General features: G+C 39.3%; 51 protein-coding genes (2 of these 51 cut by a window edge). 38 read left to right on the top strand and 13 right to left on the bottom strand.

Features of this window, described 5'->3' with window-relative positions; all coding sequences use genetic code 11:
• Nucleotides 1–1077 carry the 3' portion of an adenylosuccinate lyase gene (purB, locus tag FTX43_RS11950; RefSeq protein ID WP_147607083.1) on the top strand. It extends 219 nt beyond the left edge of the window, so the window shows 1077 of its 1296 coding nt (coding positions 220–1296); its start codon lies beyond the left edge, outside the window; the stop codon is at nt 1075–1077.
• A 157-nt stretch (nt 1078–1234) separates the two neighbouring features.
• Here purB and FTX43_RS11945 read toward each other — a convergent pair whose 3' ends face one another.
• Complete coding sequence (locus tag FTX43_RS11945) at nt 1235–1612, bottom strand: hypothetical protein (protein ID WP_002309492.1); 378 nt, start codon at nt 1610–1612, stop codon at nt 1235–1237.
• Nucleotides 1613–1867: 255 nt separating this feature from the next.
• Between FTX43_RS11945 and purC the strand changes: the two genes are divergently transcribed.
• From purC to FTX43_RS11895, 10 genes are all read left to right on the top strand, one after another.
• Entirely contained in the window at nt 1868–2596 is a 729-nt protein-coding gene (purC, locus tag FTX43_RS11940) for a phosphoribosylaminoimidazolesuccinocarboxamide synthase (RefSeq protein ID WP_002313847.1), read from the top strand.
• Nucleotides 2596–2850 (top strand): phosphoribosylformylglycinamidine synthase subunit PurS, encoded by a 255-nt coding sequence (purS, locus tag FTX43_RS11935; RefSeq protein WP_002309490.1) that lies wholly within the window; start codon nt 2596–2598, stop codon nt 2848–2850. Before purC ends, purS begins: the two co-directional genes overlap by 1 nt.
• A 1-nt stretch (nt 2851) precedes the next feature.
• A complete protein-coding gene (purQ, locus tag FTX43_RS11930) occupies nt 2852–3523 on the top strand; it encodes a phosphoribosylformylglycinamidine synthase subunit PurQ (protein ID WP_002313846.1) in 672 nt (223 codons plus the stop codon).
• Nucleotides 3524–5746 (top strand): phosphoribosylformylglycinamidine synthase subunit PurL, encoded by a 2223-nt coding sequence (purL, locus tag FTX43_RS11925; RefSeq protein WP_073490707.1) that lies wholly within the window; start codon nt 3524–3526, stop codon nt 5744–5746.
• Complete coding sequence (gene purF, locus FTX43_RS11920) at nt 5731–7170, top strand: amidophosphoribosyltransferase (RefSeq protein WP_073490706.1); 1440 nt, start codon at nt 5731–5733, stop codon at nt 7168–7170. The genes purL and purF overlap by 16 nt, the downstream gene beginning before the upstream one ends.
• Nucleotides 7171–7192: 22 nt before the next feature.
• Nucleotides 7193–8245, top strand: coding sequence for a phosphoribosylformylglycinamidine cyclo-ligase (gene purM / locus FTX43_RS11915; RefSeq protein ID WP_002309480.1), 1053 nt, complete (start codon nt 7193–7195; stop codon nt 8243–8245).
• Nucleotides 8242–8820, top strand: a complete 579-nt coding sequence (gene purN, locus FTX43_RS11910; RefSeq protein WP_002309479.1) for a phosphoribosylglycinamide formyltransferase — start codon at nt 8242–8244, stop codon at nt 8818–8820. Before purM ends, purN begins: the two co-directional genes overlap by 4 nt.
• Nucleotides 8817–10352 carry a bifunctional phosphoribosylaminoimidazolecarboxamide formyltransferase/IMP cyclohydrolase gene (gene purH, locus FTX43_RS11905; protein WP_147607082.1) on the top strand — a complete coding sequence of 512 codons (1536 nt, stop codon included), beginning with the start codon at nt 8817–8819 and terminating at the stop codon, nt 10350–10352. Before purN ends, purH begins: the two co-directional genes overlap by 4 nt.
• Nucleotides 10353–10367: 15 nt before the next feature.
• Entirely contained in the window at nt 10368–11642 is a 1275-nt protein-coding gene (gene purD, locus FTX43_RS11900; protein WP_002309475.1) for a phosphoribosylamine--glycine ligase, read from the top strand.
• A gap of 122 nt (nt 11643–11764) precedes the next feature.
• Nucleotides 11765–12679, top strand: coding sequence for an aldo/keto reductase family oxidoreductase (locus tag FTX43_RS11895; RefSeq protein WP_002309474.1), 915 nt, complete (start codon nt 11765–11767; stop codon nt 12677–12679).
• 131 nt (nt 12680–12810) lie between these two features.
• Here FTX43_RS11895 and FTX43_RS11890 read toward each other — a convergent pair whose 3' ends face one another.
• Genes FTX43_RS11890 through FTX43_RS11880 form a run of 3 tightly spaced genes read right to left on the bottom strand, consistent with a single transcriptional unit; the run spans nt 12811 to nt 16850 of the window.
• Entirely contained in the window at nt 12811–14376 is a 1566-nt protein-coding gene (locus FTX43_RS11890; protein ID WP_147607081.1) for a response regulator, read from the bottom strand.
• On the bottom strand, nt 14369–15820 hold the full coding sequence (locus tag FTX43_RS11885) for a sensor histidine kinase (protein WP_147607080.1): 1452 nt from the start codon (nt 15818–15820) through the stop codon (nt 14369–14371). Before FTX43_RS11885 ends, FTX43_RS11890 begins: the two co-directional genes overlap by 8 nt.
• Nucleotides 15821–15833: 13 nt before the next feature.
• The gene (locus FTX43_RS11880; RefSeq protein WP_073490568.1) at nt 15834–16850 is read right to left on the bottom strand and encodes an ABC transporter substrate-binding protein; all 1017 of its coding nucleotides are present in this window, start codon (nt 16848–16850) and stop codon (nt 15834–15836) included.
• Nucleotides 16851–17069: 219 nt separating this feature from the next.
• Between FTX43_RS11880 and chvE the strand changes: the two genes are divergently transcribed.
• Genes chvE through mmsB form a run of 3 tightly spaced genes read left to right on the top strand, consistent with a single transcriptional unit; the run spans nt 17070 to nt 20945 of the window.
• A complete protein-coding gene (gene chvE / locus FTX43_RS11875; RefSeq protein ID WP_147607079.1) occupies nt 17070–18158 on the top strand; it encodes a multiple monosaccharide ABC transporter substrate-binding protein in 1089 nt (362 codons plus the stop codon).
• 53 nt (nt 18159–18211) lie between these two features.
• Entirely contained in the window at nt 18212–19738 is a 1527-nt protein-coding gene (mmsA, locus tag FTX43_RS11870) for a multiple monosaccharide ABC transporter ATP-binding protein (protein WP_002309469.1), read from the top strand.
• 1 nt (nt 19739) lies between these two features.
• Nucleotides 19740–20945, top strand: a complete 1206-nt coding sequence (gene mmsB / locus FTX43_RS11865; protein ID WP_002309468.1) for a multiple monosaccharide ABC transporter permease — start codon at nt 19740–19742, stop codon at nt 20943–20945.
• Nucleotides 20946–21140: 195 nt separating this feature from the next.
• Here mmsB and FTX43_RS11860 read toward each other — a convergent pair whose 3' ends face one another.
• Nucleotides 21141–22358 carry an IS110 family transposase gene (locus tag FTX43_RS11860; RefSeq protein WP_073490895.1) on the bottom strand — a complete coding sequence of 406 codons (1218 nt, stop codon included), beginning with the start codon at nt 22356–22358 and terminating at the stop codon, nt 21141–21143.
• 457 nt (nt 22359–22815) lie between these two features.
• On the opposite strand from FTX43_RS11860, the gene guaC reads away from it, so the two are divergent.
• The 24 genes from guaC to holA all read left to right on the top strand — a co-directional run bounded on the left by guaC (nt 22816) and on the right by holA (nt 51242).
• Complete coding sequence (guaC, locus tag FTX43_RS11850) at nt 22816–23793, top strand: GMP reductase (protein WP_002309467.1); 978 nt, start codon at nt 22816–22818, stop codon at nt 23791–23793.
• Between the two features lie 135 nt (nt 23794–23928).
• Nucleotides 23929–25353, top strand: coding sequence for a PLP-dependent aminotransferase family protein (locus FTX43_RS11845; RefSeq protein WP_080491755.1), 1425 nt, complete (start codon nt 23929–23931; stop codon nt 25351–25353).
• Nucleotides 25354–25814: 461 nt separating this feature from the next.
• The gene (gene pdhA / locus FTX43_RS11835; RefSeq protein ID WP_002309462.1) at nt 25815–26924 is read left to right on the top strand and encodes a pyruvate dehydrogenase (acetyl-transferring) E1 component subunit alpha; all 1110 of its coding nucleotides are present in this window, start codon (nt 25815–25817) and stop codon (nt 26922–26924) included.
• Between the two features lie 2 nt (nt 26925–26926).
• Nucleotides 26927–27904 carry an alpha-ketoacid dehydrogenase subunit beta gene (locus tag FTX43_RS11830; RefSeq protein ID WP_002292208.1) on the top strand — a complete coding sequence of 326 codons (978 nt, stop codon included), beginning with the start codon at nt 26927–26929 and terminating at the stop codon, nt 27902–27904.
• A 24-nt stretch (nt 27905–27928) separates the two neighbouring features.
• On the top strand, nt 27929–29572 hold the full coding sequence (locus tag FTX43_RS11825; RefSeq protein ID WP_002309460.1) for a dihydrolipoyllysine-residue acetyltransferase: 1644 nt from the start codon (nt 27929–27931) through the stop codon (nt 29570–29572).
• Nucleotides 29573–29579: 7 nt separating this feature from the next.
• The gene (gene lpdA / locus FTX43_RS11820; RefSeq protein ID WP_002289686.1) at nt 29580–30986 is read left to right on the top strand and encodes a dihydrolipoyl dehydrogenase; all 1407 of its coding nucleotides are present in this window, start codon (nt 29580–29582) and stop codon (nt 30984–30986) included.
• Between the two features lie 161 nt (nt 30987–31147).
• Complete coding sequence (locus tag FTX43_RS11810; protein ID WP_002309457.1) at nt 31148–31750, top strand: hypothetical protein; 603 nt, start codon at nt 31148–31150, stop codon at nt 31748–31750.
• 199 nt (nt 31751–31949) lie between these two features.
• Nucleotides 31950–32225 (top strand): UPF0223 family protein, encoded by a 276-nt coding sequence (locus FTX43_RS11805; RefSeq protein ID WP_002313830.1) that lies wholly within the window; start codon nt 31950–31952, stop codon nt 32223–32225.
• A 5-nt stretch (nt 32226–32230) separates the two neighbouring features.
• On the top strand, nt 32231–32998 hold the full coding sequence (locus FTX43_RS11800; protein ID WP_002313829.1) for an inositol monophosphatase family protein: 768 nt from the start codon (nt 32231–32233) through the stop codon (nt 32996–32998).
• 166 nt (nt 32999–33164) lie between these two features.
• Nucleotides 33165–34994: a translational GTPase TypA gene (gene typA / locus FTX43_RS11795; protein WP_002292204.1), complete on the top strand. Its 1830-nt coding sequence runs from the start codon at nt 33165–33167 to the stop codon at nt 34992–34994.
• 258 nt (nt 34995–35252) lie between these two features.
• Nucleotides 35253–37052: a DNA helicase RecQ gene (gene recQ, locus FTX43_RS11790; protein ID WP_080491756.1), complete on the top strand. Its 1800-nt coding sequence runs from the start codon at nt 35253–35255 to the stop codon at nt 37050–37052.
• Between the two features lie 85 nt (nt 37053–37137).
• On the top strand, nt 37138–37440 hold the full coding sequence (locus FTX43_RS11785) for a YlaN family protein (protein WP_002292202.1): 303 nt from the start codon (nt 37138–37140) through the stop codon (nt 37438–37440).
• A 2-nt stretch (nt 37441–37442) separates the two neighbouring features.
• Entirely contained in the window at nt 37443–38606 is a 1164-nt protein-coding gene (locus FTX43_RS11780; RefSeq protein WP_002309450.1) for an FtsW/RodA/SpoVE family cell cycle protein, read from the top strand.
• A 25-nt stretch (nt 38607–38631) separates the two neighbouring features.
• On the top strand, nt 38632–42060 hold the full coding sequence (locus FTX43_RS11775) for a pyruvate carboxylase (protein WP_073490572.1): 3429 nt from the start codon (nt 38632–38634) through the stop codon (nt 42058–42060).
• A 20-nt stretch (nt 42061–42080) separates the two neighbouring features.
• Nucleotides 42081–43205: a CAP-associated domain-containing protein gene (locus FTX43_RS11770; RefSeq protein ID WP_073490573.1), complete on the top strand. Its 1125-nt coding sequence runs from the start codon at nt 42081–42083 to the stop codon at nt 43203–43205.
• A complete protein-coding gene (locus FTX43_RS11765) occupies nt 43186–43626 on the top strand; it encodes a YlbF family regulator (protein WP_002335024.1) in 441 nt (146 codons plus the stop codon). Before FTX43_RS11770 ends, FTX43_RS11765 begins: the two co-directional genes overlap by 20 nt.
• Nucleotides 43616–43954, top strand: a complete 339-nt coding sequence (locus tag FTX43_RS11760; RefSeq protein ID WP_002309446.1) for a YlbG family protein — start codon at nt 43616–43618, stop codon at nt 43952–43954. Before FTX43_RS11765 ends, FTX43_RS11760 begins: the two co-directional genes overlap by 11 nt.
• Nucleotides 43955–44084: 130 nt before the next feature.
• A complete protein-coding gene (gene rsmD, locus FTX43_RS11755) occupies nt 44085–44642 on the top strand; it encodes a 16S rRNA (guanine(966)-N(2))-methyltransferase RsmD (protein WP_002309445.1) in 558 nt (185 codons plus the stop codon).
• Entirely contained in the window at nt 44642–45133 is a 492-nt protein-coding gene (coaD, locus tag FTX43_RS11750) for a pantetheine-phosphate adenylyltransferase (RefSeq protein WP_002309444.1), read from the top strand. Before rsmD ends, coaD begins: the two co-directional genes overlap by 1 nt.
• Nucleotides 45123–46166, top strand: coding sequence for a SepM family pheromone-processing serine protease (locus FTX43_RS11745; protein WP_002309443.1), 1044 nt, complete (start codon nt 45123–45125; stop codon nt 46164–46166). The genes coaD and FTX43_RS11745 overlap by 11 nt, the downstream gene beginning before the upstream one ends.
• 429 nt (nt 46167–46595) lie before the next feature.
• The gene (locus FTX43_RS11740) at nt 46596–47174 is read left to right on the top strand and encodes a helix-hairpin-helix domain-containing protein (RefSeq protein WP_225479099.1); all 579 of its coding nucleotides are present in this window, start codon (nt 46596–46598) and stop codon (nt 47172–47174) included.
• Nucleotides 47175–47353: 179 nt separating this feature from the next.
• Nucleotides 47354–47893, top strand: a complete 540-nt coding sequence (locus FTX43_RS11735; RefSeq protein WP_002309439.1) for a ComE operon protein 2 — start codon at nt 47354–47356, stop codon at nt 47891–47893.
• The gene (locus FTX43_RS11730) at nt 47886–50159 is read left to right on the top strand and encodes a DNA internalization-related competence protein ComEC/Rec2 (protein ID WP_047929581.1); all 2274 of its coding nucleotides are present in this window, start codon (nt 47886–47888) and stop codon (nt 50157–50159) included. Before FTX43_RS11735 ends, FTX43_RS11730 begins: the two co-directional genes overlap by 8 nt.
• A gap of 36 nt (nt 50160–50195) precedes the next feature.
• Nucleotides 50196–51242, top strand: coding sequence for a DNA polymerase III subunit delta (gene holA, locus FTX43_RS11725; RefSeq protein ID WP_002335668.1), 1047 nt, complete (start codon nt 50196–50198; stop codon nt 51240–51242).
• An 87-nt stretch (nt 51243–51329) separates the two neighbouring features.
• On the opposite strand, the gene rpsT is transcribed toward holA, so the two are convergent.
• The 8 genes from rpsT to FTX43_RS11690 all read right to left on the bottom strand — a co-directional run.
• Nucleotides 51330–51584 (bottom strand): 30S ribosomal protein S20, encoded by a 255-nt coding sequence (gene rpsT, locus FTX43_RS11720; RefSeq protein WP_002292188.1) that lies wholly within the window; start codon nt 51582–51584, stop codon nt 51330–51332.
• Nucleotides 51585–51982: 398 nt separating this feature from the next.
• Nucleotides 51983–52252: a hypothetical protein gene (locus FTX43_RS11715; protein ID WP_002289125.1), complete on the bottom strand. Its 270-nt coding sequence runs from the start codon at nt 52250–52252 to the stop codon at nt 51983–51985.
• A 244-nt stretch (nt 52253–52496) separates the two neighbouring features.
• Complete coding sequence (locus FTX43_RS15280) at nt 52497–52625, bottom strand: hypothetical protein (protein WP_002292186.1); 129 nt, start codon at nt 52623–52625, stop codon at nt 52497–52499.
• 80 nt (nt 52626–52705) lie between these two features.
• A complete protein-coding gene (locus FTX43_RS11710) occupies nt 52706–53161 on the bottom strand; it encodes a DUF441 domain-containing protein (protein WP_002292185.1) in 456 nt (151 codons plus the stop codon).
• A gap of 132 nt (nt 53162–53293) precedes the next feature.
• Complete coding sequence (locus FTX43_RS11705) at nt 53294–55222, bottom strand: heavy metal translocating P-type ATPase (protein WP_047929583.1); 1929 nt, start codon at nt 55220–55222, stop codon at nt 53294–53296.
• 196 nt (nt 55223–55418) lie between these two features.
• A complete protein-coding gene (locus tag FTX43_RS11700) occupies nt 55419–56252 on the bottom strand; it encodes an undecaprenyl-diphosphate phosphatase (RefSeq protein ID WP_002309434.1) in 834 nt (277 codons plus the stop codon).
• 191 nt (nt 56253–56443) lie between these two features.
• Entirely contained in the window at nt 56444–57148 is a 705-nt protein-coding gene (locus FTX43_RS11695) for a histidine phosphatase family protein (RefSeq protein WP_047929584.1), read from the bottom strand.
• A 23-nt stretch (nt 57149–57171) separates the two neighbouring features.
• Nucleotides 57172–57671, bottom strand: partial view of an MBL fold metallo-hydrolase gene (locus tag FTX43_RS11690; protein ID WP_047929585.1) — the 3' portion only. It continues 127 nt past the right edge of the window; only the last 500 of its 627 coding nucleotides appear in the window; the start codon falls outside the window, past its right edge; its stop codon occupies nt 57172–57174.

Below are 57671 nucleotides of genomic sequence, written 5' to 3'. Positions count from 1 at the left end.
ACACGAGCAGTTTCTGAAACATTGGGAGAAGAAAGAAAATGGGTCCATTATGGTCTAACAAGTACGGATGTCGTAGATACTGCTTATGGCTATCTCATCAAGCAAGCAAATGATATATTACGGGAAGACCTGAAACGTTTTACAGAAATCATTGGCGAAAAAGCAAAAGAACACAAATATACAGTGATGATGGGTCGAACACACGGTGTCCATGCTGAACCAACTACTTTTGGATTGAAACTTGCCACATGGTATTCAGAAATGAAACGGAACATCGAACGATTCGAACATGCGGCAAAAGGAGTAGAAGCAGGAAAAATCTCAGGAGCAGTGGGGACGTTCGCAAATATCCCGCCATTTATTGAAGAGTATGTATGTAAACAATTGGGAATCCATCCGCAAGAAATCTCTACTCAAGTTCTCCCTCGGGATCTACATGCTGAATATTTCTCAGCGATGGCGCTTATTGCTACAAGTATTGAACGCTTTGCAACAGAGATACGCGGATTGCAAAAGTCTGAAACACGTGAAGTAGAAGAGTTTTTTGCGAAAGGTCAAAAAGGTTCTTCTGCTATGCCACACAAAAGGAATCCAATCGGTTCAGAAAATATGGCTGGTCTAGCCAGAGTGGTGCGCGGACACATGGTCACTGCCTATGAAAATGTCACATTATGGCATGAAAGAGATATTTCTCATTCTTCAGCAGAGCGAATCATCTTGCCTGATACCACGATTTTATTGAATTACATGTTAAATCGTTTTGGCAATATCGTTAAAAATCTAACGGTCTTTCCTGAAAACATGAAGCGGAATATGTCTGCAACATTTGGTTTGATTTATAGCCAACGCGTTATGCTGAAATTGATCGATAAGGGAATGACAAGAGAAGAAGCTTATGATCTTGTTCAGCCAAAAACTGCGTATGCTTGGGACAACCAAGTTCAGTTCCGCCCGCTGTTAGAAGAAGATCCGACCATCACATCGGTCTTATCTAAAGAAGAAATAGACGATGCCTTTGATTATCATCATCATTTGAAAAACGTTGACGTGATATTCAAACGAGTAGGTTTGGAATAAAGAAGAGTGAGTTGCAAAATTCAATTAAAATAGAATAGCAAAAATAACCAAAAAAGAAGCAGATCCGTTAGCGGTTCTGCTTCTTTTAGTTTATTATGTTTTCTTATCAATGATAGGAATAAAGCGACTACCTCTTTATATACAAAAAATAGAGGAATTAAGCGTAAATGGCTTGGCTATTATAACTAAAATGCTGGTTATGGAGATGTTGCAGCAAATTTTCGAGAAAAGTATATTCCATCTCTTGTCCATTAAATAAGATCTGGATACGATAGTGATTTTTGAAAAGTTTCTGCTCGTGGATCTGACTGATTAAAAGTTCGCCTTTGTGTTCTGTTCGATAACGAAAAGTCCTTTTACGGCATTCAGCGCAACGCTTAGCTGCTCGGCGGATTTTCCGAAAGGTATAAAAACTAGTATCTTTATTGCATAAATAAACGTCTTTGATCGACAACAAATCATTATATAGACAGGAACGTTCTTCAGCCGTTAACTCTGATAAAAAAAGCTGACCTTGTTTTATTGCATCTTCCATCGGCAAGTGCCTCCTCGATCCAGTTATCCAAATTTTTAGTTAATTTTAATATACCATCATTATATATAAATGTAAACGCTTGTTGATGAGGGGGATTTTGTACTTACAACAAAACACGAACATTAAAAGAATCTAATGCCTTTAATGTACATATTTATATTGATTTCTAAAAAGATGATTGTTAAAATTCAAAGTGAAAACACGAACAAAAATCGTTGTATTTGCTTTGAATGTAAATAAAAAGGAGAGTCGGACATGGAGAAAAAAGAACTTCTGTACGAAGGGAAAGCCAAAAAATTATATCTTACCTCTGATGAAAACTTGATTTGGGTAGAATACTTAGATCAGGCGACTGCGTTGAATGGCGCGAGGAAAGATCAGATAAGTGGGAAAGGAGAATTGAATAATCAAATCACAAGTACGATTTTCCGCTATCTGACCCAGCGAGGAATAAAAAATCATTTTATTGAACAATTATCTAAAACCGAACAATTAGTAAAAAAAGTACAAATCATCCCTCTGGAAGTGGTGATCCGAAATATTGCAGCAGGAAGTTTCTCAAAACGTCTAGGTGTTCCTGAAGGCAAAAAATTAATCAAGCCAATCGTTGAATTCTACTATAAGGATGATCAGTTGGATGATCCGTTTGTCAATGAAGAGCATATCTATTACTTGCAACTGGCAAAACCGGAAGAAATCAGTGAGCTGAAAACCCAAGCATTAGCTATCAATAAAATTTTGATCGAATTATTCGCTAAGGTTGGTCTGGTTTTAGTAGATTTCAAGCTAGAGTTTGGTCGGTCGAATGAAAAAATATTACTTGCGGACGAAGTAACACCGGATACTTGCCGATTATGGGATGAACATACGAATGAACATATGGACAAAGACGTTTACCGCAGAGGCTTAGGTAATCTGATTCCAGTCTATCAAGAAGTATATAACCGTCTATCGGAACTAACTGAAGAAAAGGAGCGAGTATGATGTATTTCGTAAAAGTTTATGTAACCTATAAAGATTCAGTATTAGATCCTCAAGGAGAAGCAGTAAAAAAAGCAGTCCATCGTATGGGATATGAAACAATCGAAGATATCCGTATCGGAAAATACTTTGAGATACAACTTGCTGATACAGAAGAACCAATCGATACAGTGATTGAAACGATTTGTGATAAGTTGCTTGCAAATGTAAATATGGAAACATACCGATATGAAATCAAAAAAATGGAGGAAGTATAACATGAAATTTGCGGTCATCGTTTTTCCAGGTTCAAATTGTGACGCAGATATGTTATGGGCAGTTCGCGAGATCATGGGCGCTGATGCCGAATTTGTACGGCATGATGAGTCCTCTTTAGAAGGATTTGATGGGGTTTTACTGCCGGGAGGATTCTCCTATGGTGACTATTTGAGATGCGGCGCGATTGCTCGGTTTTCTACAATCATGGAAGAAGTGATTCGTTTTGCTGAAGAAGGGAAACCCGTATTCGGTACATGTAATGGATTCCAGATATTGACAGAAGCTGGACTGTTGCCAGGTGTACTGAGACGAAATGAGTCTTTGCATTTTATTTGTAAAACTGTACCATTGAAAGTCAATCCTAAGACGGCCTTTACTTCAGAATATGAAGCAGATGAAATAATCTCTCTTCCAGTTGCTCATGGGGAAGGAAATTATTTCTGTGACGAAGAAACACTTGAAGACCTAAAGGAAAATAATCAGATCGTCTTTACTTATAATGACAACATCAACGGCAGCGTGGAAAACATTGCAGGGATTACGAATAAAGCGGGGAATGTGTTAGGAATGATGCCTCATCCAGAACGTGCAGTAGAAGACTTGCTAGGATCAGAAGATGGGAAACGATTCTTTGCTTCCATTTTAAAAAACTTCGGAAAGGTGACCGTATAGATGAAAACATTGAATGAACCGACAGCTGAAGAGATCAAGAAAAAAAGAATCTATGCCGAATGGGGATTGACTGATGAAGAATATCGAATGATCGAAGAAGATATCTTAGGAAGAATGCCTAATTATACGGAAACTGGACTGTTTTCTGTTATGTGGAGCGAACATTGTTCCTATAAAAATTCTAAACCGGTTCTACGCAAATTTCCTACTAGTGGACCTCATGTCTTGCAAGGGCCTGGAGAAGGCGCAGGCATCGTCGACATCGGTGATGGACTAGCAGTTGTCTTCAAAGCAGAAAGTCACAACCATCCCTCAGCCGTGGAGCCTTATGAAGGAGCTGCGACAGGAGTTGGCGGAATCATCAGAGATATTTTCAGCATGGGTGCTCGTCCAATTGCGTTGCTAGATTCATTGAGATTCGGCGAATTAGATAATCCAAGAACAAAATATTTACTAGAAGAAGTAGTTGCAGGTATCGGCGGATACGGCAATTGTATCGGCATACCGACTGTAGGTGGCGAAATTGCATTTGATCCTTGTTATGAAGGAAATCCATTAGTCAATGCAATGTGTGTAGGTTTGATTGAACACAAAGATATCCAGAAAGGGCAAGCTGCTGGTGTCGGCAATTCGATCATGTATGTAGGAGCAAAAACAGGTCGCGACGGCATCCACGGCGCAACTTTTGCCTCAGAAGAATTTAGTCAAGAAGAAGAACAGCAACGTTCTGCTGTACAAGTAGGGGATCCTTTTATGGAAAAGCTACTGCTTGAAGCGTGTTTGGAATTAATCTTGCATCATTCGGATTCTCTAGTAGGTATACAGGATATGGGAGCAGCAGGACTTGTTTCATCTAGTGCGGAAATGGCTTCAAAAGCTGGTTCAGGACTTATATTGACATTAGACGAAGTCCCACAAAGAGAAACTGGAATGACGCCTTATGAAATGATGCTATCCGAATCACAAGAACGGATGTTGATTTGTGTCAAATCAGGAGAGGAGGAAAAAATCCAAGAACTATTTCAGAAGTATGATCTAGATGCAGTCACTATCGGTAAAGTAACAGACGACGGGCAATATCGTCTATATCATCAAGGGAAAGAAGTAGCGAATCTGCCAGTCGATGCGCTGGCTGAAGATGCGCCAGTCTATCATAAAGAGATGAAAGAACCAGCTCGAATCGCAGATTTTCAGCAGTTGGCTCCTTATCAGCCGGTTATTGAAGAACCTGGACAAGTATTGCTTGATCTGTTGCAACAACCGACGATTGCTTCGAAACGTTCAATCTACGAAACTTATGATTCACAAGTACAAACCAATACAGTGGTCTGTCCAGGAAGTGATGCGGCTGTGATGAGAGTCAGAGGGACGAATAAAGCATTAGCGATGACCACAGACTGCAATGCTCGCTATCTCTATTTGGATCCAAAAGTCGGAGGACAAATAGCAGTGGCAGAAGCAGCTAGAAATATCATTGCTAGCGGTGGTAGACCCTTGGCGATCACCGACTGCCTGAACTATGGTTCTCCTGATAAACCAGAAGTTTTTTGGGAATTATCGACTTCAGCTGACGGCATTGCTGCTGCGTGTGAAACGTTAGGAACTCCTGTTATTTCAGGAAATGTCTCTTTATATAATGAAACGGACGGTCAAGCAATCTATCCAACACCGATGATCGGTATGGTCGGATTGATCGAGGAACATGAACATATCACTACTCAAGAATTCAAAAAATCAGGGGATCTAATCTATATATTAGGCAAGACGTTTGCAGATTTTGATGGCAGTGAATTACAAAAGATGCAGCTTGGAAGAATCGAAGGGGTGATTCGAAACTTTGATCTAGCCGTTGAAAAGAAAAACCAGGAGTTAGTATTGACAGCCATCCAAAATGGATTGATTGAAAGTGCCCATGACTGTTCAGAAGGTGGTTTGGCAATTGCACTGGCAGAATCAGCTTTCAAATATCAGTTAGGTTTATCTGTGCAGTTTGGCTTGCCCTCTGCTCAATTGTTTGCAGAAACTCAATCAAGGTTTGTATTGACAGTTGCACCGGAAAACCAGACACGATTCGAAGAAATGATGGGAGATGCTGCTGTTTTAGCAGGTAAGGTGACGGATGAAGCGCTAATCGAAATATCAGCAACTGACGGTCAAATCAAAATAGAAACAGCAGTAGCAAGAAAGTGCTGGGAGGATGCAATCGTATGTCTTATGAAGTGAAGAGTTTAAATGAAGAATGCGGGATCTTCGGTGTTTGGGGTCATCCAGACGCCGCTAGTGTGGCATACTTCGGGCTCCATAGTCTTCAGCATCGAGGACAAGAAGGTGCGGGTATCGTGTCCAATGATCGAGGGAAACTCATGGGTCATCGAGATCTGGGTCTACTTTCTGAGGTATTCAAAGATCAAAGAAAATTGCAGCAGTTAACAGGAGAAGCTGCAATCGGACATGTACGTTATGCAACAGCAGGCAATGGAAGTGTGGACAATATTCAGCCTTTTCTATTCAAATTTCATGATCAGTCGATCGGCTTAGCGCATAATGGTAACTTGATCAATGCTCGCTCCCTTAGAAAAGAGTTAGAGGAAAATGGGGCGATCTTCCATTCCAACTCCGATACGGAGATATTGATGCATTTGATCCGACGAAGTGAAGAAATAGATTTTTTAAATAAATTGAAAAGTGCTTTAAATGAAGTCAAAGGTGGCTTTGCCTATTTATTAATGACAGAAACGGCAATGATTGCCGCTTTGGACCCGAATGGTTTTCGTCCATTAGCAATCGGACAAATGAAAAACGGAGCATACGTGATTGCCTCGGAAACTTGTGCATTAGAAGTTATTGGGGCACGTTTTATAAGAGATGTCCAGCCTGGTGAGATAGTGATCATCAATGACGAAGGAATCCAGATTGATTGCTTTACGAAGGACACGCAGCTTTCTATTTGTTCGATGGAATATATCTATTTTGCCAGACCGGATTCAAATATCGCAGGGATCAATGTGCATACTGCCCGGAAAAATATGGGACGGAATTTAGCGAAAGAATCGCCAGTAAAAGCAGACATGGTCGTTGGTGTACCTAATTCTTCTTTGTCAGCCGCAAGTGGTTATGCAGAAGCTAGCGGTATCCCTTACGAAATTGGATTAGTAAAAAATCAATACATTGCCCGAACATTTATCCAGCCGACGCCAGAGCTAAGAGAGCAAGGGGTCCGAATGAAATTATCTGCTGTACGCGGGGTAGTGGAAGGGAAAAAGGTGATCATGGTTGATGATTCGATCGTTCGGGGCACGACAAGCAGACGGATCGTCCATCTTTTGAAAGAAGCAGGAGCAAAAGAAGTACATGTGAGGATTGCTTCTCCTCCTTTGAAGTATCCATGTTTTTATGGGATTGATATTCAAACGCGTAAAGAACTCATTGCGGCCAATCATACGATTGATGAAATCAAAGAATGTATCGGTGCCGATTCTTTAGGTTTTTTAAGTGAAGAGGGTCTAATCGAATCGATCGGTCTGGAAAAAGATGCCCCGTATTCAGGATTGTGTATGGCTTATTTCAACGGAGATTATCCGACACCGTTATATGACTATGAAGAAAAATATCAGGAATCACTAAAAGAAAAAGTATCGTTCTTTTAAAAGCAGATCAAGAAGGGAGCATATGAAGCCAATGGCAAATGCATACGCAAAAGCTGGCGTAGATGTCGAAGCTGGATATGAAGTAGTAGAACGGATCAAGAAGCATGTCAAAAAAACGGAACGATTAGGTGTGATGGGCGCTATAGGAGGATTCGGCGGCTGTTTCGATTTATCGGTCTTTCAATTAAAAGAGCCAGTCCTTGTTTCGGGGACCGATGGTGTAGGGACGAAATTAGCAGTAGCAATCGAAGCGGACAAACACGACACGATCGGAATTGACTGCGTAGCGATGTGTGTCAATGATATCTTAGCACAAGGCGCAGAGCCGTTGTATTTCTTAGACTACTTAGCAACGGGGAAAAATGATCCGACACGTTTAGAAAATGTAGTAAAAGGTGTAGCGGATGGGTGTGTTCAAGGAAATATGGCACTGATTGGCGGAGAGACAGCTGAAATGCCCGGTATGTACTCTGGAAATGATTATGATCTAGCCGGATTTGCTGTAGGGATAGCTGAAAAATCTCAATTATTGACAGGAGAAACAATCAACCCAGGAGACGTGTTGCTTGGAATAGCATCTAGCGGAATCCATTCAAATGGGTACTCTCTTGTTCGCAAAATTTTCTTTGAGCAGCAGCAGTTTTCTTTATCATCAAAACTGCCAGAATTGAAAAAAACACTTGGCGAAGTATTACTTGAACCAACGAAAATCTATGTTTCTTCCTTGCTTCCCCTAATCAAAGAAAAGAAAATCAAAGGAGCTGCACATATCACCGGTGGAGGGTTTGTAGAAAATATCCCGCGAATGTTACCAGAATCTATGGCTGCTGAAATCAAACTTGGCACATGGCCGATTCTTCCGATCTTCGGCTGTTTACAAAAATATGGTGAGATTCCTATGATGGAGATGTATGAAATATTCAATATGGGCATTGGGATGGTCTTAGCAGTCGAGGAAGCAAAAGTAAAAGAAATCGTACACGAGATTGAGCAAGCTGGCGAAAAAGTTTATGAAATCGGGAAAGTGATCGCCAAAGAAAAACATCGTGTGGTGTTTACAGGAGAAGAACGATGAGAATCGCTGTTTTTGCTTCTGGAAACGGAAGCAACTTTCAAGCGCTAGCCGATTATTTATCAAAAAAAGGATTGGAAGCTTCGATTGACTGGTTGTTTTGTGATCAGCCTGCAGCATATGTTTTGAAACGTGCAGTCGCATTGGATGTACCGGCAGATTGTTTTTCACCTAAAGAATTTGAATCCAAAAAAGAGTATGAAGAAGCGATTTTGCATAAATTGAAAGAAAAAAAGATCGATTTGATTGTACTAGCTGGATACATGCGAATCATTGGACCAGTATTGCTGGAAAATTATGATAAAAGAATCATCAATATCCATCCATCTCTTTTACCTGCATTCCCTGGTTTGCATGGCATTCGTGATGCATTTGAAGCTGGAGTAAAAGAAACGGGTGTCACAATTCATTATATCGACCAAGGTGTAGATACTGGACCAATCATCCGACAGGAAAAAGTGAGGATCGAACAGGAGGACACGTTCGATTCTTTAGAAGAAAAAATCCATAGAGTAGAACATCGAATCTATCCAGAAGTGATTAGTGAAATTATTGAAAATGGAGGCTATCTGAAATGACAAGAGCATTGATCAGTGTATCAGATAAAACTGGGATTGTAGCATTTGCCCAAGGTTTGATTGAACAAGGAGTAGAAATCATTTCAACAGGAGGAACAAAGCATGCATTGGATCAAGCTGGAATCAAAACGCTTTCGATCGAAGAAGTGACAGGGCTTCCTGAAATGATGGATGGTCGTGTCAAAACACTTCATCCTAAAATCCATGGTGGTCTTTTAGGGAGACGCGATCTCCCTAGCCACATGGAGGCAATGGAGACGGAAAATATCCAACCAATCGACTTTGTTTGTGTCAATTTATATCCTTTCAAAGAAACGATTATGAAACAAGATGTCGAAATAGCAGAAGCTATTGAAAACATTGATATCGGTGGTCCTAGTATGCTCCGTAGTGCAGCAAAAAACCATGAATTTGTCACCGCTGTTGTTGATCCATCTGACTATGAAGAGGTACTTTCAGAATTACGTCAGTATGGGCATACTTCACTTTCTTTCAGACAAAAACTAGCGGCAAAAGTCTTTCGTCATACTGCTGCATATGATGCACTGATCGCTCAATACTTAACGGATTGGGTGGAAGAAAAAGAACCGGAAAAATTGACACTTACGTATGAACGAAAACAAACGCTTCGTTACGGTGAAAATAGTCATCAAGCCGCTGCCTTTTATCAGTCCGCTCTTCTGGAAAAATATTCGATCGCAGCAGCAAAACAACTCCATGGGAAAGAACTTTCTTATAATAATATCCGTGATGCGGATGCTGCGTTACGGATCATGAAGGAATATGACGAGCCAACGGTAGTCGCCTTGAAACACATGAATCCTTGCGGTATTGGGTCAGCATCTACGATTTTAGAAGCGTGGGAAGCAGCATATGAAGCAGATCCTGTTTCAATCTTTGGTGGGATCATCGTTTTGAATCGAGAAGTAGATCTGCCAACAGCAGAACAGATGCATAAGCTGTTTCTAGAAATCATCATTGCCCCTTCTTATACACAAGAAGCTTTGGAATTACTGCAAAAAAAGAAAAACATCCGATTACTGACAATAGACTTTGCGCAAGAAGAAAGTCAAAATCGAGAAGAAACGGTCTCAGTCTTAGGTGGACTTCTTGTACAAGATCAAGATCTGGCAATGGAAAACGAAGAAGCGTGGAAAGTCGTGACAAAACGTAAGCCAACTCCAGCAGAAGTAAAAGCATTGGCGTTTGCTTGGAAAGCTGTCAAACATGTGAAATCTAATGCGATCGTGCTGGCAAACGAACGTCAGACAGTAGGAATCGGAGCCGGTCAGATGAATCGAGTCGGTTCAGTAAAAATTGCGATTGAACAAGCGCAAGAGAAAATGGAAGGTGCAGTTTTAGCTAGCGATGCTTATTTCCCAATGGATGATTCAGTTGAATATGCAGCCAAACATGGTATAAAAGCAATCATTCAGCCAGGCGGAAGTATCAAAGATCAAGATTCTATTGATATGGCGAATAAATACGATCTAGCAATGGTCTTTACTGATGTTCGGCATTTTAGACATTAGAGAGGAGTCGGATAAATGAACATTTTGGTGATCGGTGCAGGTGGTCGTGAACATGCAATAAGTAAAAAACTTTTAGACAGTCCGAAGGTGGATACTGTGTATTGTGCGCCAGGAAATCCTGGAATGGCAAAGGATGGCATCAATTGTGTCGCTATCAGTGATCAAGATCATTCAGCATTAATTCATTTTGTTAAGAAAGAGGCTATTGATTGGAGTATCGTTGGTCCTGAAGTTCCTTTATTAAATGGAATCGTCGATGATTTTATGGCGGAAGGATTGAAAATCTTCGGTCCGACAAAAGCAGCAGCTCTGATCGAAGGTTCGAAAAGTTTTGCTAAACAATTGATGGAGACGTATCAAATCCCGACAGCTAAATCCAGAAGTTTTGAATGTTACGAAAAAGCAGCAGCGTATATCAAAGAAAACGGTGCGCCAATCGTAGTGAAAGCGGATGGCTTAGCAGCTGGAAAAGGTGTAGTCGTGGCTACAACAGTGAAGGAAGCGCTGGATGCGGCAGAACAAATGTTGAACCAGCATCGATTTGGGAACAGCAGCAAAAAAATCGTCGTAGAAGAGTTTTTGGCAGGAGAAGAATTCTCCCTTTTGGCGTTTGTCCGTGATACCAAGGTGTATCCGATGGTCATTTCGCAAGATCATAAGCGGGCATTTGATAACGATAAAGGGCCAAATACAGGGGGGATGGGAGCTTATTCACCAGTACCGCAAATTCCAAAAAAGATGATTGAAAAAGCTGTGGAAGAAGTTTTGAAACCAGCGGCTTTAGGAATGAAAGAACTAGGACGCTCTTTCACGGGTGTTTTATATGCGGGTTTGATTGCTACGAAGGAAGGACCAAAAGTAATCGAATTTAATGCTCGTTTCGGTGATCCTGAAACGCAAGTCGTTCTTTCTCGGTTGAAGAGTGACTTTGCGCAAGTAATCGATGATTTATTAGAGAATCGTGCAGTAGAGTTAAAGTGGCAGCAAGAAGGATACAATGTAGGTGTTGTGGTGGCAGCTGCCGGTTACCCCGAAGAATATGAGACAGGAATGGTTCTACCAGATTTTCTGGAAGAAGAGCTTTCTGTTTACTATGCTGGAGTTTCCTCAAATAACGGCAAACTAGTTGGAGCAGGAGGTCGTCTTTATTTAGTAGAAGCATATGGTGAGACGATCAAAGAAGCACAGGAAAAAATCTACACCGCGTTAATGGATAAAACGACAGATGGAACATTTTATCGTACAGATATTGGAGAAAAAGCTGCCAATAGCGAACTGGTCGTGAAGTAAATCAGCTGCTTCCATTTATAAAAAAATACAACAAATATAGTCGGAAGTGTCGATTTTAGTGAAGCCTTTTCATAAAGAGTGTGGTACACTTTTGTTGTGTATATAAATAAGGAGGAGTTCAGATGAAAAAAATTCAATTAGGTACTTCTGACCAGAAAGTAGCTGCAGTGATCTTAGGCTGTATGCGTATCAACAATGCGGAAGATCCAGTAAAAGTGATTGAGACAGCTTATGAAAACGGCATTGATTTTTTTGACCATGCAGATATTTATGGGAACGGTGAATGTGAAGAAATCTTTGCAGATGCTCTAGCAAAAACATCAATCAAACGAGAAGATCTTTTTATTCAAACAAAATGTGGAATCGTTCCAGGTGTGATGTTTGATTTTTCTAAAAAACATATCATTGAATCTGTGGAAAAAAGTTTGACCCGTCTGAAAATGGATTATGTGGATGCTTTACTTCTTCATCGTCCAGATACATTGGTAGAACCAGAAGAGGTAGCTGAAGCATTTGATGAATTGGAACGATCAGGTAAAGTCCGTTATTTTGGTGTCAGCAATCAAAAACCAATGCAAATCGAATTGCTGAAAAAATATGTTCGTCAACCATTAGTAGCTAATCAGCTGCAATTTGGCTTGAAACATACTGGAATGATCGATCAAGGGATTCATGTCAATATGACAGATGAAGCAAGTATCGACCATGATGGTAGTGTACTTGATTATTCCCGTTTGCATGATATGACGATCCAAGCGTGGTCGCCATACCAGTATGGATTTTTTGAAGGTGTATTTATCGGGAACGAAAAATTCCCTGAATTAAACCAAACATTAGAAGAACTAGCAGCTAAATATCAAACGACACCAACTGGCTTGGCTTCTGCTTGGATTTTGCGCCATCCAGCCAATATGCAAGTAATCGCCGGTACGATGAACGTAGGGCGAATCAAGGAAATCGCTCAAGCATCAGAAATTAATATGTCTCGGGAAGATTGGTACGAATTGTACCGTGCTGCTGGAAACATTTTACCTTAAAAGTTGTCATGCAGGTGAACGGTGCGATCAATTAAAAAGGCGGAATATCTTGAAAGCTATTTTCAGCTTCGAGATATTCCGTCTTTTTTTAATTACAACGGGAAAGAGTATCACTGTACGGATTTTATTTATTATTTATTTTTGTTTTCAAGGAAAATCTGTGTCCGATATTCTTTTGGGGAAATCCCTTGTTTTTTCTTAAATAAATAACTGAAATAGTTAGGGTCATTATAACCAATCTCAAAAGCAATATCTGAGATACGATAGTCTGATTGCTGTAATAATTTTTTTGCTAATTCGATTCTTTGTTCTGTCAGATAATCGATGAATGTTTGGTTAAACGATTGAGAAAAAATCGTACTGAAATGAGAGGGGCCTAATGCAACTTGTTGAGCGACCCAAGTTAAGGACATATCTGGATCGGTAAAATTTTCTTTGATAAAATCCAATGCATGGTTCAAAATTGGCTGATATTTGTTCCTTGAAGGCTGTGAGGGCAGAGCAGTTAAGAAAGAAATGAACATATAAACAGTCGAACGGTAAAGCGAATCGTCGGCGCTGATTGCTAAGCGTTGACTGGTGGATGTGCAATGAACCATTTCTTGCGGGATTTCCTTTTCTTTCAGGCAGACATGCTGGAGTAGCTTAGTCAAGACAAATAAACGATATAATCGTGTTCGAGTTGGTGTGCCTTGTGGTTTCGTCAAGTGTTCGATGTACTTAGATACTTCGTTTTTCGATAATGAAGACAAATCAAGTGAGAGATCAAAGTAAAAGACAGAATCAACTGGAAGTTTCGCTTCTTTAATCAAATCCTCATAGCTGATAATTTGATCTTTAAGGGAACTGGCAGTTTCAAGTATCATCTGCGTGATCTCGAAAGATGCAGGTAATTCGCTGATTCTTTCTGCGACAGGACCGATGGCGACAGAAAAATTATTTTTTTGTCCCTTCTCTAATTCATGGACCAACGTTTGGGCTACCTGATAACTGGTCTCGATTACATTTTCTTCAAGAGGATCAACTATTAAAAATTTAATGAATCGCGAGGAAACAGCAGAAAAAATCACTTGTTGATTCTCCCTAAATAAAAACTTCAAATAATCACTGAGATGAGCGTAATCTTCAAAGTCTGTACTGACTTGGTTTGCTGCTAATAATACGGTCATTTTTTTCCCTGCTAAAGAGCGATTGAAAGATTCAGCAAGTTTCAATGTTTCACTGATTGTAAGTGAGCCTTTGAACAAACCGTTCAAGAAATGATTTTTTTTCAATTCGAAAACAAGGTCAGAAGAAGGGAGCGTTTCTTTTTGCTGCAAGTCTAAAGCAGTCACTGCTTTTTCTATTGCTTGTTTCAATTCGTTGCTTTTAATTGGTTTAAGTAGATAATCATCTGCCTGTACTTGGATTGCCCCTTTCATATAATCGAAATCGTCGAATCCGCTAATAAATATGAGGCGAGTCCAAGGAAGCAGTTTCCTTGCTTCTTTTGAAAAAGTCAAACCGTCCATGAATGGCATTTGGATATCAGTCAGAATGATATCGGGCTGTAAGTCGATAATCGAAGACAGTGCCATCTCACCATCTCCAGCTTCCCCGACATATGTGATTGGATAATATGAACCAAGGGCAGTTATTTGTTCCCGTAAGTTATTGCGAATGAGGTATTCGTCTTCGATGATAAAAACTTTATACATATTTGTTTCCTCCAATTGTTTTGGGAGATATAGGAATCGTCAGTGTGACAGTTGTCCCTTCTCGGTATTTGCTGTCAATCGTGATAGGTTTTTGATTATTTCCGTAATAGAGAAGGAGACGCTTGTTTACGTTGTAAAGCCCGTAGCCGATACTGAAATCTGAATCGATCCCTTTGGCTAACTCTTTACGTATTTCTGCTAGTTTTTCTGCAGGAATGCCAATACCGTTGTCTATGACTTTGAATTGGATCATTTCGTCGATTTTGCATGCAGTAATACGAATAAATCCTTTGTGACGAACATACTTTGTTCCATGGTACACAGCATTTTCGATCAATGGTTGCAAAATCATCTTTAAAATAGAAACAGGAAAAAGTGTTTCTGGTATATCGATCTTATAGTCAAGCATATGTCTATATCTTATTTTTAAAATGACCAAATAATCATTGATATGGCTGATTTCCTTTTCAAGAGGAATCCAGTCTTGTCCTTTGCTTAAAGACGTACGAAAAAAGCCGGAAAGTGCATGGGTCATAGTCAGAGCTTCTTCAAAGCAGTTTTGTTCGATCAAAGAAATGATGGCATCCAAACTGTTATAAATAAAATGGGGAGTAATCTGAGCTTGCAATACACGAACTTCACTTTGTGCTAAATGGTATTGTTTCAAAGCGTTTTCCCGTAAAGACTGGTTTAGTTCTTCCGCCATTTTGTTCATACTAGCGGTAAGTGTCTGTAGTTCTTGTGTTTCTGGCATGTTTAAACGAAATCCAAGATTTCCTGAAGAAAGCTGTTCGGACATTGTGATCAGCTGATTGATCGGCTCTTGGACCTTTTGTTCTAAAAAGCGACGATTCTTTTTCGCATAGAAAAAAATAGTACTAAGAACCCCCAATTCTACTATTGTTAATAAAATGAGTGAGCGGACAAGCGTCGTATTTTTTTGACTTGCTAAGTCGATTTCCACACGAACAAAGTCCTGTAAAATATCTGACAGTAGTTGAGTGACAGAATCTACCTGATTGATGATCTGTTCATTGGTATCCATAAAATCTTCTGCCAAGATATGATGAATGAGCTCAGTTTGATAATCTTCCAATGTATCGATCGTACGTAACGATACATCTAACGTACTAATTTCTTTAAGTGTATTGGTATTATTTTTGATCTCTCGAATGTCATTCCTAAGTTCTTCTAGGATATTTTCCTTATTGAACTCATCTACGGTTACTTGGCCAGAAATCAAGTCCCACATACTTTCCAAAACTTTTTGATCAACCTTCAAAGCAATTGCATCTGCTTTTTGGATATTTGCGATCGTCTGTTGATAAATCAAAAGCTGTTGCGAATATAACAGTATGCTCAGTAGCAAAGGGATAACAGCAAATAGAAGCATGGCTTTGTTTGCTTGGGCAAAAATCTGTTTTATGCTTAAATTTTTTGTCATGATACTTCTCCAGTCAATAATTTCTGGTTGGGATGTTAGCTATATTCTGTTGGGAAAAGACAGTCTCGGAAATAAAAATATCTTTAGGTAGTGTTTTTCCTGTTTGAAGATTTCCAAAATAACGAGTAACGGTATTGGCTACATACCAGCCGACATCAGGTTTACACTCGACTACGCAATTGACGATTCCTGAGCGTAGATTCTCGATCATATCTTCTTGTCCATCAATCGTTACAATGATCAAATCTTCTCCAGGTTTGATTGATGTTTCTTTTATCGCAGCTAAAGCACCGTGAGTCATTTCATCGCTATGGCTGTATAATACATCGATTTCGGATAAATCATTTGTTTCTAAATATCGTTTCATCTGGTCTTTTCCTTTCATCCGAATAAAATCACCGACAATTCGGTGAACAATAGTCATTGGAGGTTTATGGTCAATAGTTCCATCTTTTTTTAGGGTTGGTTTACGATTGATTGATTCCAAAAATCCTTCGGAGCGTAGCTTGGTCGGTGTGGAGTTCTCTGAACCAGCAAGTTCTAGGATTCTGATTTCCTGTTTCTTTGAATTTGTGAAGTGATTGCTGACAAATAAACCCGCCCGATTTCCTTCTGCTTTGAAACTGGGGCCGATGTGGGTGACGAAAAGTTCGGGATCATTCGTTTGAATATGTCTGTCGACAAGTATGACAGGGATCTCTGCTCGCTTTGCTTCTTTTAATACAGAGTCCCACCCGGATTCTTGCAAAGGAGTAAAAATGATCATATCCACTTTATAGGCAATGAACGTCCGTATATCTTGGATTTGCCGTTCCTGATTCATGTAGCCATTTCGGTAGAGAACTTGGTAATCTTCTTTTTCAAGCGCAGTGATAATTGATTCAGTATGCTTTTTCCGCCAGCTACTCTCCGTTCCTGATTGCGAAAAACCAACGACTAGTGGGTCAGGTGCTTCCTTTGTATTAGGTGTACACCCCATCATTTGGTAAGCGATTACAATAAGGGCTAAAAAAAATAAAACACGTTTCACTTTAGATCACTCCATCTGGATTTGTTAGTACTATCTTATCAGATAAAGGAGAAAATCAAAGTCAAAAGGAATTAATCGAAAAAAATCCAAGAAACTTAAAAAAATCCAAGACAAAAAAAGAACACCTAAAAAATTTAAAGTAAATCCCATAAAAAAATCAATGTTAACGCTTTCTTTATTAGCTATACTCGGTGTATCAATTGGAATGGGGGATAAAAAATGAAAAACAAATTTAGAAAGATTCTTGGGAGTATCGCTATTTTGACCGCAAGCATTCTATTAAGTGCGTGTGGCAATTCAGGATCTGCAGATGATAGTACGGGGTATGTAGGAATCGCTATGCCGACCAAATCAGCAGAAAGATGGATCGCTGATGGGAACAACATGGTCTCAGAATTAGAAAAACTGGGTTATAAAACAGATCTTCAATACGGAGAAGATAAAGTAGAAAATCAAGTAGCGCAAATCGAAAATATGATTACAAAAGGGGTAGATACACTTGTGATTGCTTCTATCGATGGTTCAGCTTTAACTGATGTGTTAGCTAAAGAAAAAGAAGCAGATATCAAGGTAATCGCCTATGATCGTTTACTGATGAATTCAGAAAATGTCGATTACTACGCGACTTTTGATAATTTTGGAGTAGGTGTATCGCAAGCAGCTTATATTGAAGAGCACTTAGGATTGAAAGAAGGAAAAGGGCCATTCACGATTGAATTATTTGGTGGCTCGCCTGACGACAACAATGCACTAATTAATTACAACGGAGTGATGTCTGTTTTACAACCATATATGGACAACGGTCAGTTGATCGTGCCATCTGGACAGACGAGTTTCAGTCAAATCGCTACGCTTCGCTGGGATGGTTCTACGGCGCAAGCAAGGATGGATAATCTGTTAAGCGCAAATTATACTGACCAAACATTGGATGCTGTTTTGTCGCCATATGATCCAATAAGTTTAGGAATCATTTCGTCATTAAAAGGCGTGGGGTATGGGAGTGAAAGTAAACCTTTACCTGTGATTACTGGACAAGATGCGACAGTTGCTGGCGTCAAATCGATCATTGCCGGGGAACAAACACAAACGATCTTTAAAGACACACGTATCTTAGCAAAAAATACGATTGAAATGATCAAAGCAATCAGTGATGGAGAAGAGGTTCCGGTCAATGATACTGAAACTTATGATAATGGGGTGAAAACTGTTCCTACGTATTTAGCAAATACAGTATCTGTCGATAAAGATAATTATCAAGCAGAGCTGATCGACACAGATTATTATAAAGAATCCGATCTGAAAAATTGAGAGGAACCAAACAAGGAACTAAAGAGATCTAAGTCAGAGAGAGGATAAGAATTATGGCGGATTGTATTTTAAAAATGGCAGATATCACCAAAAAATTTTCTGGAATCCGAGCGTTAGATTGCGTGAATCTGATGATTGAGCGTGGGGAAATCCATGCATTGTGCGGAGAAAACGGAGCGGGAAAATCAACATTGATGAATGTCTTGAGCGGCTTGTATCCATATGGCTCCTATGACGGGGAAATCTTTTATGATGGAAAGCTGTGTCAATTCAAAGATTTGAAAGATAGTGAAGAAAAAGGCATCGTCATCATTCATCAAGAATTAGCATTAAGTCCTTATCTTTCAGTAAAAGAGAATATTTTTCTCGGAAATGAACAAGCAGAAAGAGGCGTGATTGATTGGGAACTGACAGAAAAGAAAACGTATGAATTGCTGAACAAAGTCGGTTTGTCTATCGACCCGAATCTTCTAGTATCCCAGATTGGCGTAGGGCAACAGCAACTAGTTGAAATAGCTAAAGCATTATCAAAATCCGTCCGTCTATTGATTTTGGATGAGCCTACCGCTGCATTGAATGAAGAAGAAAGCGCGAATTTGCTGAGATTGATCCGAGAGCTGAAAGAGCAGGGTGTAACCTCCATCATTATTTCACATAAGCTGAATGAAATCGTGGATATCGCAGATCGAATCACCATTTTACGGGATGGACAGACGATTGAGACGCTAGAAAATGAAATGATCAGCGAAGAGCGTATTATTCGCGGGATGGTGGGCAGAGATTTAGTTGATCGTTATCCTGAAAGAAAACCGGATATTGGAGAAGTTTATTTTAAAGTAGAAGACTGGACGGTCTATCACCCTCTTGATCAGGAGCGAATCATAAACGACCATATCAACTTGCATTTGAAAAAAGGAGAGATTGTAGGAATAGCTGGGCTGATGGGAGCGGGCAGAACTGAATTCGCTATGAGTCTATTTGGACATTCTTATGGAAGCAAGATATCCGGACGTATATCAAAGGAAGGGGCAGAGATATCAGTTAAGACCGTTCCTTCAGCCATTGCAAACGGACTCGCTTATGTCTCGGAGGACCGAAAATCTTTAGGACTGAATCTGCTGATGGATATTCGGGAAAACGTGACGCTGAGCAGTTTGGATAAAATAAGTCAAAAAGGAGTATTAGATAAAGAAAAAGAAGTAACTGAGGCAGAAAATTTCCGGAAAAAGATGCGTATAAAAACAAACTCCATCCATCAAATTGTCAGTAGTCTTAGTGGTGGGAATCAACAAAAAGTCGTTTTATCCAAGTGGCTGATGACACAACCCGATATTCTTTTTTTAGATGAGCCAACCCGTGGGATAGACGTTGGGGCAAAATATGAGATCTACACGATTATCGAAGAAATGGCAGCAAACGGCAAAGCTGTCTGTCTTATCTCTTCTGAACTTCCTGAAATCTTAGGAATGTGTGATCGAATCTATACGATGAACGAAGGACGTATTACAGGAGAAGTCTCGCGAGAAGAGGCAGATCAGGAAGTCTTGATGAAATTAATGACGAAAGAAGAGGTGGGGTAAGTTGGAACAAGCAAAAAATCTTACGGATAAAAAAGAGAAAAAACTAAATTTGAAAAGTAGAGCAGCTGATCTTTTTGGTCGCTACAGCATGGTGATCATTTTAGCGGGACTACTTATTGCGTTTCAATTGATGACAGATGGTATTTTCTGGCGTCCATTGAATATAACTAACCTTGTTTTGCAAAATAGTCATATATTAGTACTAGCTGCAGGGATGTTATTAGTTGTGCTCTTAGGTCATGTGGATTTGTCGGTAGGGTCAGTGATGGCGTTTGTTGGTGCAATTGCGGGCATGATGATGGTCAATCGCCAAATGAACCCGTGGGTGACAGTCATCACATGTCTTGCAGTAGGCGGGCTGATCGGCGCATGGCAAGGTTTTTGGATAGCTTATGCTGGGATACCGGCGTTTATCGTGACTTTAGCAGGATTGCTGATGTTTCGTGGACTGACACAAGTTGTTCTAGGAGGCCAATCTCTGGCACCTTTTCCAGCTGTTTTCCAAAAAATGTCTACGGGTTATTTACCAGACTTAAGCGAAGGAAGTAGCCTTCACTTCTTGACATTGATTTTAGGAATGATCATCACCATCGTGTTAGTTGTTGGGCAATGGCGAACAAGAAATCGTCGGAAAAATCATTTATTTGAAGTGGAATCTCCAACAGCTTTCTTGGTAAAGGCGGTATTTACAGCAGTCGTTGTACTAGGGATAACTTATATCTTTGCCTCTTATCAAGGATATCCGATCATTTTGATCATTCTCGGTTTGATCGTCGCAGCATATGGGTTTTTGACAAATAAAACAGTAGCAGGTCGCCAGATTTATGCGACGGGCGGAAATCGAAAAGCGGCTGAACTATCAGGAATCAAAACAAAGCGGATCACGTTCTGGGTTTTCGTCAACATGGGAGTCATGGCAGCTTTAGCTGGATTAGTCTTAGCAGCTCGGTTAAATGCGGCGACACCTCAAGCGGGTACTTCGATGGAACTAGATGCGATGGCGGCAGTATATTTTGGCGGTGCTTCGACATCCGGCGGCATCGGAACGATTATGGGGGCGATTGTCGGTGGCTTGGTCATGGGTGTATTGAACAATGGCATGTCGATTTTAGGCGTTGGGGTAGATTGGCAGCAGGCGATCAAAGGGTTGATCTTGCTTTTAGCCGTTGTATTAGACTTGTATAACAAGAAAAAACGGACAACGTAGGAGAACATCGTTTATTCAGAAAAAAGACTGTGACAAGACATTTGTCACAGCCTTTTTCCTACGATTAGTCAAGTAAAAGGTGCAAGAAAAATAGCTCGTAAACGAAAGCGACAAAATCAAGGCACACCAAATAAAGCCCCGTTCGTAAAAAATTTTCGATCTGGGCAAAGAAGTGGTATACTGTAAGTGGTTTAGTTAATGGTCCACTGAGACCGCGTACGCATAGTCGTACTCTGTATGTGCCCTAACCATAGCGTGCATACATTTCAGAAGCTTGTTCATACAAGCAACTGTGGCAACCTTCTCTTTCTTAGGGATAGGTTGCTTTTTTAATTTGTAGTAATAATCGACAATATGATTAGGAGCTGCGCGTTGCTGGCGAATCATATTTCGAATGGTGAAGAAAATAATTTTCCGTGCTTTGGGATTACCACGCTTATTGATGCGGTCTTGGCCAGTATACTTACCTGATTGATACCGTCGGATGTCGATTCCGACAAAAGCATTCAATTGTTTATGGGTTTTAAATCGTGTGATATCTCCTAATTCACCGAGCAATAAAGCGGCTGTGAGTGCGCCAATCCCAGGGAACGTTTGGTACAACAAAAAGCAAGGAGAGCCTTCGGCTTTTTTGATCATTTGTGTCGCCAGTGCTTCTTTTTGTTCGAGTAAATCTTGGAGAAGTTCGGCGTAATAGATTGTTTTTTGACATTGGATACTGTCTTTTTCAACAGCTGGATAGGCACACTGTGCATAGTGGATGATTTGATCTGCCTTTTGCTCGGCACGATTCGCGGAGATTTTTTTCCGTGTTTCGTTGATCAGTTTATTTTTTATTTTTGTCCGAGTAGATGCCAATACAAAATCTGGATGGGGAAAAAGACGGATCAATGTCAATGCGTAAGGGGTCAGCCTGTTTGAAAAGAACTGTTCAAGCTCTGGAAAAGTCAACTGAAGACAGTTGTGTAAATCCATGCGCAGACGAGTGATTTTCTTCTCAATTTCTTGATAAAAACGGGCTAAATCGCGCATCTCTAAGTAAAAATTGCTTTGTACTTCTTTTGGCTGACGTTGACTTTTAAGATGAGTCTGTGCGAGCCGATGGGCATCCGATTTATCTGTTTTCCAACTGCGTAAGGTGCTTTCTTCCATCTGTTTTTTCGCTTCTAACGGGTTTAACAAACAGTAAGAAAAGTGATGATCTTGAAAGAACTTTTCGACTGGTCTGGAATAAATCCCCGTTGCTTCAAAAACAATCAATGGACGTTCAGGCAAGTGCTGGATCTCTTCGAGTAATGCATGAAATCCTCTTTGAGTGTGTTCAATCTCGTCTTCAAATAAGCAGGTGTCGTCTTTGTATAGGACACTGTAGCTGTGTCCCATTGAAACATCTAATGCAAGAATGTAAGGCATTTGTTTTCCTCCTTTTTAAGTTTTGAAAGAACTTTACTGCTTCATTTCGATTCCAATTTCCTATACACGGGCTCATGGCCCCAACATACGTAAACCTGATTCTAAAATGACAGTAAAGAAGTTCGGTTTTTGATAGGGACTCGTAGTCCTCAAGGCTTTGTTCGAACTTTCTTTCACTCTTCACTATAATCTAAAAATAGAAAATAGAGGAGAACATCATTCGTCAATGATGTTCCCCTCTAATCTTAGTATGTTTTTTTCGCTAAAAGCGAACATTCATTGCTTCGTTTGTATAGACTAAAAATAATGTATGTTTTTTTACCATTCGTATAAATTCTCTTTTTGCTCTTGATTTTTTCGCTTAATTGAGTTAAATTACATAGGGCGCTAAAAAAAGCCCTGATTAAATTAATAATGTTCGTGTTTTGCTGGATGTGAACATCAGGAGGATAATGTAATGAAAGTATTTGATTACGAAGATATTCAATTAATTCCTAATAAATGTATCGTAAATAGCCGTTCTGAATGTGATACAACGGTCACATTAGGTAAACATACATTCAAAATGCCAGTAGTGCCTGCCAACATGCAGACGATTATTGATGAAACGATTGCAGAATTCTTAGCGGAAAATGGTTATTTCTATATCATGCATCGGTTTGATGAAGCAGCCCGAATTCCGTTTATCAAAAAAATGAAAAAGCGCGGATTGATTACCTCAATCAGTGTTGGCGTCAAGAAAGAGGAATATTCCTTTATAGAGAAGTTGGCAGAAGAATCGCTAAATCCTGATTATATCACTATCGACATCGCACATGGACATGCTAACTCAGTTATTGATATGATCCAGCATATTAAAAAATATTTGCCTGAAACTTTTGTGATTGCCGGTAATGTTGGTACACCGGAAGCCGTCCGTGAATTGGAAAATGCGGGTGCAGATGCAACAAAAGTCGGGATTGGTCCAGGAAAAGTATGTATTACAAAAATCAAGACAGGCTTTGGAACTGGAGGCTGGCAACTGGCCGCTCTTAGATGGTGTGCGAAAGCAGCTCGCAAGCCGATCATCGCTGACGGTGGGATCAGAACACATGGCGATATTGCAAAATCTGTCCGTTTTGGAGCGACAATGGTTATGATTGGCTCATTGTTTGCCGGTCACGAGGAATCTCCTGGCGAAACAAAAGTCGAAAACGGAATTGTATATAAAGAATACTTTGGTTCTGCTTCAGAATTCCAAAAAGGTGAAAAACGAAATGTTGAAGGAAAGAAAATCTGGATCCAACATAAAGGATCTTTGAAAGATACACTAGTGGAAATGCAACAAGACCTTCAGTCATCTATTTCATATGCTGGAGGAAGAGATCTGGAATCCATTCGGAAAGTTGATTATGTCATCGTGAAAAATTCGATTTTTAATGGAGATACGATCTAAATAATGAGTAAAATATCAGCGGAAGGTTCATAACAGAACCTTCCGTTTTTTATGTTTTGCAAAAAAAAGCTTTTCTTTTTTCTCGTAAATTCGGTAAAATCAATAGAAAGAATGGACAACAGAAAAGAGAGGACTATGTGGGGAAAAGTAGAGAAAAAACAAGGACCGATTTATCGTCAAATCATGGAACAGATCATGAGAGAAATCGAAAGTGGAAGAATCAATCCTGGAGATCAACTTGAATCGGAACGAAAACTAGGGCAATTTTTTGGTGTAAATCGTTCCACCGTTGTTCATGCATTGGAAGAACTTAGAGAGCTTGGCGTATTAACAAGTAAACGTGGCAGCGGTTGGTTCGTCAATCAGACTGAATGGGGGAAATTCGCCGTTCCAAGAATCGATTGGCGACGAATGATCTCACCTCGCTATGAACAGACGGATTGGTATGAACAAAAAATAAAAGAAGCAAAGCAGAGCCAAAAAACATTGTTCCTTGACTTATATGCGAGTGAGATGCCAGATGAGCTTTTGCCGAATTTTGAGTTTCCTTCTTATTCTCTTGAAGAAATCTTAGCGGAAGAAAAAGAAATGGATCTTTTAGGCTATACTCCGTTACGTAACAAAATCAAACAGTATTTGGAAAGTAAATTTGAACTGACCTTTTCCCTAAACCAGCTTCTGGTGACTGGTGGTGGTCAGCAAGCAATCTTTTTGATCTTACAAACGATTCTTTCTGCTGGAGAGGGGATAGCTGTAGAGTCACCTTCTTTTTTTTACCGATTACCTCTTTTCAAAGCTTCAGGAACGCGTTTATTTGGGATACCGATGGATGAAGAAGGGATCGACTTAGAAAAACTGAAAGAATCGATCCAAAAAAATAAATTGAAAGCAGTGCTGATCAACCCCAATTTTCAAAACCCTACAGGAAAAGTGATGAGTCAAAAGCGACGAGAAAAGCTAGTAGAATTGTGTCGGCAGTATCGGCTTCCAATTATTGAAGACGATGTATTTACGGACCTTTCATTTCTAAACCAAGATGAAGTTCTTCCTATACGAACGATTGATCCGGATAATGTATTATATGTCGGTTCGTTATCTAGAATTTTAGGAAAAACAACGAAAATCGGTTGGTTGATCGGACCAGAGGCCTTTATCTCGCAACTAGCTAAAGCGCAAGAAATGATGGAGTTTTCGATGAACATCCTTACACAAATCACGGCCGCTAATATATTTGATGAAGCAATTGATTTGAAAATGTTGGATGTAAGAAAAAAATTGAAAGAAAAAAGCCAACTGATAAGCATTTGGGCGGAGTCTCAATCGTTTTTCAAGCTTCATTCGATTTTAGGTGGTTATTATGCTTGGATCACTTGGGATGGAAAAAAGCTGGACCCTCAACTAGCAGAAAAAGTAGTAGATTTGGGTCTAGGAATCGCACCAAGTCTACTTTTTGGGCAAGATATAAATGGAATCAGAATCAATTACAGTCGTCTAGATGAAGCCAACATATCGTTGTTTTATTCAAAGATGAAAATTTTAGAACAGTGGTTAACAGAATAATTTCACAAAGTAAAAAGATTAAAGAATATAACAGCTGGGATTTAAATTTCCGGCTGTTTCTTTTTTTTTCGTAAAAAGAAGACGAGGCAAAGTATTAGAGAAAAATACACTCTTTGTATAGCCATTCACGATGTCTTAAGAAAATAAATAGTTGCAGCAAAACTGTATAACACCAGCGTTTCTAAATAGAAACAGATCATTGTAAGTTTGATTAGAAAATAGAAAAAACACAGCCTAAATATAAAACGCTTTCCTAATTGTGATTATATTCACTAAAGCTGTTAATATGCGGATTGACATAATTTCCTTTCATCGTGAAAATTTGTGCTTTTAGCTTGTATTTCTCATAAATCCATGATAATTTATTAATGAAGACGGTTAAATAGTGATACAGTTTTATTCGCTGTTTCAATCGCAGAATGAAGAGATTTTCTTATAGATGAGAGAGGAATGTGTGACAAATGGCAAACAAAAAAGCACCGATCGACTTCCAAGCACTGCTAGATGAAGTCAATGCAGATTTCCCAGTATATCAAGCACTTGATCAAGATGGAAACGTAGTTAACAAAGATTTAGTACCTGATTTATCCGATGATGAACTCGTTGAATTAATGACTCACATGGTATGGTCTCGTGTATTAGACCAACGTTCCACAGCGCTGAACCGCCAAGGACGCCTAGGCTTTTTTGCACCAACTGCAGGACAAGAGGCAAGTCAGCTGGCCAGCGCGTATGCATTTGATAAAGAAGATGTTCTTCTTCCAGGTTATCGAGATGTCCCTCAACTAGTAAAACATGGTTTACCTTTATCCCAAGCATTTTTATGGTCTAGAGGACATGCTGCAGGTAATTCTTATCCAGAAGAATTGAAAGCTCTACCACCACAAATCATCATCGGTGCACAATATGTACAAGCAGCCGGTGTTGCATTAGGTTTGAAGAAACGCAACAAGAAAAATGTTGTCTTCACTTATACTGGTGATGGCGGTTCATCACAAGGTGATTTTTACGAAGCAATCAATTTCGCTGGCGCTTACCATGCAAATGCTGTGTTTTATATCCAAAACAACGGGTATGCGATCTCTACACCTCGTGAAAAACAAACCGCAGCAAAAACACTTGCACAAAAAGCTGTCGCAGCTGGGATTCCAGGTATTCAAGTCGATGGAATGGATCCGCTTGCAGTGTATACTGTATCTAAAATGGCACGGGAATGGGCGATCAGCGGAAATGGACCAGTCCTAATCGAAACACTGACTTATCGTTACGGACCCCATACACTATCTGGGGACGATCCAACACGCTACCGTACAAAAGACACAGATGACGAATGGCAGAGAAAAGATCCATTGATCCGCTTCCGTAAATATCTGACGGAAAAAGGACTTTGGTCTGAAGAAAAAGAAGAACAAGTGATTGAAGCAACTAAAGAAGAAATCAAAGCAGCTATCGCAGAAGCCGACAAAGTTCCAAAACAAAAGGTTTCAGATTTCTTGAAAAACATGTTCGAAGTATCTCCACAATCAATCAAAGAACAAATTGCAATTTATGAAGCGAAGGAGTCGAAATAATCATGGCACAAAAAACAATGATCCAAGCAATCACCGATGCCTTAGCACTTGAACTAGAAAATGACGAGAATGTCGTTGTTTTTGGTGAAGATGTTGGGAAAAACGGAGGAGTTTTCCGGGCAACTGAAGGATTGCAGGAAAAATTCGGAGAAGACCGAGTATTCGATACTCCTTTAGCTGAATCTGGAATCGCAGGGTTGAGTTTTGGGCTTGCGTTGGAAGGATTTCGTCCAGTTCCTGAAATCCAATTCTTTGGTTTTATTTTCGAAGCAATGGATGAAGTAGTAGCTCAAATGGCTCGTACAAGATATCGAATGAGCGGTACTAGAAATCTACCAATCACGATCCGTTCACCATTTGGTGGCGGTGTTCATACACCAGAACTGCATTCAGATAATTTAGAAGGTTTGATTGCCCAGTCTCCTGGTATTCGAGTAGTGATCCCATCAAATCCTTACGATGCAAAAGGACTATTGATTTCTTCTATTAGAAGTAACGATCCAGTTGTTTTCCTAGAACACATGAAACTATATCGCTCATTCCGAGAAGAAGTGCCGGATGAAGCTTACGAAGTTCCTTTGGACAAAGCAGCAGTTACTCGTGAAGGAACAGATGTATCTGTTATCACATACGGGGCAATGGTGCGTGAAGCAATCAAAGCAGCAGATAATCTTGCAAAAGAAAATATCTCTGTTGAAATCATTGATCTTCGTACAGTTGCGCCATTAGATGTAGAAACGATCATTCAATCCGTGGAAAAAACGGGTCGCGTAGTCGTTGTCCAAGAAGCACAACGACAAGCGGGTGTTGCTGCGCAAGTAGTTTCTGAGATCTCAGAACGCGCTATCCTTTCATTAGAAGCCCCAATCGGACGAGTTTCTGCACCTGATACAGTCTTCCCGTTTGGTCAAGCAGAAAATGTTTGGTTGCCAAACGCAAAAGATATCGAAGACAAAGTAAAAGAGATCGCGGAATTTTAAGAAAAGAAGGGACGAAACAAAGTCATGGCTTATCAATTTAAATTGCCGGATATCGGTGAAGGAATTGCAGAAGGTGAAATCGTCAAATGGTTCGTCAAACCAGGAGATACGATTAATGAAGATGATACATTATTAGAAGTTCAAAACGACAAATCAGTAGAAGAAATCCCCTCACCTGTAACAGGAACGGTTAAAAATGTCATTGTTCCAGAAGGTACAGTAGCAAATGTTGGGGATGTATTGGTAGAAATCGATGCACCAGGACACGAAGACAATGAAGGGGACAGTGGTGTAGCCGCAGAATCCCAAACTCCAGCTAACCCGGCTGCTGAACCAACTGTTGATACAGAATCAGCTGGATCGTCAAGCGAAGGAGTCTTCCAATTCAAGTTACCGGATATCGGTGAAGGAATTGCAGAAGGTGAAATCGTCAAATGGTTCGTCAAACCAGGAGATACAATCAATGAAGATGATACATTATTAGAAGTTCAAAACGACAAATCAGTAGAAGAAATCCCGTCACCCGTAACCGGGACAGTTAAAAACGTGATTGTCCCAGAAGGCACAGTAGCAAATGTTGGGGACGTGTTAGTAGAAATCGATGCTCCTGGACACAATGGTGCACCATCAACTAGTGCGCCATCAGCTGAAGCACCAAAAGAAAAAGTGGAAACATCAGGTTCAGCAAGTGTCGTTGAAGCTGCCGATCCCAATAAACGTGTATTGGCTATGCCATCTGTTCGTCAATTTGCCCGCGAAAAAGATGTAGATATCTCACAAGTAACTGCAACTGGAAAAGGTGGCAGAGTAACAAAAGAGGACATCGAAAACTTCTTGACAGGTGGTCCAAGCAGTGCACCAGCGAAATCAGAAGCGCCAGAAGCGGCAGCGCCGAAAGAAGCAGCTGCTGCAGCAGAAAGCAAACCAGCTGCAACAGCAAAACCATTCAAGTCCAACTTAGGAGATTTGGAAGAACGTGTAGCAATGACACCAACACGTAAAGCTATTGCTAAAGCAATGGTCAACAGTAAGCATACAGCTCCACACGTGACATTGCATGATGAAGTAGAAGTGTCTAAACTATGGGATAACCGGAAACGATTTAAAGAAGTTGCTGCTGCAAATGGTACGAAACTTACTTTCTTGCCATATGTCGTGAAAGCTTTAACAGCGACTGTGAAGAAATACCCAGTATTGAATGCATCTATCGACGATGCAAACCAAGAAATCGTTTATAAACATTACTACAATATCGGTATTGCAACTGATACGGATCACGGACTATATGTACCAAATGTGAAAGATGCAGACCGCAAAGGAATGTTTGCTATTGCAGACGAAATCAATGAGAAAGCAAAATTAGCTCATGACGGCAAACTATCTGCAGAAGATATGCGCAATGGAACGATTACGATCAGCAATATCGGATCTGTAGGTGGCGGTTGGTTTACACCAGTCATCAACTATCCAGAAGTAGCTATTTTAGGTGTAGGAACGATTGCACAACAACCAATCGTAAATGCTGAAGGCGAAATCGTTGTCGGTCGTGTGATGAAACTGTCATTAAGTTTCGATCACCGTATCGTAGATGGAGCAACTGCGCAACAAGCAATGAATAATATCAAACGTCTTTTAGCTGATCCAGAGCTATTAATGATGGAAGGATGATAAACAAATGGTAGTTGGAGATTTTGCTGTAGAATTAGATACAGTTGTAATCGGTGCGGGACCTGGTGGCTATGTAGCTGCCATCCGCGCTGCTGAAATGGGACAAAAAGTAGCAATCATTGAAAGAGAGTATATTGGCGGTGTTTGTTTGAACGTCGGCTGTATTCCTTCAAAAGCACTGATAGCTGCAGGACACCATTATCAAGAGTCACTAGATTCTGAAATGTTTGGAGTAACTAGTGAAAATGTCAAACTAGATTTTGCGAAAACACAAGAATGGAAAGAAAACAAAGTTGTTCATACGTTGACTTCTGGTGTTGGTTTCCTATTAAAAAAACATAAGGTTGAAACAATCGAAGGAGAAGCGTTCTTCGTAGATGATCACACACTACGCGTCATTCATCCAGATTCAGCTCAAACTTATTCGTTCAATAACGCAATCATCGCAACAGGTTCCCGTCCAATCGAGATTCCAGGATTTAAGTTCGGAGGACGTGTGTTAGATTCTACTGGCGGATTAGCATTGAAAGAAGTACCTAAGAAATTTGTGATCATCGGTGGCGGTGTGATTGGTGCCGAATTGGGCGGAGCGTACGCAAACTTAGGAGCAGAAGTAACGATCCTTGAAGGCTCACCACAAATTTTACCAACTTACGAAAAAGATCTAGTAAAATTAGTAGAAGATGATTTCAAGAAAAAAGGCGTAACAGTCGTAACGAATGCAATGGCGAAAGAAGCAGTCGATAACGGCGACAGCGTGACAGTGAAATATGCAGTGGATGGGAAAGAAGAATCCGTTACTGCTGATTATGTGATGGTCACTGTAGGTCGTCGTCCGAATACGGATGATATGGGCTTAGAACAAGCAGGCGTCGAAGTAGGAGAACGAGGATTGATCACGGTAGATAAACAAGGACGTACGAACGTACCCAATATCTATGCCATCGGTGATATCGTTCCAGGGGCGGCATTAGCACACAAAGCCAGTTATGAAGCAAAAATCGCTGCTGAAGCAATCTCTGGCAAAAAAGTAGCTGTAGATTATAAAGCAATGCCGGCAGTAGCCTTTACTGATCCTGAATTGGCTTCTGTAGGTATGACAATCAAAGAAGCAAAAGATGCTGGTATCGAAGCAAAAGCATATAAATTCCCATTTTCAGGGAACGGTAGAGCATTATCGCTTGGTAAAACAGAAGGATTCATCCGTCTAGTTACGACAATCGAAGATAACGTGCTGATTGGTGCACAAATCGGGGGAGTCGGTGCAAGCGATATGGTTTCTGAATTAGCTTTAGCAATCGAATCAGGAATGAATGCTGAAGATATCGCCTTGACGATTCATCCGCATCCATCTCTTGGCGAAATCGTCATGGATGCTTCGGAATTAGCATTAGGCTTGCCAATTCATATTTGATTTGAATAATATAGGCGAAACGCAACTGAGAAATCAGTTGCGTTTTTTTCTTTTTCTGGAAAATAATGGTACGTATTTTTATTACATAAACTGATATCATAAAAAATAAACAGAAATATTTGAGTAATGTATCCATCAAATGGGAAAGAAGGAAGTTAGAAATGAAAATTCCAGGAACTGAGGTAGGCGCAAGCATCCAAATTGACCCATCGTTATCACTTGATCAACAACCACAAATAGAACAGATTAGACAATTGATTCGTAGAACTGAAGAGCGCTTCTTTGATCATTTGTCTGATTTGTTTGACGCAGATTCCGAGAAATACGCAAAGATTGAAACTATCATGCTCCGAAATGCTAATATCGATGGACCTTCTTTGCTCGAGGTACTTGAGCGTAAAGGTAAAGGAATTGAACGAAGCCAAGTAGTATTTGCAGATGATTCTGAATTGATTTGGTATAAAAAAAATACGATTATAGCGCTTAGAGAACAATCTGATATAGAAGCAAGTAATACATTATGGGAAACATACGCTAAAAATCAAGATCATACCCTTCGTGAAATCATGAACCCTAGCTTTGATAAACTTATCAATGAAGAAAAAATTTTTATAAATAATGGAGTACAAGAAAGGCTAAGAAGGAAAGCAGAACGTCAAATGGAAGAAAAAAACAAAAACGGCCAGACAATCCGAGTGATTAACTCTCAATTACTCGCCAAGAGTAGAAAAACAAGCAATCTTACACGTGATCATCTAAGATAAATCAAGTTTTTTTGGAATTAATACGAAGAAACTCAATAATAGATAAGAATGATAAAAAGGAGTAAGTTTTCAGTCTCCTTTTTTATTTCTTTTTTATTATCAATAATTTAATTATGTAAACTTGTGATACGACTACTTCTTGGTTTATTACCGTCTCCTATGCTACACTAAAGAAGAATATGAAATAGGAGAGTTGAAGATGCAAGAATATCAGTATCCACTTGATTTAGACTGGACAACAGATGAAATGGTCATTGTAATGAAGATGTGGGAAGATCTGGAACGTGCGAACGAAAAAGGGATAAACAATGAAGATTTTTTGAAGACCTATCAGCAGTTCAAAACAGTTGTCAAATCCATCGGAGAAGAAAAACGATTGGGTCGGGAATTTGAGAAAGCTTCCGGGTACTCCTTATATCGTACAGTGCAGCAAGCAAAAAAAAATCCAAACAAAACTTTGAGAATGAACGGGTGAGATAAATGGAACAGATGATTGATCATATCAAATCCTGGCTAGAAGAAGCTGGTGAGAAAATCCAATCTTCTCAACAAACATTAACGATCTCGCAAAAATCAAATCGAACGGATCTAGTGACAAATGTTGACCGTAACATCCAGAATTTTCTAATCGAAAAAATCCATTCCTATGATTCAGAGGCGAAAATATTGGCAGAAGAAGAAGGGTATAATCAACTAGCAGATCTTGATGGAAGAGTCTTTATCATTGATCCTATTGATGGCACATTGAATTTCGTGATTGAAGGGGAAAATTTTTGTATCATGCTCGCTGTTTATGAATCCGGCGTTGGAAAACTTGGTTTCATTTATGACGTCATGAGAAATGAGCTTTTTTGGGGTGGAAAAGGAATAGGTGTTTACAAAAATGATAAACCAATGCCTAAACCAGCAAATAAATCTTTATCAGAAGGCTTACTTGGTGTGAATAGCTATCTTTTCGGTCATAATAAATATGGAATCCGAGAGATTGCGGAAAGCAGCATGGGAACACGTATGTACGGGTGTGCAGGTCTTGAACTAGCCGCAATCTTGAAAGGAAACCATATTGCTTACATTTCGAACCTCAGTCCTTGGGATTATGCAGCGGGAAATGTCTTATTGGAAGAGTTTGGTATGGTAACAAGCGGTCTTTTTGGCACTCCATTGACCTTTGATAAAAGGGAATACTATTTAGCAGGGACTCCTTGTGCATATGCAGAAATCGCAGACCTTTTGAAAAAAGAAGGCTGAAAAAAGGTAGAAAACATTCACAAAGATGATAAAAACGGGCAAAAGATTAATTTTCTCGAAAAAATGAAAACATTTTACTATATTTCATGAAAAAAGTCTGCTATAATTAGCAGTCGAGTAAAATTTGCCCTGTCATAAAGAACCAATAAAAAAGGAGTTAGTTACATTGAATTATAGAAACGATATCCGTAACGTCGCAATTATTGCCCACGTTGACCACGGAAAAACAACATTAGTTGATGAACTGTTAAAACAATCAGATACATTAGACGCACATACACAATTGCAAGAACGTGCGATGGACTCAAATGCGCTAGAAAAAGAACGTGGTATCACGATTTTAGCCAAAAACACAGCTGTAGACTATAAAGGAATTCGCGTAAATATCATGGATACTCCAGGACACGCGGACTTCGGTGGCGAAGTAGAACGGATCATGAAAATGGTTGACGGCGTCGTGTTGGTCGTAGATGCATATGAAGGAACAATGCCTCAAACACGTTTTGTATTGAAAAAAGCATTGGAACAACATATCACACCAATCGTTGTCGTAAACAAGATTGACAAACCTTCTGCTCGTCCTGAGCATGTCGTTGATGAAGTACTTGAACTATTCATCGAATTGGGAGCAGATGATGATCAGTTAGACTTTCCTGTGATTTATGCGTCTGCACTGAATGGTACGTCAAGCTTATCAGACGACCCTGCAGATCAAGAACCAACAATGGCACCTATTTTTGACACGATCATTGAAAAAATTCCTGCTCCTGTCGATAATAGCGACGAACCATTACAATTCCAAGTTTCATTACTTGACTACAACGATTATGTAGGTCGTATCGGAATCGGACGTGTATTTAGAGGAACAATCAAAGTAGGCGACCAAGTAGCATTAATTAAATTAGACGGAACAGTTAAGAAATTCCGTGTAACGAAATTATTTGGTTTCTTTGGACTAAAACGTCTAGAGATTCAAGAAGCAAAAGCTGGAGACTTGATTGCTGTCTCAGGTATGGAAGACATCTTTGTCGGTGAAACAGTTACTCCTGTGGATCATCAAGATGCGTTACCTATCCTTCACATTGACGAACCAACATTGCAAATGACTTTCTTAGTTAATAATTCACCATTTGCCGGTCGTGAAGGTAAATATGTAACTGCTCGTAAAATTGAAGAACGTTTGATGGCAGAACTTCAAACAGATGTATCTTTACGAGTTGAACCAACAAACTCTCCAGATGCTTGGACTGTTTCTGGTCGTGGAGAATTGCATTTGTCTATCTTGATTGAAAACATGCGTCGTGAAGGATACGAATTGCAAGTATCTCGTCCAGAAGTTATTGAAAAAGAAATCGATGGTGTAAAATGCGAACCGTTTGAACGCGTACAAATCGACACACCAGAAGAATACATGGGTAGTGTCATCGAATCCTTGAGCTTACGTAAAGGTGAAATGCAAGATATGGTCCATACAGGAAACGGACAAATCCGTTTGACATTCTTGACCCCTGCCCGTGGTTTGATCGGTTATTCAACTGAATTCCTTTCAATGACGCGCGGTTACGGAATCATGAACCATACTTTTGATCAATATTTGCCAATGCTTCCTGGTCAAATCGGTGGACGTCACCAAGGTGCGCTTGTTTCAATCGATACCGGTAAAGCAACGACCTATTCTATCATGAGTATCGAAGAACGCGGTACAGTCTTCGTAGAACCAGGTACAGAAGTATATGAAGGAATGATTATCGGAGAAAACAGCCGTGATAATGATTTGACTGTCAACATCACGAAAGCAAAACAAATGACAAACGTACGGTCTGCTACTAAAGACCAAACATCTGTCATCAAAAAACCAAAACAATTGACGTTGGAAGAATCTTTGGAATTCTTGAATGATGATGAATATTGCGAAGTAACACCAGAAAGCATTCGCTTGAGAAAACAAATTTTAGAGAAAAATGCTCGTGAAAAAGCATCTAAAAAGAAAAAATAATCTGTAAAAGGATGAAGAGAGAAACCAGCTTGTTATAAAAAATAGCTGGTTTCTTTTTTTGTCCAACTCATTTCTGTGGAGAAGTCATCGTTGTCAATGGACATAAATTCAGAAAATACGCCAAAAGACATTTTAAAGACTTTTAAAGAACTTAACTCCGACGTGTTTTTGTTTCATATCGCACTTATGTTTCACGAGAGGGCCGACTTGTCCTTCGGTGAAAACCGAAGTAAAATGGCAAGGGAAAGGAGCGGGAAGATGAACGACTTATTAAAACAATACTTTGGTTATGATAAGTTTAGACCTGGTCAAAAAGAAATTATCCAGAAAGTCATTGATCAGGAAAATGTATTAGGGATCATGCCTACCGGAAGTGGGAAATCAATCTGTTACCAGCTTCCATCTTTACTATTAGATGGGCTTACTGTGGTTGTATCCCCTTTGATCTCTCTGATGAAGGATCAGGTGGATGCAGCAAATCAATTAGGTATACCCGCCACTTTTATCAATAGCTCGTTAGATGGTTACGAAACAGCTAGGCGCTTCCAAGAAATCGATAGGCAGCAGTATCGTTTACTTTATATTGCTCCAGAACGTTTTATCATGCCGGATTTCATTCAAGCGATGAATCGATGGAACGTCTGTATGATTGCCATTGACGAGGCGCATTGTATCTCTCAGTGGGGGCATGATTTCCGTCCAAGTTATTTACAAATGGCGAAACAGCTAAATCAACTGCCAAATCGACCTGTTATTGTTGCACTGACAGCTACAGCAACTATACAAGTAGCCGCTGACATAAAACGACTTTTAAAAATCCCTGACGGCAATCACATCCAGACTGGTTTTGAACGGGAAAATCTCCGCTTTCAAGTAGTGAAAGACCAAAAAAAAGAACAGTATCTAGTCGAGTATTTGAAAATCAACAAAAATCAATCTGGTATTATTTATGCAGCGACGAGAAAAGAAGTAGACCGAATCTATCATTTGCTTAAAAAATTTGGATTTTCTATAGGCAGATATCATGGTGGCCTAAATGAGAATGAACGAACGGCAATGCAAGAGGCCTTTTTATACGATCGCTTACAGCTAATCGTAGCGACCAATGCATTCGGCATGGGCATAAATAAAAGCAATGTCCGTTTTGTTGTCCATTATCAAATCCCTGGCTCTCTAGAAGCATACTATCAGGAAGCTGGTCGTGCGGGAAGAGATGGTCTTTCCAGTGAAGCCATCCTGCTTTTCGCTCCTCAAGATACTCAGGTCCAAAAGTTTTTTATCCAGCAGTCCCAAAGAGAAGAGGAGCAAAAGCAAAAAGAATATGAAAAATTAAAAGCGATGACAGAATACGCGTATATAGAATCCTGTCTTCAGCAATACATCCTAAACTATTTTGGCGAGACAAGCAGTCCGTGCAATCGTTGTGGTAACTGTTTAGATGATAGAGAAATAGTAGAAGTAACGACACAAGCACAGATGGTCCTTTCTTGTTTGAAACGTATGGGGGAGAATTATGGCAAGCAGATGCTAATGAAAGTCTTAGCAGGATCGAAAGAACAAAAGCTGCGAGCCTTAGGGTTTGAACGTTTATCTACCTATGGACTGATGAAAAATCAATCGCAAAAAGAAACGATGCAGTTGATTGAATATTTGATATCGAATGGCTATCTTCTGACCGTTAATGGAGAATATCCTATCTTGAAAGTAACAGAAAGAGGGATCCAAGTATTAAAAGGACAAGAAGCTGTTTATCGAAAGGAACCCAAGAAAGTCCAGCAGCTGTCGGATGAAGAGACCGATACACTATTTGAAGTGTTGCGGGAACTTCGAACGGATCTAGCATCAGAAGCAGGCGTTCCCCCGTATGTCGTATTTTCAGATTCCACCTTGAAAGAAATGAGCCGAATACGTCCATCAAGCAGACTGGAGATGCTTCAGATAAAGGGAGTTGGTCAAAGCAAGCTTGATAAATACGGAGAAGCCTTTTTATCTCGGATAAAAAATATGGATCCTAATGTTCTGGATAAGCAAGAAGGACCATTACGTAAAAATGAATAAAAACAACTGGTTAAATCTGTTTTTTTGCTCCCTATGAAAATGAAATATGTTATAATTGAGGAATTAGAACGGGAGGTAAGCACAGATGGATTCTTTGTCGAAAAAACTTGCGATCCAAGTATTAAATGATGAAGCAGAACGGATCAAACGATTAATCCGAAACCAAAATAACAGTCTCTGTATCTCGCAATGCAAAGCCTTCGAAGAAGTGGTAGATACACAGATGTACGGTTTCTCCCAGCAAGTCGGGTTTGCTGTTCGTATAGGAGTAATCGAAAAAAACGAGGGGCAGCTGATGTTAAGTGAGCTGGAACGAGAATTGAATCAGTTATACAGTGAGGTTTACCAAGAAAATTATGATAAAAAAGAAGTTGGCAAGGAGGAATAGACTTGCCTAAGAAAGTAAAAAAAAGGCATCTATTAGACTATAGTATCTTGATTCCCTATTTGATTTTATGTGTTTTGGGTTTGATCATGGTATATAGTTCTACGTCGTATCTATTATTAGAAAACGGACAAAATCCGTCCGCATCAGTCATTAACCAAAGTATTTTTTGGGTGCTCAGCTTGATTGCTATCGCACTACTCTACAAAATGAAAACAGATGTTTTGAAAAACCAGCGTTTAATCATGGCAGCCATCGCAGTTTTGACGATTTTGCTGCTAATCGTTGTGTTTTTCGGTAAAGAAATCAATGGTGCAAAAGGTTGGCTTCAAATTGCAGGATTTTCGATCCAACCTGCCGAATACCTAAAGATTATTTCTATCTGGTATCTGTCTCTGACTTTATCAAAAAGGCAAAACAGTGTACAAAAAGATTTCCTAGGGACTGTAAAACGTCCACTTGCAATGGTTATCGGACTGACTGCTTTGGTCGCTATCCTTCCCGATTTTGGGAATGCGGCAGTTATCTTTTTGATTATTTTGGTTCTGCTTTTAGCCAGCGGAGTCAATTATGTGTATACTTTGATTGTAGGAGTAGGCGGTTTTTGTTTAAGTACTTTTACGATTTGGCTAATCAATATTACAAACGGAAAAATCTTGCCTGGGCGTTTACAGTATATCTATAATCGCTTTGCTATTTACCAAAATCCTTTCTCGGATGAATTAAATAAAGGCCATCAATTAGTTAACGGCTACTATGCCATGTTCAATGGCGGGTTATTTGGCAGAGGGTTAGGTAACAGTATCCAGAAAAAGGGATTTTTACAAGAAGCACAAACCGATTTTATCTATGCAATCGTAGTGGAAGAGCTCGGAGTGATTATGGGGATTTTGATATTAGCGTTGCTATTCTTTATGATCGTGCGCATTATTCTTGTAGGGATTCGTTCAAGAGATCCGTTCAATTCGCTTTTGTGCATTGGGATCGGCGCAATGTTTTTGATCCAAGTGTTTGTCAATCTGGGAGGAATCACTGGTGTCATTCCTCTGACAGGGATTACATTCCCATTCTTAAGTCAAGGAGGATCCAGTTTGCTGATGCTTTCGATCTGTGTCGGCTTTGTCCTTAACATTAGTGCGGATGAAAAACGCAAGAGCTTAGGTTTATAATAAAAAAAGATGTAGGAGTGGTTCGATGAAAAAAGTTTTAGTTGCTAACAGGGGTGAAATCGCTGTACGTGTATTTCGTGCTTGTACAGAATTAGGAATTAAAACTGTTGGAATCTATGCAGAAGAAGATGAATATTCCGTACACCGTTTTAAAGCGGACGAAGCATATTTAGTAGGACAAGGAAAAAAACCGATTGATGCGTACCTAGATATTGAAGGAATCATCTCGATCGCGAAAGAATGCGGGGCTGATGCCATTCATCCTGGTTATGGTCTTTTATCGGAAAACTTGAATTTTGCGCAACGGTGCGAGGAAGAGGGCATCACTTTTGTTGGACCCAAACTGCATCATTTGGATATTTTTGGAGATAAAATCAAAGCAAAAGCTGCAGCCATCGAAGCAGGAATTGCCTCAATTCCAGGTACAGATGGTCCAATCGCTTCTGTAGACGATGCATTGGAATTTGCTGAACGATTCGGTTATCCGATTATGATCAAGGCAGCTCTAGGCGGCGGAGGTCGCGGAATGCGTGTGGCTCATGATGAAAAGAGTGCAAGAGAAGGTTACGAACGTGCAAAAAGCGAAGCAAAAGCTGCCTTTGGTAGCGATGAAGTGTATGTTGAAAAATACATCGCCAATCCTAAGCATATCGAAGTACAGATTCTTGGTGACACACATGGAAACGTCATCCATCTTTTCGAAAGAGACTGTTCTGTTCAGCGTCGCCACCAAAAAGTAGTAGAAGTAGCGCCTTGTGTCTCTATGAACGAACAGCAACGTCAAAAAATTTGTCAGGCAGCTGTCCAATTGATGAAACATGTTGGGTATGTCAATGCGGGTACGGTAGAATTTCTTGTTGAAGGAGATGATTTTTACTTTATCGAAGTCAATCCTCGCGTCCAAGTGGAACATACGATCACAGAAATGATTACAGATATTGATATCGTGACAACGCAACTATTGATTGCCCAAGGGCTAGATTTGCATAAAGAAATCGGATTGCCTCAGCAAGAAGAAATCAAATTGAATGGGTCAGCTATTCAATGCCGAATCACTACGGAAGACCCGTTGAATAACTTTTTACCAGACACAGGAAAAATCGATACGTATCGTTCACCTGGCGGATTTGGCGTACGTCTGGATGTAGGGAATGCTTACGCTGGCTATGTGGTGACGCCGTATTTTGATTCATTGTTAGTAAAAGTATGTACGCATGGCGCTACTTTTGAAACAGCCATTCAGAAAATGGAACGTTGCTTGAAAGAATTCAGGATCCGTGGAGTAAAAACAAATATTCCATTTATGCTAAATGTCATCACACATCCTGAATTCCAATCAGGAAATGCAAAAACAACTTTTATCGATAGTACAGCAACATTATTTGAATTTCCTCGACTACGAGACCGCGGAAATAAAACGATGAAATATATCGGTGAAATTACTGTCAATGGTTTTCCAGGTATCGAAAGTGGCGAAAAACCATTCTATGAAGAACCACGTATGCCTAAAGATCTAATCACAAGAACTGATTACGTAACGGCTAAGAACGTCTTAGATGCAAATGGTGCCGATGCTTTGGTCGAATGGATCAAAGGACAGGAAAATTTATTGTTGACGGATACGACATTTAGAGACGCCCATCAAAGTCTGCTAGCAACTCGTGTTCGGACAAAGGATTTCAAGCAGATTGCACGCTTAACGGGAGAAGGTCTTCCTGAACTCTTTTCAAGTGAGATGTGGGGGGGAGCAACATTTGATGTGGCTTACCGCTTTTTGAATGAAGATCCTTGGCAACGATTGAGAAAAATCCGTTCTTTAATGCCTAATACATTGCTGCAAATGCTTTTCAGGGGATCAAATGCCGTTGGGTATTCTAATTATCCTGACAATGTACTGGTGGAATTTGTCAAAGAAGCAGCAGCACAAGGGATTGATGTTTTCCGAATCTTTGATAGTCTGAACTGGACTCCTCAAATGGAAAAAAGTATCCAAGCTGTACGGGATACTGGTAAAATCGCAGAGGCAGCTATCTGCTATACTGGCGATATCAACGATCCAAGCCGAGCAAAATACAATGTTCAGTATTATAAAGACATGGCAAAAGAACTAGAACAATTGGGTGCGCATATCATTGCAATCAAAGATATGGCTGGATTGCTTAAACCGCAAGCAGCTTATCGCTTGATTAGTGAATTGAAAGAAACGACGGATCTGCCAATCCATCTGCATACTCATGATACTAGTGGAAACGGGATTATCACTTATTCCGCTGCTTCAAAAGCAGGAGTAGATATCGTTGACGTAGCAATGAGTGCAATGAGTGGGAACACGAGTCAGCCTAGCATGAGCAGCTTGTATTATGCGCTGGTCAATGGGCCACGGCTGCCAGAAATCACAATTGAAAATGCACAGAAATTGAACCATTATTGGGAAGATGTGCGTATGTATTACAAACCATTTGAAAATGGCTTGAATGCTCCTGAAACAGAAGTATATATGCATGAGATGCCAGGAGGACAGTATTCGAATCTGCAGCAACAGGCAAAAGCTGTCGGACTAGGTCATCGCTGGGATGAAATCAAACAAATGTACCATACTGTCAATTTGATGTTTGGCGATATCGTTAAAGTAACTCCATCATCTAAAGTCGTAGGAGATATGGCACTATTCATGGTCCAAAATGATCTCACAGAAGAAGACATCTATGAAAAAGGCGAAACACTAAGTTTCCCTGAATCTGTAGTAACTTTCTTCCAAGGAGAACTAGGGCAACCAGTCGGCGGATTTCCTGAAAAACTGCAAAAGATCATTCTTAAGGGCAGACCCGCGTTGAGTGAACGTCCAGGTCTATTGGCGAAATCAGTCGATTTCAACGAAGTGAAAAAAGAATTGGCAGAAAAAATCGGCTATGAACCAAAACAAGACGAAGTATTAAGTTATTTGATGTATCCGCAAGTCTTTTTGGACTATCAAAAAGCGTACAATCAATTTGGCGATGTTACATTACTGGATACACCAACATTCTTCCAAGGGATACGTTTAGGTGAAACAATCAATGTACAAATCGAACGTGGAAAAACGCTTATCATTCGTTTAGATGAAATCGGAGAACCCGATATCGAAGGAAATCGCGTACTGTTCTTCAATTTGAATGGGCAAAGACGTGAAATCACTATCAAAGATAATTCAATCATCAGTGCGGTCCAAACTCGATTGAAAGCTGAACCAACAAATCGAGAACAAATCGGAGCAACGATGTCTGGTTCTGTGCTTGATGTATTAGTGAAAAAAGGGGATAACGTCAAAAAAGGCGACACGTTGATGATTACTGAAGCAATGAAAATGGAAACAGCCATCGAAGCACGTTTTGACGGAGAAGTCGCACATGTATATGTATCTTCAGGAGACACGATTTCATCTGGCGACCTTTTGATTGAAGTGACTGAAAAATAATAAGTGAAAGGTGGGGAAATATGAAAAGACTGGGTTTGTTTTGGCTGATTCTGCTATTAGTTATTGCGGCATTCTATATGGAACCAGTCTTGTTCCCGCCAAAACTTGAAGTGAAGGAAAACTCTGATCAACAACTCTCAAATCAAATGACAACGTGGAAATACCAGGAGCTTAAAGCAACTGGTTTTTCTACTTATATTGGAAAACCGATCGAACAGCTAGAAAAAGATTTTGGACCATCCTATGATCGATTAACTAGTGGGTTTGGTTTTGAAACAAGATATTATGAAAACAAAGCCAGTCATCTCACTTTTGAAGTGAATGTCCAAGATAGCATGGTCACAACTGTTAAAGTACTGCAAACAGGACCTGCTGATATCACGCCGTTTTATTTAGGGATGACGATGCAGGACCTAACAAAGCTCACGACTATCTATACTAATTTCACTTTTGAGTATCATGACACAGAAGTTGGAATCGAACTGATGGAAGAGGATATGAATTATCGTCCACTGATTGCTTTTGATAACGACACTTTTGCTATTTTGTTTTTTGATCAAACAACTAACGGTCTGTTTTCAGTTGTATATTTAGATAAAGATAGTCTTTTGAAACTTTTACCGTATCAAGTGTTTGGTGAAGGTCTCCCACATTATGAAGCAGATAAATCGGCTGACTGGGAATCGATCAATCGCGGTAAAGAACGAAAAAGTACGACTTTACTAAACATGCTTAGAAGAGAAGACGAACTTCCTATATACAACCAACCACTTGCCTTTCAAAACCACAGTCGGCTGCTGCTACATGATTTCTTGACAAAGCCTGAAGAAATCTTGTCAGACGAACGTATGGCTGATTGGCAAAAATCGCTAGGTAGTGGACAAACGATAACGAAATTTTCCTTGACGAATGATGAATTGGAGAAGTTAATCAGTAAACAGAAATTAGAAAATACTAGTGGACTGTTTATTCATCCAGCAATCGACGCTACTTTTTCGTTTTTATATTGGTACAGCGATCCATATAATCATGACCGCTTTATGGATCCGGGAACGGATTCATTAGGCATTGCTTTTTCTAAAGAAAATATGTTAGTCTTATTGCAAGAAGAAAACGAAGAAAGTAGTGATAGCAGTGATCGTTAATGAAGAGCTGTTTCAACTGGAGGATCAATGCCTCCGAGTCGCTGAAATGATAAAAAAGAGTAAAACGATGGCTTCTTATTTCAAACATAAACAATCAATGAAAGAATCTGCAGAAGTCTGCCAATTAAAAGAAGCGTTCCTGTCGCAGAAAAAGGTGTTTGAAAATGTAGCGGCATACGGTGAATATGCACCTGATTACCGTGAAAAAAAACGTGCTCTTCGAAAAGCAAAAAGACAGCTTGATCTGAATGAGCATGTCGCAGCTTTTAGGTATAGTGAAACACAGTTACAAAGTCTGTTGGATCAAATTGTCCAAGCACTTGCTGAAGAAGTTTCTAATGAAATCAAGGTAGATGCAGGTAGTCCGTTCTTTGAAACGAAAAAACACTTTGGATGCGGAGGGAATTGTCATGCAAGTTGACAATAGTGAATTTGAAATAATAAAACGACGCGGGCTGATCGTATGGGTCTACAGCTTAAAACAATTAAAGAATCTAAAAAAGTTCGGCTTGTTGCATTATGTCTCAAGAAAAATGAAATATGTCGTTCTTTACTTGAATGAAGAGACATTTGAAGAGACAGAAGAACGAATCCGTAAATTACATTTTGTTCGAAACGTAGAACGTTCTTACCGACCAGATATCGAAATGAATTTTGCTGATAAAATAGGTAATAAAACGGTATTAAAAGAAGAAGGTTTCGAAATCGAAGAGCTGAATACAGAAATCCGATTAGCTGAACATCTTTAAAAATCTCTTATGAGCAGTTTTTTAATAGAAAAATAACTTGGACAACTATCAAAAATTGATCATTGTCCAAGTATTTTTTTGTCTTTTTTTTGGTATACTAGTACCAGTACCATTTCTAAGGAGTGAGTAGATGCGGATAATATCAGGAAATTATGGCGGACGCCGCTTAAAAAGTTTAGCAGGGGCGAATACCAGACCAACTACAGATAAAGTAAAAGAATCCATATTCAATATGATTGGACCCTATTTTGATGGAGAGACAGTATTGGATCTGTTTGCAGGAAGCGGAGGTTTAGCTATCGAAGCCGTATCCAGAGGCTGTAGTCATGCAGTATGCGTAGACAAAAATTACCAAGCGCTAAAAATCATTAAAGAAAACATCGAGATTACGAAAGAACCAGAGAAGTTTACCACAATAAAACTTGATGCGGACAAAGCAATCGAACGGCTAGCAACAGAGAAACAACAATTTGATTACTTGTTTCTTGATCCGCCGTATGCAAAACAAAAAATCATTGATCAAATCCATAAAATGGAAGAACTGGGACTTTTTTCTAAAACCGCAGTTATCGTATGCGAAACGGATAAAACAGTCGAATTGCCAGAATCTGTGGCTGGATTTCATCAAATAAGAAAACAGATTTATGGCATAACAGCTGTGACTATCTATAGAAAAGAGGGAAAATGATGAAACGTGCATTATTCCCAGGAAGTTTTGATCCTTTTACAAAAGGACACTTAGATACAGTGGAGCGTGCGGCTAAATTATTCGATGAGGTGGTAATTGGTGTTTTTATCAATACTTCAAAGAACAGTTTGTTTCCTCCAGAAGAAAGAATGACATTGATTGCAAAAGCTGTGGCACATCTTCCTAATGTAAAAGTCATACATCAGGAAAATCAATTGACAGTGGAAACGGCAAAAGAAATCGGCGCGGATGCCTTGGTCAGAGGAATACGGAGTATCAAAGACTTCGAATATGAACGAGAAATCGCTCAGATGAACCATCATCTAAACGAGGAATTGGAAACGGTGTTCTTATTGGCAAAACCAGAATATAGCCATGTCAGTTCCAGTATTTTAAAAGAAGTACTGCACTTTGGTGGAGACGTGAGCAGTTATTTACCGCCAGTTATCAACGAAGCTCTAGCTGGAAAGCGTGAATCAAATGAAAGCTAAACAATGGTTCAAAACAGTACTGATTATCATATTTGGAATGTTGATCATCGGATTTGTAGTAGTTCCTCTGCCATATTATGTGGAATCACCAGGAGCAACGATTGATCTGAAAGAATTAATTACAGTCAATGACAAAGAAGACAAAGGTTCTGGCTCTTTCTCTCTTACATCCGTCGGTATCAGGCAAGCTACCGGATTTTTGGCTCTAAAGGCTAAACTAGCCCCCTTTGAAGAATTGATTAGTAAAGAAGAATTGACTGGTGGGGCAACAAATGAAGAATATAATCAAATGCAACAGTATTATATGGATTCTTCCCAAAACGCAGCAATCGAACAAGCGTTGAAGCTTGCAGGCAAGCCTTATAAAATGGAATTCAAAGGCGTATATGTCATGAGCGTAGAGAAGACATCGAACTTTTTTGGCAAGCTTTCAGTAGGAGATACAGTAACAAAAGTAGACGGCAAAAGCTTTCAAAGTACAGAAGCATTTATGGATTATGTAAAAAGCCAAAAAGTTGGACAAACAATCGAAATCAGTTATTTGCATAATGGTGAAGAAAAAACAGCTTCTGGTGATCTGATTGAGTTGCCAACAGATAAAAAGGCAGGAATAGGCATCACACTTACTGATCATACAGAGATCGAATCAGATACAGATGTTCGCATTAATTCTGGCTCTATTGGTGGGCCGTCAGCAGGATTGATGTTCACTTTAGAAATCTATGAACAGGTCACTGGTAAAAATTTGCGACATGGTAAGCAAATTGCCGGAACTGGAACGATCAACAGCGAAGGAGAAGTCGGCCGAATCGGAGGAATCGATAAAAAAGTAGCAAGCGCGGATAAAGCCGGTGTAGAGATTTTCTTTGCACCAGATGATACGATCTCAGACGATGTTAAGAAAGAATATCCTGAAATAAAAACCAACTATGAAGAAGCAAAAGCCGCTGCCAAAAAATTGAATTCCTCTATGAAAATCGTACCAGTAAAAACAGTACAAGATGCGCTTGACTATCTAGAGAAAATGAAATGAACCAATTAAAAAAATTGTGAAAAAGCTACTCTGTATCAAGTAATAAGAATAGCTACGCAAAAACAGCTTCTCCTCTTTTGTTTGGATTTATTTACTGCAGATGCAAGCTTTTGAGCTAATTGACTACTATTTATTTTGAATAAGGGATTGTGACATATTTTCTGTCACAATCCTTTTTTTTCGTCAAAATATCTTTCTGCTAAAAAAAAAGAAAAAATTGACGTAATTAGATGTTGAAGGGACGATTTTGTCAGAGCACATTGTTTCTTCGATTTCAAATGAAAGGAGAAATGAATGGTTTTTACTGATCATTCTTTGTAAAAAGAAATAATGATAGAAAAAATCAACAAGAAAATACTCACCTCCCCTAAGTTAATCGTTTTTATGTCTACGGTAGTTCTTATTTTTTGTATAGTCAGTGGTTTTTTATTGTCAAATCTGTTATTTCATAGAGAACCAGAAGAAATCGCTGCAAAAGAAATACTTTCTCCATTTAGTTCCAGTGAAGAAAATCAATTGCCTGAAGGAAATACTGTAGAAGAGGATGCTCGTCCAAAGGTTATGTATACCGATATCAAAGGAAGTGTGAAGGAGCCTGGTATCTATTCATTTTCTTCAGAAGAACGGGTCTATGATGTACTAAAGCGCGCAGGAGGATTATTAGAAGAAGCGGATAGCGATCGAATCAACTTTTCTGCGAAGATAGAAGATCAGCAAGTCCTATATATCCCTGCTGTAGGTGAAGAGCCGCCGGAACATCTTAATCAGTCAGCATCCCCCGAAGGAAAACAGTCTACAGCAGATACCGAGCCTTCAAAAATAAATATCAATACAGCCAGTCCCTCAGAACTCCAGCAGATTCCTGGGATCGGATCAGTCAAGGCGCAAGAAATCATTCGATTTAGAGAAGAAAACGGATCATTCCAGAAAGTGGAAGACTTGCAGGAGATCTCTGGTATCGGTGAAAAGACAGTTGAAAAACTAAAAAACTTCGTTACAATTAAATAGAATGATTCAGAACCAACTGAAAAGAGCAATAAATGGAGGCTAATGGATGACGGGCTTCATTTCGGCAGTGAAGCATATGCTCTTTTGTCAGACATGATGATTCGGTATATTTAAAGAATATTTTGTTTAAGCAATGGAGTGCTTTTTTGACCAACTTGAAAAAACGGAGGAATGTAACCATGTTAGAAAAATCTTCAAAACCATGCGATACGAACAAAGAAAAAATTACTGATAAGACTCAAAACAAACGCATTCCCTGGGACCAGTATTTTATGGCTCAGGCGGTATTGTTATCTTTACGCAGCACGTGTACACGTTTAGAAGTAGGAGCGACACTTGTTAGGGAAAAACGGATCATTGCTGGCGGCTATAATGGAGCAGTCAGTGGAGATGTCCACTGCATAGATGAAGGCTGCTATATTGTAGATGGACACTGTTTGCGAACGATCCATGCAGAGATGAACGCGCTGCTACAGTGCGCGAAACTCGGTATCCCGACGGAAGGTTCGGAAATCTATGTCACACATTTTCCATGTTTAGCTTGTACAAAAGCTTTGCTGCAAGCTGGTGTTAAAGGAATCAATTATCTCCATGACTATCGAAATGATCCGTATGCTCAAGCGTTGATTGAACAATTAGGCATATCTGTACACCAAGTTGCTTTAGACTCGCAGCATTTTTCAAAACTTCAAAATGAATTAACAGGAAAACATGTCTAGCGTTTTAGAAAGGCATGTTCGAAATCGGTTGATTTTTCCGGCAATTACGTCGATGATTATTTGTTTGTTGTATGATACGGACAATTGGATTTATCGTTTGTTTCTTGCCGGAATTTTTTTGTGGTTTTCGCTAAAAGAAGGACGTTTTATCGCGTACTTCTGTATTGTGGGTAGCATAATGGTATCCGTTTCTTATAAGCTACAAGAATATTCATTTTTAGAGGAAAAAGAAACAGCTGCGCAAGTGACTTTATCTACAGATACGATTCGTGCGAATGGCAGTTTTTTGACAATGGAAGGAAGATTGTCAGAGAGTAAACAGAAGGTACAGCTTTCTTATCAAGTAAACACCGAAGAGGAATTGAAAACTTGGCTTGGATTCCGAGGGAAGGGGATAGAATTGACAGCTGAAGGCGAGTTTATTTCTCCCGAAAAAAAGCGAAATCCTTATACTTTTGACCAAGAAGCTTACTTCAGGAACCATAGAATCTCTGGTCGATTCCAAATTCAAAGGGTCGAAAAAATCACCATACAAAATCTTTGGCGAAATTGGCTCCAGAGAAAAAGAGGCGCTTTTATTTCTTTTGTCCAATCTGAATTTCCGCAAAAAACAAGTGTATATATCAATTCTTTATTATGGGGCTATAAAGATTCAGGTTTCAGAGAATCAGAAGAAATTTTTAGGGAGAGTGGTTTGCTGCATCTATTCAGCCTATCGGGATTACACATCCAATTTTATTTAGGGTGGCTGTATTATTTGTTTCGACGTATCGGATGGCCACTGCACGTCAGCATCATTCCGTTGAGCCTGCTAACTATCTGTTATGTTTCTCTTGCAGGCAGTTCTATTTCTGTCTTGCGTGCTAGTCTGTTGTTTTTATTGCGGTTGCTAGTCAAATTATTGAATAAACGTTACTCCTCTATGGACTTATTTGCAGTTGTCTTTTGGCTTCTTTTGCTATTTGATCCTCGATTTCTTTTTCATGCGGGCGGGCAGCTTAGTTTTTTCATGAGTTTTTTGTTTATCCTGATTTCTTTTGATGGAGATTGGATGAAAAAAACGGCTTCTCATGTCCTATTTACCATGATCACGATGCCGTTGATTGTATGGCATTTTTATGAGTGGCCTCTTTTAGGCAGTCTTTTTACATTACTGGTTGCACCAGTATTCAAGTTTCTTTTTCTTCCTAGTGTGTTCTTTCTGACGCTTTTCAATCGCTGGTTGCCGAGAACCTTACTTTTGCTGATAGAAGAGGGACTGATCTTGTTTGAACGAATGATCGATTCGTTTTCAGGATCGACTCTTGTTATAGGGCGTCTACCTCTTGTGCTATCAGGGGTATATATTTTCGGATTACTGATTTGTATGGATAGATTGAACGAGCAGCCGATGAAACTCTTGTTTTATGTTGGTCTGTTTTCTTTGATGCTATTGACTTTGCCATTTTTACGTTTTTCTTCAACGATCGCTTTTATCGATGTTGGTCAAGGAGATAGTATCTTTTTGCAAAGTCCTTTTCGAAAAGAAACGATTTTGATTGATACGGGGGGGAAGTTACACTTTGAAAGGGAAAAGTGGGCGCAAGGTATTGCACGACCTCCTGCTGAAAGGAATATCGTTCCATACCTAAAAGGACAGGGAATAAGTGTGATCGATAAACTCATCTTGACACACGACGATACGGATCATGTGGGAGAATTGTCCACATTATCTCAGCATTTCACCATCAAAAAAATTTATATTGGCTGGGGCGCTGGACGAAATGAACCGTTGCGAAGGCATTTAACAGAAGCTCAAAAAAATGGCACTAAAATCATTGAAGTCAAACATGGCGACAGGATCAAAGGCTATTATGATCTTTATGTATTGACCCCTTTTGAAAAGGGAGAAGGAAGAAATGAAGATTCAATTGGTTTATGGACGGAATATAACAATAGCCGTTTTTTGTTTTTAGGTGATTTGAATCAAGCGATGGAAGAACAGTTGCTTTCTATTTATCCTAATTTGAAAGCCGACGTAGTCAAATTAGGTCACCACGGTAGCCGCACATCAAGTAATACGGATTTTCTTTCCCGTATTGAAGCGAAACATGGAATTATATCCTGCGGAGTAAATAATCGTTATGGTCACCCTCACAGCGAAGTATTGGAGGCACTAGAAGAAAATCAGATAAGAACATGGCGAACCGATCAGCAAGGAATGATCACCTATCGCTGGCATCCAGTTTTTCATCCTCATGGTCTAGTGGAAACAATGATAGACTAGTAATTCTCATCTTCTCATGGTAGGATAATTTTGAAAGTGGTGAGTAATTTGAGTATACAAGCAGAGTTACAAAAAATACGTAAAGAAAAACTTGCATCTTGTTACTTGATCTTAGGAACAGAAAAGTTTCTCCAAGATCAAGTTCGGGCAGAAATAGTTAAAAAAATCAAATTAGAGGGCGAAGATGATTTAAATTTTTTAAGTTTTGACATGGAAAATGCAAGTTTAGAGGAGGTAGTGGCTGAAGCAGAGACATTGCCGTTTTTCGGAGATCAACGATTAGTATTTGTGGAGAACCCATATTTTTTAACAGGTGAGAAAGTAAACAATGGGATCGAACAAAATACTGATTTACTGACAGCTTATTTGAAAGAACCACTAGAATCGACTGTATTAGTATTTTTTGCACCATATGAAAAGTTGGATGAACGGAAAAAAGTAACGAAACAATTGAAAAAAACAGCAACCATCATCAACGTCCAACAGTTGAATGAAAAAGAAGTACGTCAATATCTGATGAATACCTTAGAGAACTCCTCCATCAAAATGGAACGCAACGCCATTGATTTATTCTTGCGGTTGACTGACTTAGATTTATCCAAAATGATGAGAGAGTTACAGAAATTAATTCTTTATGGACAAAATCAACAGCAGATCACTGTTCGAGAAGTAGAACAATTAGTTCCTAAAACATTGGAACATAATATTTTTGACATGACCCAATATATTTTAAAAGGGAAGACAGAACAAGCCTTGCGTTTATATGAAGATTTAGTCATGCAAGGGGAGGAAACAATCAAAATCAATGCGATTTTACTTTCTCAATTACGTTTGTTTTTACAGACAAAATTTCTTGTAAAGATTGGCTATCAGCAGGCCAATATTGCAGAAACATTAAAAATCCATCCTTACCGTGTAAAACTTGCCATGCAAGAAGTAAGGAAATTCGATGAACAGTTGCTAGTACAATTATTTGATCAATTAGTCGAAATGGATTATCAAATCAAAACGGGGCAAATCGAAAAAGAATTAAGTTTTCAACTTTTCGTTTTGCGCACAGGGCAGTTGTTGAGAAATCGATAGGAAGAAAGAAGAAGCCAAAAGCATGCAAGAATACCGGTTGCTTTTGGTTTTTTTGACAAATAAAAAAACCGGCCGAAGCCGATTCTTTTACTTAGCGATTTTTTTGCTTAAACGAGATTTGTCGCGGTTAGCTTTGTTTTTGTGGATTAGACCTTTTGATTCAGCCATATCAATAGCTTTAACAGCTTCTTTATATAACGCATCTACGTTGTCAGCACCTGAAGCTACAGCATCTTCAAATTTTTTGATTGCAGTACGCATAGCGCTTGTTTGAGATGAATTTTTCACATTAGCGTTTTCGCTTGTACGAACACGTTTGATTGCAGATTCAATGTTTGGCATTAGTTTCACCTCCGATAACTTAAGTTCTTACGCGTGTGACCGCATAATTCAACATTCATTATTATACCTAAAGGCAGCGCGCTTTGCAATATGAACATGACAAGTTTTTTTCCTTAACAGTCTTTTATTTAAACTTTTTATCAGTAAAAACAGATAAATCAAGCTGAAAAAATCAAAAAGACGCTATTGTGGGAGGCAATAGCGTCAAACCAAACTAGATTTTTATTTATCTATTTAAACAAAGATTGAATGGGAATGTTTGGTACTAAGTCATTATATAACAAAGAGAACCGTTTGCAAAGTTTTTTTTGAAAAGGGATACGATTCCCTATTGTTCTTTGTTTTTCTATTAAGAAACTGCAGTTATTTTATAACCAGTCACCTTTGATCGGTAAAGGTTATTCTGGTGTACCGATTATTTTAATATATTCATCAATATTTTTTATCAACATTTTTTTAATGACTAACTGATTTCGACGGTTCCATTTGCCACTTACTTCCAGTACATATTTATTTAGTGGCAAACGTAAGATGTACTTTGCCAAATAGCGATCTTTAAGCAGTCCATTGATCACACGGTCCTCAAGCTGCAAGTTGATTCCAGTCAGCATCATTGGCTGTTCTTGTAAAACATACGTATCAATTAAAAGACCTTCAAAAGTTTCCACAAGCGTCTTCCTTTCTTTCCAAAGTAACCTGAAAACAGGTACTGTTTCTTCCATTTTGATATTCGTTAAAGCGGATGCAATCATTCCTTCTTTTGTCCACTGTAATCTAGTATAACAAAAAAGAGGAGAAGAGCCAAAAAGAAAAAAGTGCATCGATTTCAATAGGGAATCTCATTCGCTCGCTCCTTGTTTAAAAAAAGCCCCTGCATCGCAGGAGCATCCCTATATCATTCTAATAGGTCAATCAAAAAGCAGTATCTAACACATTTTGTATCAAATCAGGAAATAAAAGATAAGCTAAGCCTAGAATCAAAAGTACCGCTAAAAGAAACCAGCCAATTGTTCCTATGAAATACTTCAATTTTTCGAACATTGTATCACCTCGTTGTCAGTATATCACGGATCAGTAAATTGGGGGTATTAAGAATCTCCTAAAAATAGGCAAAATTTGATCTATTTTCCTAAAGCAAATACTTGTAAGATACAATAAGTAATGCCAGAAGCAATGACTGGTCCGGCGGCGATTCCTCTTAAGAAGACAACACCTAAAATCGTGCCAAAAACAAGCGCAACAGTGATTTGCGGATCAGAAGCAATCAATCCTACGCCCTTGGAAGATAAGACAGCCACTAGCCCACCGCAAAAAACAGCTACCCAGCCGATAGGGGATTTAAAGGCTTCTAATAAATCACGTAGACCGATTTCTCCTGTTGCGATAGGGATCAGAATAGCTGCAGTGATGATCGTCACACCAATATTGATTCCTTTGCCTTGAAGCCAAGGGAAAAAGGAACGGGAGGTTGGTATGAGCTTCATAATCAACACAAAAGCTGCCGCTAACATCAGACTTTGATTCTTAGCTAAAATTGCTACAAGTAAAATAATTCCTAAAAAAAGCCAACTTTCCATAAAATATATTCCTCACTTTCTTCGAAACAATCATAACATCTTTTTGGAAAGTTGCAAAAGTAGGAATTCATCCTTCAAGACCTATTCATAAGCTGTTTTTTTCATAAAATAAAATTATAAAAAACACTTCGCTTATTTGACAGAAGACAGCCGCGCTTTGTATAGTGGACAAGACTTACATTTTTTTGAAGAATCAGAAAGAGCAGGTAAAGGTCTTAGTAAACGCAAGCCATTCAGAATAACCAATATTGTGCTTCCTTCGTGTCCTACAACTCCAAGAGGTAGATTTAAAAATTGCAGGAAGTTAGAAGCAATCAACAAGAGAATAACAAGAATCGAAAAAATAATATTTTGTTTGATGATCCGCCGCATTTTTAAAGACAGCCGATGACTGTAGACAAATTTATCTAAGTCATTTTTCATTAAGACGATGTCTGCGATATCCATAGCGGCGTCTGTTCCTTGTCCCATAGCGATACCTAATGAAGCAGCTGCTAAAGCAGGCGCATCATTGACTCCATCACCAACCATCGCATTTACTTGGTAAAGTTCATTTTCTTTTTTGACTAGTTGTGTTTTTTCTTCCGGAGTACAGCTTGCATAGTAATGTTCGATCCCTACTTGTTCAGCAATAGCCTTTGCTGTGCCAGAATGGTCGCCAGTTATCATACTTGTATGGATGTTTTGGGATTTAAAGTAAGAAATCACCTGTTGGGCATTTGCTTTTGGAATATCCAACAGACCTAAAACAGCGATTAACTGTTGATCTTTAGACAGATAGATTACAGTTTTTCCTTGATTTTCTAAACGTTCGATCATTTCCTCAATCTCTTTGCTGATTCTCATCGTCTCAGGATCATAAGCGTGTTTGCCAACTTTCCATTGCGCACCTAAATAGGTAGTTTGTAAGCCAAAACCAGTAATTTCTTCTATTGATAGGGATTGGATTGCTTCGGGTATTGTGCAATCGAAATATTGTAAAATCGCATGAGCAAGAGGGTGTGTCGTTTTTTGTTCCATAGCAACAAGAAGTTGTTGTGCCAAATCCTTCTCATCAAAGAAAAAGCTGTCAGTCACAACTGGTTTTCCTTTAGTGAGTGTTCCTGTTTTATCAAAGGCAATCGCTTTTAATTCAGAAAGCTTCTCTAAATGAATCCCGCCTTTGATTAGAATCCCATTTTTTGCAGAATTTGAAAGAGCAGCTAGAGAAGCAGGAGTAGCAGATGCGACAAGCGCACAAGGAGAAGCCACGACTAGTAATACCATTCCTCGATAAAAGCTTTCATCCCAACTCCAACCTAAGAAAAAGTGGGGGAGAAGGATCATTAGAGGCACAGCAAGCAAAATCAATTTTACATAATTGTTTTCGATCCGTTCGATAAATGAAGCTGTTTGAGTTGGCGTATTCTGTGCTTCTTCCACTAATTGGATAATCTTAGCAAAGACGGTTTCGGCACTCGTTTTTGTTACTCGAATCGTAATGGGATTTCCTTGATTCAGCGTTCCTGCAAACATCTCATCTCCTAAATATTTTTCTACAGGTACAGATTCACCGCTTAATGCAGACTCATCGATCGTTGCCTGTGTGCTTTCTAAACAACCATCGATCGGAACAGCCGCTCCTTTAGCGACGAACACCAAGTCATCCACCTTTAATTGCGAAACATCTACTTCTTGCATTTGTCCGTTTTCTTTTAGTAACTGAGCTTTTTGTGGCTGAAGATTCATCAAAGCGGTAATTTCTTTTTGACTTTTATTGGTCGTGTATTCCTCTAATGCACCGCTTAAACAAAAGATGAATGTCAACATTGCTCCCTCAAAGTAATTACCAATCAAACAGGCACCGATAGCAGCTAAAGCCATCAATAAGTCCACATTCAGTGTTCGGTCATTCCACAATTCTTTCAAGCCTTCCGATGTTTGTTTGTATCCACCGATGATAATAGCGCTGATATAAAAAAGCGAGGTGATGGTAAGAGAGAATCGGTCGAAAATAAAACCGGCAATCATAAATAAAAGACAGCCAATTGTTGCTGCAAAAGCTTTTTTCTGATTAATCATCGTTATCAGTCCTCCTTGTCAAAACAAGGATAGCATAATAACAATGTAATTGATAATAAAAACAGATAAATGAGAACGATAATGGTTATCAGTTGGCTACGAAGCTTTATATAGTTTTTATTGTTTATAATAATTATCATTAAAGAAAATAAAAAACCAGAACATTTCTCATACAAGAGAAGTGTTCTGGTTTTTCTTACATTGCGATAAACCAATAACCAATTAAAATGATACCAAGGATAATACGATACCAGCCAAAAGCGGTAAAGTCGTTTTTCTTCAAATAACTTAATAAGAATTTAATAGCTAAGACAGAAACCACAAAAGATACGAATGTTCCTACAAGAAGAACAACAGTTTCTTCCATTTTGAATGAGTTCCCTTCAGCTAAATATTTGACGATCTTCAAGCCGCTTGCGCCAAACATGACAGGAATCCCTAAGAAAAATGAGAATTCTGTAGCGACAAAACGCGAAGCGCCAATCAAGATAGCTCCTAGGATCGTTGCACCAGAACGGGATGTTCCGGGAACAAGTGCCAAGACTTGGAATAACCCAACAAGAAGAGCTGCTTGGTACGTAAAGTCATTCAGCGAAGTCCAACGAGGTGTTTTGTTTTTGTTACGTTTTTCGACAATAATAAAGGCAATACCGTAAACGATCAAAACAATGGCAACGGGTAAGAACTTGTGGAAATTTGCTTCTAACCAATCATCCAAAGGCAAACCAATGATGATGGCTGGTATACAAGCAACGATCACTTTAAACCAAAGTGTCCAAGTATCTTTTTTTTCTATCGTTGATTTACTTGGAGAAAAGGGGTTTAATTTGTGAAAATAAAGAACGACGACAGCTAAGATCGCCCCTAATTGGATAACGACATTGAACATCGACATAAACTGTGAACTGGCATCCAGTTTGATGAATTCATCTGCTAGGATCAGATGACCAGTACTACTGATGGGCAGCCATTCCGTTATTCCTTCAATAATACCGAGAATCACTGCTTTGATAATATTTGCAAAAAACATAAATTCCTTCCTTCCCAATTAAGATACATCTTATAGTATACCGTTATTTTTTGATAAACCCAATCTGTTTTTTAATATTAAGAAAAACTTGAGAAATGAAGCAGATAAGAATACGAAGAGAAAAAAAGAAGACAAAGCCCTCGTTCAGACTTTGCCTTTTATGATTCTCTGTTAAAAATTAAAATATCCCATCATAAAAACGAGTTTCGACTATGTGCTTTCCCGTTTTCGATATAAGACGTATCGTTGATACCAAGGATAGAAAATCGACCGTTTGCATAAGTAACCTTTGTTACACTGCCATTTAAAAGACCAGCACGAACAGGCTGTTTAGAATCGATCAGATTAAGCAAGAAGGCAATCGTCAAACCATGTGATACGACTAAAACATTTCCGCCGCCGTTTTTTTCGCAGTGATGGGCGATATCTTCAAATCCTGTCCACACACGATCTCGTAATGTTTCATAAGTTTCTGCCCATCCAGCCGTATCCAAATTGTATACAGCATTGGCAATTTGTTCAAAAGAAACTTCTGTGGTGAACATTTCATCATATGTTTTAAAATTCAATACGCGAGGGATCACACCCCACATTTCCATGTCATAGCCGCCTTCAAGAGACCCGAAGCACCATTCTCTGATCCGTTTCTCGATAAAATAAGGAATTTCTTTTCCCTTAGAATGTTCTCCTAGAATAATACGGGCAGTTTCGATCGCCCGACCACTGTCACTAGAATAAGCAAAAGAAAAGTCGACATCTTTTAACCCGCGCCCTAAATAATGGATGCCTTCTTGTCCTTGTTTTGTGAGTGGCGTATCACACCAGCCTTGTACGCGTTCGATTGTATTGAACATCGTTTTTCCATGCCGTACGATATAAAGTGTAGTTTCTGTCATTTTATTCTCCTCCTAAATCATTTTTAACGATTGAAAAAAGGATTTGTCCTTTTTTCCTGTTCAATCGTTGTTGCATCACCATGTCCTGGATAGACTGCAAATTCATCAGGTAAAACAAACAGCTGGGTCCGAATACTGTGAAGTAATTGTTCTAAATTTCCTGTATACAGATCGGTTCTACCGATACTTCCTCTAAATAGGGCGTCGCCAGAAACGACAAAATCATCAAAAATAAAGCTAACGCTTCCGATGGAGTGCCCTGGAGTAGGGACCACACGAAAAGACATGTTCCCTAAAGTATAAGTTTTCATTTCAAATTCATATTCTGCAGGTGAGACAATAATATCAGCAATATCATCATGTCGTCTGAGTCCAGAAAGGTTCAAAATCGGATCACCTAGCCATTTTTGTTCTAGTGGGCTGACATACACCGGGATTTGATAATATGCGCGTAAGGGTTCTACTGCACCAATATGATCATAGTGGGTATGGGTAAGTAAAATCGCTACCGGTTGTTGGTTTG

The organism is Enterococcus sp. DA9 (assembly GCF_008000875.1).
GTDB classification, from domain to species: domain Bacteria; phylum Bacillota; class Bacilli; order Lactobacillales; family Enterococcaceae; genus Enterococcus_B; species Enterococcus_B lactis.
Note: the sequence above shows the minus strand (reverse complement) of the source record. Positions and strands in the feature narration are given on the sequence as shown.

Coding starts and splice junctions, on each gene's coding strand:
- FTX43_RS11945 (WP_002309492.1), bottom strand. CDS start 1,612: ATGGAAGATGCAATAAAACAAGGTCAGCTTTTTTTATCAGAGTTAACG.
- purC (WP_002313847.1), top strand. CDS start 1,868: ATGGAGAAAAAAGAACTTCTGTACGAAGGGAAAGCCAAAAAATTATAT.
- purS (WP_002309490.1), top strand. CDS start 2,596: ATGTATTTCGTAAAAGTTTATGTAACCTATAAAGATTCAGTATTAGAT.
- purQ (WP_002313846.1), top strand. CDS start 2,852: ATGAAATTTGCGGTCATCGTTTTTCCAGGTTCAAATTGTGACGCAGAT.
- purL (WP_073490707.1), top strand. CDS start 3,524: ATGAAAACATTGAATGAACCGACAGCTGAAGAGATCAAGAAAAAAAGA.
- purF (WP_073490706.1), top strand. CDS start 5,731: ATGTCTTATGAAGTGAAGAGTTTAAATGAAGAATGCGGGATCTTCGGT.
- purM (WP_002309480.1), top strand. CDS start 7,193: ATGAAGCCAATGGCAAATGCATACGCAAAAGCTGGCGTAGATGTCGAA.
- purN (WP_002309479.1), top strand. CDS start 8,242: ATGAGAATCGCTGTTTTTGCTTCTGGAAACGGAAGCAACTTTCAAGCG.
- purH (WP_147607082.1), top strand. CDS start 8,817: ATGACAAGAGCATTGATCAGTGTATCAGATAAAACTGGGATTGTAGCA.
- purD (WP_002309475.1), top strand. CDS start 10,368: ATGAACATTTTGGTGATCGGTGCAGGTGGTCGTGAACATGCAATAAGT.
- FTX43_RS11895 (WP_002309474.1), top strand. CDS start 11,765: ATGAAAAAAATTCAATTAGGTACTTCTGACCAGAAAGTAGCTGCAGTG.
- FTX43_RS11890 (WP_147607081.1), bottom strand. CDS start 14,376: ATGTATAAAGTTTTTATCATCGAAGACGAATACCTCATTCGCAATAAC.
- FTX43_RS11885 (WP_147607080.1), bottom strand. CDS start 15,820: ATGACAAAAAATTTAAGCATAAAACAGATTTTTGCCCAAGCAAACAAA.
- chvE (WP_147607079.1), top strand. CDS start 17,070: ATGAAAAACAAATTTAGAAAGATTCTTGGGAGTATCGCTATTTTGACC.
- mmsA (WP_002309469.1), top strand. CDS start 18,212: ATGGCGGATTGTATTTTAAAAATGGCAGATATCACCAAAAAATTTTCT.
- FTX43_RS11860 (WP_073490895.1), bottom strand. CDS start 22,358: ATGCCTTACATTCTTGCATTAGATGTTTCAATGGGACACAGCTACAGT.
- guaC (WP_002309467.1), top strand. CDS start 22,816: ATGAAAGTATTTGATTACGAAGATATTCAATTAATTCCTAATAAATGT.
- FTX43_RS11845 (WP_080491755.1), top strand. CDS start 23,929: ATGTGGGGAAAAGTAGAGAAAAAACAAGGACCGATTTATCGTCAAATC.
- pdhA (WP_002309462.1), top strand. CDS start 25,815: ATGGCAAACAAAAAAGCACCGATCGACTTCCAAGCACTGCTAGATGAA.
- FTX43_RS11830 (WP_002292208.1), top strand. CDS start 26,927: ATGGCACAAAAAACAATGATCCAAGCAATCACCGATGCCTTAGCACTT.
- FTX43_RS11825 (WP_002309460.1), top strand. CDS start 27,929: ATGGCTTATCAATTTAAATTGCCGGATATCGGTGAAGGAATTGCAGAA.
- lpdA (WP_002289686.1), top strand. CDS start 29,580: ATGGTAGTTGGAGATTTTGCTGTAGAATTAGATACAGTTGTAATCGGT.
- FTX43_RS11810 (WP_002309457.1), top strand. CDS start 31,148: ATGAAAATTCCAGGAACTGAGGTAGGCGCAAGCATCCAAATTGACCCA.
- FTX43_RS11805 (WP_002313830.1), top strand. CDS start 31,950: ATGCAAGAATATCAGTATCCACTTGATTTAGACTGGACAACAGATGAA.
- FTX43_RS11800 (WP_002313829.1), top strand. CDS start 32,231: ATGGAACAGATGATTGATCATATCAAATCCTGGCTAGAAGAAGCTGGT.
- recQ (WP_080491756.1), top strand. CDS start 35,253: ATGAACGACTTATTAAAACAATACTTTGGTTATGATAAGTTTAGACCT.
- FTX43_RS11785 (WP_002292202.1), top strand. CDS start 37,138: ATGGATTCTTTGTCGAAAAAACTTGCGATCCAAGTATTAAATGATGAA.
- FTX43_RS11775 (WP_073490572.1), top strand. CDS start 38,632: ATGAAAAAAGTTTTAGTTGCTAACAGGGGTGAAATCGCTGTACGTGTA.
- FTX43_RS11770 (WP_073490573.1), top strand. CDS start 42,081: ATGAAAAGACTGGGTTTGTTTTGGCTGATTCTGCTATTAGTTATTGCG.
- FTX43_RS11760 (WP_002309446.1), top strand. CDS start 43,616: ATGCAAGTTGACAATAGTGAATTTGAAATAATAAAACGACGCGGGCTG.
- rsmD (WP_002309445.1), top strand. CDS start 44,085: ATGCGGATAATATCAGGAAATTATGGCGGACGCCGCTTAAAAAGTTTA.
- coaD (WP_002309444.1), top strand. CDS start 44,642: ATGAAACGTGCATTATTCCCAGGAAGTTTTGATCCTTTTACAAAAGGA.
- FTX43_RS11745 (WP_002309443.1), top strand. CDS start 45,123: ATGAAAGCTAAACAATGGTTCAAAACAGTACTGATTATCATATTTGGA.
- FTX43_RS11735 (WP_002309439.1), top strand. CDS start 47,354: ATGTTAGAAAAATCTTCAAAACCATGCGATACGAACAAAGAAAAAATT.
- FTX43_RS11730 (WP_047929581.1), top strand. CDS start 47,886: ATGTCTAGCGTTTTAGAAAGGCATGTTCGAAATCGGTTGATTTTTCCG.
- rpsT (WP_002292188.1), bottom strand. CDS start 51,584: ATGCCAAACATTGAATCTGCAATCAAACGTGTTCGTACAAGCGAAAAC.
- FTX43_RS15280 (WP_002292186.1), bottom strand. CDS start 52,625: ATGTTCGAAAAATTGAAGTATTTCATAGGAACAATTGGCTGGTTTCTT.
- FTX43_RS11710 (WP_002292185.1), bottom strand. CDS start 53,161: ATGGAAAGTTGGCTTTTTTTAGGAATTATTTTACTTGTAGCAATTTTA.
- FTX43_RS11705 (WP_047929583.1), bottom strand. CDS start 55,222: ATGATTAATCAGAAAAAAGCTTTTGCAGCAACAATTGGCTGTCTTTTA.
- FTX43_RS11700 (WP_002309434.1), bottom strand. CDS start 56,252: ATGTTTTTTGCAAATATTATCAAAGCAGTGATTCTCGGTATTATTGAA.
- FTX43_RS11695 (WP_047929584.1), bottom strand. CDS start 57,148: ATGACAGAAACTACACTTTATATCGTACGGCATGGAAAAACGATGTTC.